Origin of the sequence: Pseudomonas sp. MWU16-30316 (assembly GCF_020515645.1) — a bacterium.
In the GTDB taxonomy this organism is placed as follows: domain Bacteria; phylum Pseudomonadota; class Gammaproteobacteria; order Pseudomonadales; family Pseudomonadaceae; genus Aquipseudomonas; species Aquipseudomonas cerasi.
Window position 1 is genome coordinate 1 of the sequence record NZ_JAIZAZ010000007.1, and the last position, 56,434, is coordinate 56,434.

The following is a 56,434-nucleotide window of genomic DNA, read 5'->3' on the forward strand; positions in this document are numbered from 1 at the left end:
CCGTCTGCGCCGGAAGTGGGGCGAATTATAGACACCTCACAGAGGGCGTCAACCGTTAATTTCAAAAATCTTCACCCTGCTTTGCTACGCCCCAGCAAACACGGGAGATCCTCTTTAAAGACGATCTCCCTCCCGCAGAATTTACAGGCTGGGAAATGCAAATTGCGACGCTTCGTGGCTCGCACGCTGTGGCCAGCGCTGGGTAATTGCCTTGCGACGGGTATAGAAGCGCACACCATCGGGACCGTACGCATGCAGGTCGCCGAACAAGGAACGCTTCCAGCCACCAAAGCTGTGGTAGGCCACCGGCACCGGCAGTGGAACATTGACCCCGACCATCCCCACTTCAATCTCGTCGCAGAACAGACGCGCCGCTTCGCCATCGCGGGTAAAGATGCAGGTGCCGTTGCCATATTCGTGATCGTTGATCAGTTGCATGGCCTGCTCAAGGCTGTCCACGCGCACGATGCACAGCACCGGCCCGAAAATCTCTTCTTTATAGATACGCATCTCTGGCGTTACGCGATCGAACAGGCAGCCACCCATGAAGAAGCCCTGTTCATGCCCGGCAACCTGAAGGTTGCGCCCGTCCACCACCAGAGTCGCGCCCGCCTGCACACCGTCCTCTATATAGCCGCCGACCTTGTCGCGATGCTGCCCGGTGACCAGCGGCCCCATATCCAGGCCACAGGTCGTGCCCGCGCCGATCTTCAGGCTCTGGATTTGCGGAACCAGTTTGGCCACCAATGCATCAGCGATCTGATCGCCGACGCATACCGCGACCGAAATCGCCATGCAACGCTCGCCGCAGGACCCGTAGGCAGCGCCCATCAAGGCACTCACGGCGTTGTCCAGATCGGCATCCGGCATCAACACCGCATGATTCTTGGCACCACCGAGCGCTTGAACGCGCTTGCCCCGCGCTGCGCCTTCCTTATAGATGTACTCGGCAATCGGTGTGGAACCGACGAAGCTCAGTGCCTTGACCTCCGGCGCTTCGATCAGCGCATCGACCGCGACCTTGTCACCGTGAACCACATTGAGCACACCCTTCGGCAGCCCCGCTTCATGCAGCAGCTCGGCAATCAACAATGTGGAGCTGGGATCGCGTTCCGAAGGTTTGAGGATGAAGCAGTTGCCACACGCAATGGCCAGCGGGTACATCCACAGCGGCACCATGGCCGGGAAGTTGAACGGGGTAATACCGGCAACGATACCCAGCGGCTGAAAGTCAGACCACGCATCAATGTTCGGCCCGACGTTGCGGCTGTATTCACCCTTGAGCACTTCAGGCGCAGCGCAGGCGTATTCCACGTTTTCAATACCACGCTTCAGCTCGCCCGCCGCATCTTCCAGGGTCTTGCCGTGCTCTTCACTGATCAATTGGGCAATACGTGACTCATTCTGCTCAAGCAGTTGCTTGAAACGGAACATCACCTGAGCACGCTTGGCCGGCGGCGTATTGCGCCACGCCGGAAAGGCAGCCTTGGCCGAGTCGATTGCCTTCTGGACTGTATCGCGATCGGCCAGCGCCACGGTGTGAATAACCTGCCCGGTCGACGGGTTGAAGACATTGGCGCTACGACCTTCAGCAGAAACGAACTCGCCGTGGATCAGGTGTTGAATGCTGCTCATGGAAAACTCCGGATAAAGGCAACGGGCGTGAGTCAGTTCACACCCGATGCGATAAAGGCACGTATATAAGAAGAGAGCCTGCCAGCGCGGTCAGTCGATCAGGTTGAGGGTTTCGCCGACGGCATCGAACAATCGATCCAGATCCTGCGCCTGGCTGTTGAAGGTCGGTCCGAATTGCAGGGTGTCACCGCCGAAGCGCACGTAGAAACCGGCTTTCCACAGCTTCATGCCTGCCTCGAAGGGCCGCACGATGGCGTCGCCGTCACGCGGTGCGAGCTGGATGGCACCTGCCAGACCGTAATTGCGGATATCGACCACGTTTTTCGCGCCCTTGATACCGTGCAGCGCACGTTCAAAATGCGGCGCGACGGCTGCGGCCTGCTGCACCAGGTTCTCCCGCTGCAGCAGCTCAAGCGCCGCCAGCCCGGCCGCACAGGCTACGGGGTGAGCGGAATAGGTGTAGCCGTGAGGGAATTCGACGGCGTACTCCGGCGTTGGCTGATTCATGAACGTTTGATAGATCTCGCTGCTGGCGATTACCGCGCCCATGGGGACGGCGCCATTGGTGATCTGCTTGGCGATGCACATCAGGTCAGGCGTGACCCCGAAACTGTCGGCGCCAAACATCGAGCCCGTACGACCGAAGCCGGTAATGACTTCGTCGAAGATCAGCAGGATATTGTGCTGATCACAAATTTCACGCAGGCGCTTGAGATAGCCCTGCGGAGGAACGATCACACCAGCCGAGCCCGCCATGGGTTCGACGATTACCGCAGCGATGTTCGACGCATCATGCAACTCGATCAACTTGAGCATCTCGTCAGCCAGCGCGATACCGCCCGCCTCGGGCATGCCCTTCGAGTACGCATTGCTGGCCAGCAGGGTGTGCGGCAAGTGGTCGACGTCCATCAACTGGCCGAACATCTTGCGATTGCCATTCACTCCGCCCAGGCTGGTGCCCGCCACGTTCACACCGTGATAGCCGCGTGCCCGACCGATCATCTTGGTCTTGGTCGCCTGGCCTTTCAGCCGCCAGTAGGCACGCACCATCTTCACCGCCGTATCCGCGCACTCGGAACCCGAGTTGGTATAGAAGACGTGGTTGAGATTGCCCGGCGTCAGGTCGGTAATCTGTTCTGCCAGCTGGAACGAAAGGGGATGTCCGAACTGAAAGCCTGGTGAGTAATCCAGCACACCCAGCTGCCGGGACACGGCTTCCTGAATTTCCTTGCGCGTATGCCCAGCCCCGCATGTCCATAGACCTGAGAGTGCATCGTAGATCTTGCGCCCCTTGTCGTCTGTCAGATAGCTGCCATGCGCGGCCACGACCATGCGCGGGTCGCGCTGGAAATTTCGATTCGCGGTGTAGGGCATCCAGTGAGCATCAAGCTTCAACTGATGGGTGACAGGCACATCGGACACTTCGAACATATTCATGGGAGCAAGCCTCGCAGGCGCTAAACGAAAGGTCATTGCTGCCAAGGTGCCACGCGGCTAAAGTTCATGAAACCCGCCTTTTATGATCTTTGGTTTGGTAATCACTAAACAATGAATATCCGTCGTTCCGATCCGGTGTCGCAGGTCAGTGATTTTGATATCCGCTTGCTGCGCCTATTCAAAAGCGTCGTCGAGGCGGGTGGCTTTTCTGCGGCTGAAAGCGTGCTCGGCATTGGCCGATCAGCGATCAGCCAGCAGATGAGTGATCTGGAGCAACGCCTCGGCCTGCGCCTGTGCCAGCGAGGCCGCGCCGGCTTTTCACTGACCGACGAAGGGCGCGAGGTCTATCAGTCGTCGTTGCAATTGCTCAGCGCGCTGGAAAGTTTCAGGACAGAGGTCAACGGCCTGCACCAGAACCTGCGCGGCGAGCTGAACATCGGCCTGACAGACAACCTGGTCACCCTCCCCCACATGCGCATCACCCATGCCCTGGCCCGGCTGAAAGAGCGCGGGCCGGGCGTGCACATCAACATCCGCATGATCGCCCCCGCCGAAGTCGAGCGCGGTGTACTCGACGGCGGCCTGCATGTCGGTGTCGTGCCGCAGGCCAGTGCCTTGCCGGGGCTTGAGTATCATCCGTTGTACAGCGAGCGTTCGCTGCTCTATTGCGCGGTCGGGCATCCCCTGTTTTACGCCGAGAATGCCACGCTGGATGACGCACGTCTCGCACAGCAGGAAGCCATTGCTCCGACCTTTCGCCTGCCCAACGAGATCCAGGACCACTATCAGGCACTAACCTGCACGGCCAGCGCGTCCGACCGGGAGGGCATTGCCTTCCTGATTCTGACCGGCCGCTACATAGGCTACCTGCCCGATCATTACGCCAATGCCTGGGTGCAGGAAGGCAGGCTGCGCGCATTGAAACCGGATTCGAAGTTCTACGACCTCAATCTGGTGACCGTCACCCGCAAAGGCCGGCGCCCTCATTTGGTGCTGGAGAGCTTTCTGGAAACACTTGCCGCTACCCGATGACACATTTCTGCCCTGCACCTGGCCGGTTCGCCGACGCTGCAGAGCGCGTTGAAAGCGCTATCAGGCTGATATTTATTGAAATAAATGGACTCAAATAAAAATAAGCTGAGCAACTGGACAGTTTTTTGCAGTAGTCCCGAACAACGACACGCCAGCACATGGCATTTCCCCGTCCGAGAACTCGCCATGCAGCCTGAAACACTCGACAACGATGATCTGATCTACGGCCTGAACGACCGCCCCAAACCCTGGACGGCGATATTGGCCGCGTTCCAGCACGTTCTCGCCAGCTTCGTGGGGATCATCACCCCGCCCCTGATCATCGGCTCGACCCTTGGCCTGACACAGTACATGCCGTACCTGATCAGCATGGCCTTGATGGTCTCGGGCACCGGCACCTTCATCCAGGCACGCCGCCCGTTCGGTATCGGCGCGGGCATGATCTGCCTGCAAGGCACCAGCTTCGCCTTCCTGGGCGCAGTGTTGTCCGCAGGTTTTCTGGTCAAGCAGCGCGGCGGCAGCCCGGAGGACATCATGGCGATGATCTTCGGCGTGTGCTTTTTCGGTGCCTTGGTGCAGATCGCGCTGAGTCGCTGCATTGGCCAGTTGCGAAGGGTCATCACGCCACTGGTGACCGGTATTGTCATCACGCTGATTGGTGTGAGCCTGATCAAGGTAGGCGTGACAGACCTGGGCGGCGGCTTCAACGCACCGGACTTCGGCGCCCCGGTTAACCTGGCGCTGGGCGCGTTCGTGCTGGCCGTGATCATTGTGCTCAATCGCTCGAATACGCCCTGGGTACGTTTGTCAGCCATCATCATCGGCCTGGCGGTGGGCAGTCTGGCCGCATGGTTCAGCGGCAAACTGGTGCCGCAACCCCTTCACGACCTGCCGTTGATCAGCGTACCGGTGCCGTTCCGCTTCGGCTTCAATTTCGACTGGAGCGCTTTCCTGCCTGTCGCGCTGATTTATCTGATCAGCAGTATCGAGACGGTCGGCGACCTGACCGCCAACTGCATGCTCGCGCGCCAGCCCATCAGCGGCCCGAGTTACCTGGCGCGCCTCAAGGGCGGTGTACTGGGTGATGGCGTGAGCTGCATGATCGCCGCGACCTTCAGCGCATTTCCCAATACCACCTTTGCGCAGAACAACGGCGTGATCCAGTTGACCGGCGTTGCCAGTCGCTATGTCGGGCTGTACATCGGCACGGTGCTGTTCGTGCTCGGGCTGTTTCCGCACATTGGTGCCATCGTCCAGCAGATCCCCAAGCCGGTGCTCGGCGGCGCAACGCTGGTCATGTTCGGCAGCGTCGCGGCCGCCGGGGTACGCATTCTGGCCCAGTCACCGCTGGACCGACGCAGCATGCTGATCATTGCCACCTCATTGGGTGTCGGTCTGGGTATTGCGGCGCAACCTGCGCTGCTGCATCAGTTGCCGAAACTGGTGCAGAACCTGTTCGATTCGGCCATCACCAGCGGCGGTATCACGGCCATTGTCATGTGCCTGCTGATTCCGGAAGGCAAAGTCGCCGCCGTTCCGAGCGCCGGTGCAGCGGAACCCAAACCTGTGGAGCAACCACGATAACTTTACTTGCCGCGCCCGCACCGACGCTTGCGAGATGCTCGCCGGTGCGCTATCTGTTCATTCGTCGCGCCCTACGACCTGTCCGGAATTGCCCATGACCCTTGAAGTCCCCGCACACAGCGCTCACGTCACCAAGCCTGCAAGCCGTATTCGTCAGAAGAACGAAGAAGCGATCATCCAGGCAGCCGAAGATGAATTTGCCCGCCACGGTTTCAAGGGCACCAGCATGAACACCATCGCGATCAAGGCCGGGCTGCCGAAAGCCAATCTGCATTACTACTTCACCAACAAACTCGGCCTGTATGTCGCAGTGCTCAGCAACATCATCGATTTGTGGGACAGCACCTTCAACCACCTCAGCGTCGAAGACGATCCGGCAGAGGCGCTGGCCCGCTATATTCGCGCCAAGATGGAATTCTCGCGCCGCCAGCCACAGGCTTCGCGGATCTTCGCCATGGAGATCATCAGCGGCGGCGAATGCATGAGCGAGTATTTCAGCCAGGATTACCGCCTGTGGTTCCAGGGCCGGGCAGCGGTCTTTCAAGCCTGGATCGACGCCGGCAAGATGGACCCCGTCGACCCGGTGCACCTGATCTTTCTGCTATGGGGCAGCACCCAGCACTATGCCGACTTCGCCTCGCAGATCTGTCGCGTCACCGGTCGTTCTCGACTGACTCGCCAGGACATGGATCAGGCCAGCAACAATCTCATTCGAATCATTCTCAAAGGTTGTGGGCTCACCCCGCCAGCCTTGTAGAATCGTCGCCCTGACGTCAGCTGGACACACGCATGCCTTTTACCCTGATCGGCCCTTGCGAGTTTCGTGAAGAAATCCGCAAGAGCCGCTTCATCACCCTCGCCGCCCCCATCGCCAGCCCGGCCGATGCACAGGCGTTCATCGAGCAGCACAGTGACCTGAACGCCACCCACAATTGCTGGGCCTGGAAGCTCGGTGGCCAGTATCGCAGCAACGATGACGGCGAACCGGGCGGCACTGCAGGCAGGCCGATTCTGGCCGCCATCGAAGCGCAGGAGTTCGATCAGGTCGTGGTGCTGGTGATCCGCTGGTACGGCGGCATTCAACTGGGGACCGGCGGCCTGGCCCGCGCCTATGGCGGCGGTGCCAACAAATGCCTGCAGCAGGCCGAGCGTCTGCCGCTGATCCAGCGCGCGTCGTTCCACCTTGAATGCAGCTTCAGCGAGCTGGTGCTGGTCAAGCTGCGTCTCGGCGAACTGAACGGTCTGGTGGAAAGCGAACACTTCATGGCCAACGGTGTGCAGATGTCCATCGCCATCGGCCCCGAGCACACCGACACCCTGCAGCGCCAACTGGCCGATCTGAGTCGCGGCAGAATCCTTCTGCACGCAGCGCCGGAGCAATAGCCGGAGCCTCTGAGCCACATGTCACAATTGCCCACATCTACTGTGCATCCGGCTGTGGATAAGCTGAGCACACTCCACCGCGAGCCTTGCCGGGCTTGCGTTTCAGGCGAATGATCGTTTTTTGAGCAATTGCCGGGCGTGGATCCATAAAGAGTGCAAAAACAGCCTGTTAGCGCTTCTTAGTGCCTTTGGATGTTAACCGCCGCCGCATTATTCTCACTCAACCGGCTTGCGCACAGTATCTGTGGAAGAACCTGTGGATAACAGGTGCAAGGGTCGCGCATTGCTTCAGCGCACCGCCCTCCACGTCCGCTGTACATTTTTTGTTCAAATCAAAGGGCCACATTGGCCCGCGCCAGGCAAGCACGCCCCGAACTGGTGCTGAAACGAGCGCCGTCGATAGGCGAAGGCCGGTGACAGGGCCGAAAACTCCGTGCCTGGCCTTGATTCAGCGCACCGGACGCGAATCCTGACTCCTTGGCCAGGATTTTGCTTTATCCACACGCGACCCACTTCTGCCTCAGAGCCTTTCATGTCAAACCACGCGATAGCTGCGCGCCTGCAACTGCGCCACATCACCAAACGGTATCCCGGCTGCCTGGCCAACGACGCTGTCGACCTGACGATTCAGCCCGGAGAGATTCACGCCCTGCTGGGTGAAAACGGTGCGGGCAAAAGCACGCTGATGAAGATCATCTACGGCGTGACGCAGCCCGACGCCGGGACAATCATCTGGCAAGGCCAGGCGCAGACCATGCGTAATCCGGCACAGGCCAGAAGCCTGGGCATCGGCATGGTGTTCCAGCATTTTTCGCTGTTCGAAACCCTCAGCGTCGCGCAAAACATCGCGCTGGCGATGGGCGCAGCGGCGGGCACGCCCAAGCAACTCGAACCGCGCATCCGCGAGGTCTCACAACGCTACGGCATGGCAGTGGAGCCCCAGAGGCTAGTTCACAGCCTGTCGATTGGTGAGCGGCAGAAAGTCGAGATCATTCGCTGCCTGATGCAGGACATTCGCCTGTTGATCCTCGACGAGCCCACGTCGGTGTTGACGCCTCAGGAAGCCGATGAGCTGTTCGTGACTCTGCGGCATCTGGCCCGAGAAGGCTGCAGCATTCTGTTCATCAGTCACAAGCTGGGCGAAGTGCGCGCGCTGTGTCACAGCGCGACTGTACTGCGCAACGGCCGGGTCTCCGGGCACTGCATTCCCGCTGAATGCTCCGATCTGGAACTGGCGCGCTTGATGGTCGGTGATGCCGAAGGGCTGACCGCACAGTATGAGAAGGTCAGCGGCAGCACGGCCTTTTTGCGCATCGACAAACTGTCCTGGCACAACCCGGACCCGTTCGGCTGCTCACTCAAAGACCTCAGCCTGGAAGTACGCAGCGGCGAAATCGTCGGTATCGCGGGCGTGGCCGGGAATGGTCAGGATGAGTTGCTGGCGCTGCTCAGCGGCGAACAGACCTTGCCCCATGCCCAGGCGGCGACCCTGCGTTTTGAGGATGCCCCGGTCGGCAACCTGCGGCCCGATGCGCGGCGCAAGCGTGGCCTGGCATTCGTCCCGGCCGAGCGCCTGGGGCATGGCGCAGTGCCGGAACTCAGTCTTGCCGACAACGCGCTGCTTACCGCCTTTCAGCAAGGGCTGGTGAACAATGGCCTGATCCAGCGCAGCAAGGTGCGCGCACTGGCTGACGAAATCATTCGGCGCTTTGCGGTCAAGACCCCGGATGCGCAGGCCCCGGCGCGCAGTCTGTCGGGCGGCAACCTGCAGAAATTCATCCTCGGTCGGGAAATTCTGCAAAAGCCGAAACTGTTGATTGCCGCGCATCCCACCTGGGGCGTGGATGTCGGCGCTGCGGCGGCGATCCATCGGGCGCTGATTGCCTTGCGCGACGCGGGGGCCGCCATTCTGGTGATCTCCGAAGACCTGGACGAGTTGTTCCAGATCAGCGACCGACTCGCCGCCCTGAGTGGCGGACAGCTTTCCGACCTGATCCCCACTGAACAGACCAGCACCGTGCAAATCGGCGGCTGGATGGCGGGACAGTTCGATCATTCTCAAACCCAAGCCCACGTGCCTGGTTAACGGAGCAAAACATGCTGCTTTCTCTGGAACCGCGCGGCCAGCAATCGCGCGCGATGTTGTGGTGCTCCCCTTTACTGGCTGCGGTGCTGACCCTGGTCTGCGGTTCACTGCTGTTCATCGGCCTGGGCCTGAACCCTTGGGTGACGCTGCACACCTTGCTGATCGCGCCGGTCAGCGACTGGTACGGCCTGTCGGAATTGATGGTCAAGACCCTGCCGATTCTGCTCTGCGCGCTGGGTCTGGCGGTCGCCTATCAGGCGCGTATCTGGAACATCGGGGCGGAAGGCCAGTTGCTGCTCGGCGCATTGGCAGGCAGTGCCGTGGCGGTGAATATCATCGAGATGGAGAGTCGTTGGGCACTGGTCATGGTGCTGCTGGCCGGCACCCTCGCCGGCGCGGCCTGGGCGGGCGTGACCGCCTGGCTGCGCACGCACTTCAACGCCAATGAAATCCTCACCAGCATCATGCTCAACTACATCGCCCTCAACTTGCTGCTGTACTTCGTCCACGGGCCGCTGAAGGACCCGGCCGGCATGAACTTCCCGGAGTCAGCGACCTTCGGCGACGCCAGCCGTCTGCCGCTGTTGATGGAGGATGGCCGCGCGCACATCGGCGTGTACTTCGCCCTGTTTGCGCTGGTCGCGGTGTGGGTGCTGCTGCAACGCAGTTTCGTCGGTTTTCAGATCAAGGTGCTGGGCCTGGACAAGCGTGCTGCCGGGTTTGTCGGCTTTCGAGAAAAACGCCTGGTCTGGCTCGCACTGTTGATCAGTGGCGCGCTGGCCGGGCTGGCCGGCGTATCGGAAGTGACCGGGCCGATCGGTCAACTGGTGCCGCAGGTCTCGCCAGGTTACGGCTATGCCGCGATCACCGTGGCCTTTCTCGGCCGCCTCAACCCCATCGGCATTCTGTTCTCCAGCCTGTTGATCGCCCTGCTGTATCTGGGCGGAGAAAGCGCGCAAATGACCTTGAACCTGCCGTTGGCAATCACGCAGTTGTTTCAGGGGATGATGCTGTTTTTCCTGCTGGCCTGTGATGTGCTGATTCTCTATCGCCCACGTTTGAAACTGCACTGGGCCAAGCGCCAGATGACAGCCGTCACAGGAGCCGCATGATGGATATCGACCTGTTGAGCAACATTTTCTACGCCATGGTCCGCTGCGGAACCCCCTTGCTGCTGGTGGCGCTGGGCGAACTTATCTGCGAAAAAAGCGGCGTCATCAACCTCGGTCAGGAAGGCATGATGCTGTTTGGCGCAGTGATCGGTTTCATCGTCGCCCTGAACACCGGCAACCTCTGGCTGGGTGTGCTGCTGGCGATGCTTGCAGGCATGCTGCTGTCGGCACTGTTTGCCCTGGTGGCACTGGTGTTCAACGCCAATCAGGTCGCGACCGGGCTGGCGCTGACCATCTTCGGCGTTGGCCTTTCCAGCTTTGCCGGGGCCGCCTGGGTCGGCAAACCGTTGAGCGGTTTCGAACCGGTGGCCATCCCGCTGCTCAGTGACATTCCGCTGATCGGCCGCATGCTGTTTGCCCAGGACTTGCTGGTCTACCTGTCCTTCGCCTTGTTCGCTTTGGTCGCCTGGGCGCTGCTGAAAAGCCGCGTCGGGCTGATCATTCAGGCCGTCGGCGAAAACCCTGACGCCGCCAGCGCCATGGGCTTGCCGGTATTGCGCGTGCGCACCCTTGCGGTGCTGTTCGGCGGCGCAATGGCTGGGCTGGCCGGGGCCTACCTGTCGCTGGCCTACACACCGATGTGGGCGGAAAACATGAGCGCCGGACGCGGCTGGATAGCCTTGGCGCTGGTGGTGTTCGCCAGCTGGCGCGTGTGGCGTCTACTGCTCGGTGCGTACCTGTTCGGCCTCGCCAGCATCCTGCACCTGGTCGCGCAAGGCATCGGCCTGGCCATCCCGTCCAACCTGCTGGCGATGCTGCCTTACCTCGCCACCATCATCGTCCTCGTCCTGCTCTCCCGCGACGCCCTGCGCACCCGACTGTATGCGCCGGTATCGCTGGGCCAGCCGTGGCGGGCGGGTCATTGAGGAGCTAGCGGCGCAGATGGTTGACGCAGAGCGTCACGAACGGCATTCCCACGCTGGAGCGTGAGGAACGATAATCCTGAAACTATCAGGCATGCCGTTCCAGTGATTCCCCTGAACGTTTTCGGCTCGCGAAGATTCCAACAGGTCATGGGCAGGAGTACGCTGCAAGGTCGAAACTTTCGAGAGGCCTTGCTGGCACTGCCATGGAGTCTGTCTCTCAATCTGCCAAGGAATCATTCATGACCACTACCAAGAAAACCGCCCTGATCATCGGTGCTTCGCGTGGCCTGGGCCTCGGGCTGGTGCAGCGCTTGACCGAACAGGGCTGGCACGTCACCGCCACCGTACGTGATCCGCAAAACGCTGAAAACCTGAAAGCGGTCGAGGGCGTGCGCATCGAAGCGGTGGATCTGGACGAAACGGCCTCGCTTGAAGTGCTGGTCCAGAAGCTGCGCGGTGAAGTGTTCGACGTGCTGTTCGTCAATGCCGGCATCAGTGGCGCGGCACACCAGAGCGCTGCGAAGTCGACCGCTGCCGAACTCGGGCAGTTGTTCCTGACCAACGCGGTGGCACCGATTCGTCTGGCCGAACGCTTCGTCGATCAACTTCGTCCCGGCACGGGCGTCCTGGCGTTCATGAGTTCGTGGCTGGGCAGCGTCACTTGCCCGGACGGCGCAAACCTTGCGTTGTACAAGGCTAGCAAGGCTGCACTCAATTCGATGACCAATACCTTTGTCACCGAGCTGGGCGAGAACCGTCCTACCGTTTTGTCTATGCATCCGGGCTGGGTGAAGACCGACATGGGCGGCGAAAATGCCGCCATCGACGTGATGACCAGCACCACTGGGCTTGTCGAACAGCTCAATGCCTACGCCGGCAAAGGCGGCCATCACTTCATCGACTACCAGGGCAAGACGATTGCCTGGTAATCGGCTGCTCGACTAGAATCGCCGTCCTTCGCCGGGGCGCACCTGACCCCGGCGACCCTGGATCAGCAGACAGGGCAACACTGAGCTGGCTAACCTGAACCTGTCTTTCAGAGGAGCCGGCCCATGCCTGCGATCCGTATCTGGTTGAAAAATCCCCTTGCCGTGTTCACTGCCAATGACCTGGACGCCCGTGGCGGTCTGGTGATCGAAGGCGGCGTCATCACTGAAGTGCTGGCCGCCGGGCAGCTCCCGTCAACGCCCTGCACTCAGACGTTCGATGCCCGTGAGCATGTGTTGCTGCCGGGGTTGATCAACACGCACCATCACTTCTATCAAACCCTCACGCGGGCCTGGGCACCAGTGGTCAATCAGCCTTTGTTCCCTTGGCTGAAAACCCTGTACCCGGTATGGGCGCGCCTGACGCCGGAGAAGCTCGCGGTCGCCAGCAAGGTGGCGCTGGCCGAGCTGTTACTGTCCGGGTGCACAACCGCTGCTGACCACCACTATCTGTTTCCCGACGGGCTTGAACACGCTATCGATGTTCAGGTGCAGAGCGTTCGGGAGCTGGGCATGCGCGCGATGCTGACGCGCGGTTCGATGAGCCTGGGCGAAGCGGATGGAGGCTTGCCGCCGCAGCAAACCGTGCAGCAGGGCGAGGTGATTCTGGCCGACAGCCAGCGTTTGATCGAGACCTACCATGAGCGTGGTGACGGCGCGCAGATCCAGATCGCGCTGGCACCCTGCTCGCCGTTTTCGGTCACGCCGCAGATCATGGCCGAGAGTGCGGCCATGGCAGAAAAACTCGACGTGCGCCTGCACACCCACCTGGCTGAAACCCTCGACGAAGAAGACTTCTGCCTGCAACGCTTCGGCCTGCGCACCGTGGATTATCTGGACAGTGTCGGCTGGTTGGGACCGCGTACCTGGCTGGCCCATGGCATCCACTTTAACCCCGACGAAATCGCCCGTCTCGGCGCAGCAGGTACGGGTGTCTGCCACTGCCCGAGCTCGAACATGCGCCTGGCCTCCGGCATCTGTCCAACCCTGGACCTGCTCGCTGCTGGCGCGCCGTTGGGGCTTGGGGTCGATGGCTCAGCGTCCAACGACGCATCGAACATGATCCTGGAAACCCGCCAGGCGCTTTACCTGCAACGCCTGCGCTACGGCGCCGAAAAAATCACTCCGCAGCTCGTGCTGGGCTGGGCCACCAAGGGGTCGGCGCAATTGCTGGGACGCACTGACCTCGGTGAACTGGCGGTGGGCAAACAGGCTGATCTGGCGTTGTTCAAGCTGGACGAACTGCGCTTTTCCGGCAGCCATGATCCGCTGTCAGCGCTGCTGCTGTGCGGCGCGGACCGTGCCGATCGGGTGATGATCGCAGGACAATGGCGAGTGATCGACGGCCAGGTCGAAGGCCTGGACATCAAGCAGTTGATTGCCGATCACAGCCAGGCCGCGCGGGAGTTGATTGGGGGCTGAACGTGCGGGGCGATAATCTCAACTATCGTGCGACGCTCCGCGTCGGCATGCCGTTCAGGACGCTCTGCGTCCTCTTGCGACGCAGAGCGTGGGAGCGATAGGCAATAGGCCCTAAAGCCCCAGACACGAGAGCATGATGAACGTCGCGAACAGCACGAAGTGGGTCATGCCTTCGATGGCATTGGTTTCGCCATCGTTGAGGTTTATGGCGGACACCAGCAGGGTGATGAAGATCATCACGGTCTGCACCGGAGTCATGGCCATCTGGAAAGGCTGGCCACTGTATAGCGCCATGGCTTCCATGACCGGAACCGTCAGGATCACGGTCGACAGCGACGCACCCAACGCGATGTTGACCACCGACTGCATGCGGTTGGCCAGCGCGGCACGCAGGGCCGTGAGGATCTCCGGCGCGGCAGAGATGGCGGCGACCAGGATGGCGGTCATCACCGGCGGCGCACCGGTGCCTTCCAGGCCCAGGTCAACCGTCTTCGACATCACTTCGGCCAGCGCGCCGATCACCACCACGCCGACAACCAGTGTGGCAATTGAGCGGGTCAGATTGACCGGCTCTGCATGCTCTTCAGCCGTATTGGAACCCTGACTCTGACGCTTCTTCTTTTCCGGATAGCTGTAGCTGAAAAAGTAACTGTGCGGCCCGACCTGCATGCGCAGGAACAGGGTGTAGAGCAGGATCATCGCGCCGATGGTAAACGCCGAATAGATCTTCCAGTCACCCTTGGGAATGAACTCGGGTACGACCATCGACACGCCCATCGCGGTGAGGATCATCACGCTGTAGGTGCGCGCCGAATCATCGTTGTAAGACTGCTCGCCGTGCTTGATACCGCCCATCAGCGCCGCAAGACCGAGGATGCCGTTGATGTCGAGCATCACCGCCGAATAAATCGTGTCCCGCACCAGCGTTGGCGACGGCTCGTTGCTCATCATGATCGCCAGGATCACCACTTCGACCGTCACCGCCGACAGCGTGAGGATCATCGTGCCGTAAGGATCGCCGACCTTTTCCGCCAGCATCTCGGCATGGTGGGCAACGCGCATCGAGGCGCAGATGATGAACGCGACCAGCGCCAGCCCCGACACCAGCGCCACGACCTGACCGTTGCCTACCAGCACGTGCTCCAGTGGATAAGCGACGAACATGGCAATGATTGCCAGCAACAGAAACTTTTCTTGCTTGAGCAATGCGCCCATTTTTATTCCCCAAACCTTGCGACATCGCCGCGGATGTACATGAAGGTGGCCAACAGTGAAGCGTGTCAGAGTAGCTTGTGTGACAAAAGGTTTCATAAAATAGCCCGAATGCGAACCGCACCCACGCGTAAATGACTTTTGATCCCGTCGCCACGATGTGAAATAGTGCCCGCCGTTTTCAACAATAGTGCCTGCCGTTTTCTTCGCGGCCTTCAGGGCGCGCCTGTTTTTCCTGATTCCGTTTTGTTAGAAAGGACCTTTGCCATGCGTGCTTTTCGACTTCCGCATCTGCTGGCTTGCGGCCTGCTGACCCTGATGGCGAGTGCAGCCCAGGCCGCGCCTATCGACATCGATGACGGCCAACACAAAGTTCACCTGCCTGACACCCCCAAGCGCGTGGTGGTGCTGGAGTTTTCGTTTCTCGACGGACTGGCTTCGGTCGGTGTGACGCCGGTCGGTGCCGCCGACGATGGCGATGCCAACCGCGTACTGCCCAAGGTGCGCAAGGCCGTTGGCGAATGGCAGTCTGTGGGCCTGCGCTCGCAACCCAATATAGAAGTGATCGCGCGGCTCAAGCCGGACCTGATCATTGCCGACCTCGGTCGCCATCAGGCGCTGTACAACGACCTTGCCAGCCTGGCACCGACGCTGATGCTGCCGTCACGCGGCGAGGATTATCAGGGCAGTCTGAAATCTGCCGAGCTGATCGGCGTGGCGCTCGGCAAAGGCCCAGAGATGCAGGCGCGGATCGCGGAGAACCGCCAGCACCTGAAGACTGTTGCCGAGCAGATTCCGGCCAACACCAACGTGCTGTTCGGCGTCGCCCGCGAAGACAGCTTCTCGGTGCACGGCCCGCACTCTTATGCGGGCAGCGTGTTGCAGGCGATCGGTCTGAAGGTCCCGGAAGTACGCAAAGACGCCGCGCCCACCGAATTCGTCAGCCTGGAGCAGTTGCTGGCATTGGACCCGAACTGGTTGCTGGTCGGTCATTATCGTCGCCCGAGTATCGTCGACAGCTGGAGCAAGCAGCCGCTGTGGCAGGTGCTTGGCGCAGTACGTAACAAGCAGGTAGCTGAAGTGGATGGCGACAGCTGGGCGCGCAATCGCGGGATCATGGCGTCCGAGCAGATCGCCGACGATGCGCTTGCCGTACTCAAGGGCGGCAAGGCCGTGCTGAACCCGTAAATGCGCCGCTGGCTGATGGCGGGCGTGATCACCGCGACCTGCCTGGGACTGTTCTGGGTGTCGCTGTTCGCCCTGTCGTCGTTCAGCATTCGCCAGGTGGATGCCTGGAACGGGCTGATCACGCAGGGCCGCGAGGGCGGCAATATCGCTTACATCGTCGCGCAACTGCGCGTGCCACGCGCCCTGTGCGCGGCACTGGTCGGTGCCTGCCTGGGCGTGGCGGGCGCGTTGATGCAGGGCATCACCCGCAACCGTCTGGCCTCCCCGTCATTGTTTGGCGTCACGGCGGGCGCAGCGTTGGGGCTGGCGCTGTTTTCCACAGGTCTGGTCGCTCTGCCCTTCCCCGGTGGCGCTCTTTTAATGACCTGCCTCGGCGGTGCACTGGCATGGATCACCGTGTTCAGTCTTGGCGGTGCATGGTCACCCGCCACGGCTCAGGGCCGACTGGTGCTGGCGGGTGTAGCCGTCGCCGCGCTGTGCGCAGCCTTGACCCGTCTCACCGTAATTCTTGTCGAAGCGCAGGCGCAAAGTGTCCTCAACTGGCTGGCAGGGTCGCTGGCCAATGTCGGCGCGGCGCAATTGCAACTGCTCTGGCCGTGCACGCTGATCGGCGTGGTGCTGGCAATTGCCTGTGCGCCGCGCTTGAACCTGATCAACCTCGGTGAAGACGCTGCGCGTTCGCTGGGCGTGCGCATCGGTGCGTTACGCCTGCTGGTATTCGTGGTCAGCCTGCTGCTGGTTGGCGCCAGTGTCTGTGCAGTCGGGCCGATCGCCTTTGTCGGCCTGATCGCGCCGAACATCGCTCGCCAGTGGCTGGGCAATGACTACCGCTGGCTGATCCCGATCAGCGCCGGCCTGGGCGCGGCCATCGTGCTGGCCTCGGACCTGATCAGCCGCGCCGTGGCCTTCCCGGTGGAAACACCGGCCGGGGTAGTGACGGCATTGATCGGCGCGCCGTTCTTTCTGTTTCTGGCGAGGCGTGCGCTATGAACCACCCCCGCTCGAGGCTGTTGCTGCTGATGACCCTGCTGGCACTCGCCCTGCTATTGAGCCTCAGCGCTGGCACCGTGTGGCTGACACCCGGCGCCGTGCTCGATCACCTGATCGCCCACGACAGCAAGGACTTCGAAGTCTGGAATCACCGCCTGCCACGCGGCCTGATCGCAATCATGACCGGCTGCGCGTTCGGCCTGGCGGGCGCCATCGTGCAAGGCGTGATTCGCAACCCGCTGGCCTCGCCGGAAATCCTCGGCGTCACCCAGGGTGCCGGGCTGGCGCTGACCATTGCGATTATCGGCCTGCCACAGTTACCGGTATCGGCGCTGCCGTTTGTGGCGTGTCTGGGCGGCGCAGCGGGTGCGCTGCTGCTGGCGCTGTACAACACCGGCGTGAAGTTTTCAGGGGTGCGTTTCGCGCTGTCCGGGGTGGCGATTGCGGTGACGCTGTCGAGCATCACCGAGTTCCTGATCCTGTCCAACCCGCTGGATATCAACACCGCCCTGCTGGCGCTGACCGGCAGTTTGTGGAGCCGCAACTGGCACCACGTCTTGCTGGCCACGCCGCTTTTGCTGCTGATCCCGCTCAGCCTGCTGCTGGCCAAACCACTGAACCTGATCGGCCTGGGTGACGAGGCGGCGCAGAGCCTGGGCACCGGCCTCACGCGTACGCGCTGGCTGTCGATGGGCAGTGCCGTGCTGTTGACCAGCCTGGGGGTGGGCATTATAGGCCCGGTGAGCTTCGTCGGCCTGGTCGCACCACACATGGCCCGTCGTCTGGTCGGCGGTCATCATCAGTACCTGCTGCCCGCCTCGATGGTGCTGGGTGCGTTATTACTGGTGCTGGCAGACACGCTGGGACGCACGCTGATCGCGCCCAGCGAAATTCCGGCCGGGATTCTCACGGCGGTGATTGGCGCTCCGTATTTCCTCTGGCTGCTGGCCCGATTCAAAGGTTGATCCCATGACTATTCTGAAGGCGCAGCAACTCGACATCGGCTACGGCGCAACGCGCATCGTGCAAGACCTGTCGTTCAGCCCGCCGCCTGCGCAGGTCACTGCGCTGATCGGCCCCAATGGCTGCGGCAAATCCACCCTGCTCAAGGCCTTCGCCCGAATTCTCACCCCGCAATCGGGCAGTCTCAGTCTGGATGGCACGGCCTACCGCCAGCTGTCGGCCAACGAGCTGGCGCGCAAGGTGGCTTTTCTGCCGCAAGTGCTGCCGATTCCGGAAGGCGTCAGCGTACGCCAGCTGGTGGCGTACGGCCGCAGTCCGCACAACAGTCTGTGGGGTCGCCTGAGTGACGCCGATCAACGCAGTGTCGATCAAGCCTTGCAGCGCATGGAGCTGGACACACTGGCCGAGCGCCCGCTGTCGGATCTGTCCGGCGGGCAACGACAGCGCGCCTGGCTGGCGATGATCCTTGCGCAGGACGCGGCCATCGTCCTGCTCGACGAGCCGACCACCTATCTGGACATCAGCCATCAGGTCGAGCTGCTGGACCTGATGCGTGAGCTGAGCGCCGAAGGCAAGACGGTGATTACCGTGCTGCATGACATCAATCAGGCCTGCCGCTACGCCGACCACCTGGCGGTCATGCAGGGTGGACGTCTGGTGACCTGCGGCGCGCCGGGCGATGTACTGACGGCCGAGCTGGTCTGCCAGGTGTTCGATGTGCAGGTGCAGATCATGCGCGAACCCGTGGCAGGCACGCCGATGTGTATCGTCGAGCGCAGCACGCGCTGCACCAGTTAGCGGCGTAACCTGCAGCGTCTGCACCTTCCCGCTGCATGGTGAAACAGGCAGGCAAGCGGCAAAGCGCGCCAGCATCGTAAGTTGTCCTGTTGGTCAGTTATTTGCATTGTCGGGGTATGCACTCCAACAAGACCGCAAGGAGCTAGACCCGATGCACCTGACCAACCCACGTCGTCCTCTGAAAAAACTGCTGTGTGCCATGGCCGCCGTTGTCGGCATCGGCTCCAGCCTGCTCGCCTCGGCAGCCGATCCGCTGAAAGTCGGATTCGTCTACATCGGCCCCATCGGCGACCACGGCTGGACCTATCAGCATGAACAGGGCCGTCAGGCGATGGTCAAGGCGCTGGGTGACAAGGTGACCAGCAGCTACGTGGAAAACGTGCCGGAGGGCGCGGACGCCGAGCGGGTTATCCGCAACATGGCCAAAGGTGGTTATGACCTGATCTTCAGTACCTCGTTCGGCTACATGAACCCCACGCTGAAAGTCGCCAAGCAGTTCCCCAAGGTAAAGTTCGAGCACGCGACCGGCTACAAGCAGGACAAGAACATGGGCACTTATCTGGCCCGTACCTATGAGGGTCGCTACGTGAGCGGCTACATCGCCGCGAAGATGACCAAGACCAAGAAGATCGGTTATGTCGCTTCGTTCCCGATTCCTGAAGTGCTGCGCGACATCGACGCCATCCAGCTGGCGCTGAACAAATACAACCCGGGCACCGAGATCAAGGTAGTGTGGGTCAACTCCTGGTTCGATCCGGGCAAGGAAGCCGATGCGGCCAATGCGTTGATCGATCAGGGCGTGGACGTGGTGTTCCAGCACACCGACAGCCCTGCGCCGATCCAGACCGCCGAGCGTCGCGGCGTGTATGCCGTCGGTTATGCCTCGGACATGGCTCACTTCGGACCGAAAGCAGTGCTGACCTCCATCGTCAACAACTGGGGCCCGCACTACATTCAGGCCGCCGAAGGCGCCATCGCAGGGACCTGGAAACCACAGGATTACTGGGGCGGCCTGAAGGAAGGAACGGTCGAGTTGCCGATCAGCGACGTGGTGCCTGCTGACGTGAAGGCCGAAGCGCAGAAGATCATTGCCAGTATTGAAAGCGGCGAATTCCACCCGTTCACCGGCCCGATCAAGGACCAGAACGGCACCGTGAAAATTGCTGACGGTGTGGTCGCGACCAACGCCGAGCTGGCATCGATGAACTACTACGTCGAAGGCATCAAGGCCGAGCTGCCCAAGTAATCAGTCCGCCACTTGCCTGACCATCGTGCCTGCTGCGCCAGGCACGATCGTCGACACCCGACACTTCCTTTCAGGACCGGTTAATGGACCAGCTTCCCGTCATCGACATCGCCCCGCTCTACGGCACGGACACTCAGGCCTGGCAGGATGTTGCCGGGCAAATCGACAGTGCCTGTCGGGCATGGGGCTTCTTTTACATCAAGGGCCACCCGATCAGCGCGCAACGCATCGAGCAGGTGCAATCGGCGGCAAAGGACTTCTTCGCCCGGCCGGCTGCTGAAAAGCTCCTGATCGATATCACCCAAAGCACCCATCATCGCGGCTACGGCGCCATCGCCACCGAACAACTGGACCCCAGCCTGCCGAGTGACCTCAAGGAAACCTTCGACATGGGCCTGCACCTGGATGCCCGTCATCCCGACGTGCTGGCGGGCAAACCGCTGCGTGGGCCAAACCGGCATCCGGACATTCCCGGCTGGGAAGCGCTGATGGAGCAACACTATCTGGACATGCAGGCGCTGGCGCAAACCCTGCTGCGCGCCATGACCCTGGCACTGGGCATCGAGCGCAATTTCTTCGATCAGCGCTTCAAGGACCCGGTCAGCGTACTGCGCATGATTCATTACCCGCCGCGTGATACAGCGACCTCGGCCGAGCAACAAGGCGCAGGCGCGCATACCGATTATGGCTGCATCACCCTGCTGTATCAGGACACGGCGGGCGGCTTGCAGGTGCGTGATGTGCGTGGCGAATGGATCGACGCGCCACCGCTTGACGGTACCTTCGTGGTCAATCTGGGCGACATGATGGCGCGCTGGAGCAACGATCGTTATCTGTCCACGCCGCACCGGGTCATCAGCCCGCTCGGGGTCGATCGCTACTCCATGCCGTTCTTCGCCGAACCGCACCCCGACACGCGCATCGAATGCCTGCCCGGTTGCCAGAGCGACGATCATCCTGCCCGCTATCCGGTGACCACCTGCGCCGAATTTCTGCTGTCGCGCTTCGCGGATACCTACGCTTATCGCCGCGAACAGGAGGCAAGTTGAACGTTCGGTCAGGTTTTACCCTGCGCAGCGACGTGCATCTGTAGAATGTCCGGGATCTGCACCTGATGAGAAAAGAATATGTACGACTGGTTGAACGCCCTGCCCAAGGCAGAACTGCACTTGCACCTCGAAGGCTCGCTGGAACCCGAGTTGCTGTTCGCCCTGGCCGAGCGCAACAGGATTGCCCTGCCGTGGGATGACGTCGAAACCCTGCGCAAGGCGTATGCCTTCAACAACCTGCAGGAATTCCTCGATCTGTATTACCGGGGCGCAGACGTATTGCGCACCGAACAGGACTTCTACGACCTGACGTGGGCCTACCTGCTGCGCTGCAAGGCACAGAACGTTATCCACACCGAACCGTTCTTCGATCCGCAAACCCACACCGACCGTGGCATCCCGTTCGAAGTGGTACTGGCCGGGATTACCGGTGCGCTGAAAGATGGCAAGTCGAAGCTGGGCGTCGACAGCGGCCTGATCCTGAGTTTCCTGCGCCACCTGTCCCAGGAAGAAGCCGAAAAAACCCTCGATCAGGCGCTGCCGTTCCGTGATGCGTTCGTTGCCGTGGGCCTCGACAGCTCGGAGATGGGCCATCCGCCGAGCAAGTTCCAGCGTGTGTTCGATCGAGCGCGCAACGAAGGCTTCCTGACTGTGGCTCACGCCGGGGAAGAAGGTCCGCCGGAATACATCTGGGAAGCACTGGACCTGCTGAAGATAGAGCGCATCGACCACGGTGTTCGCGCCATCGAAGACGAGCGGCTGATGCAACGCATCATCGACGAACAGATCCCGCTGACCGTCTGCCCGCTGTCCAACACCAAGCTTTGCGTGTTCGACGACATGGCCCAGCACAACATCCTCGACATGCTCGAGCGTGGCGTGAAGGTCACCGTCAACTCGGACGACCCGGCCTACTTCGGTGGCTACGTGACCGAGAACTTCCACGCGCTGTACACCCACCTGGGCATGACCGAAGATCAGGCCAAACGCTTGGCGCAAAACAGCCTGGATGCACGACTGGTCAAGCCCTAAAGAGGGAATGAGCGGGTGACATCCATCGCTGCTCATGCTCTGCGTCGCAGAGGACGCAGAGCGTCAGGAACTGCATACCAAGGCGGAGCATTGGCACGATAGTGGTGGGGCAGGCGCCTCCATCGTTCCTCACGCTCCGCGTGGGAATGCCTTTCGCGACGCTCTGCGTCGCAAGAGAACGCGGAGCGCGCAGAACTGCGTGCCGACGCGGACCGGTGGTACGTTAGTGGTGGAGCGCGCCACACCTGCCGCTCCCGTCAGGCCGCCGCTGCGATCTTGCTGATTTCCCGCTGCCCACTGGATGAGACCTGCAAGGTGCTGGACTCTTCAGTGGTGCGCAGCCAGCCCATCTGAATGAAAAGCTGCAACAACCCCGCCCCCAGCGCGCCGCCCAGATGCGGGTTACTATCGTTCCATTTCGGACAAACACACACCGTTTCGCGCTTGCGTTGCGCCAGTGCGGGAATGTAGATACCGCGTTCGGCAAATCTGGCCACCCCCTTGCTGGTAACTTCGACGCGCTTCTCCTGCTGTTCTATCCAGCCCGCCTCCAGCAGGCGCTGATAAAGCTCGGCAGCCATCTCGCCACCCAGATGATCGGAGCAGACTCTTGCGCGGCGCAGCGGCAAGGGCGGCGCAGGCTGGGCAAAGCGACGATTGATCTGTTCAGCACTGGCCAGCGAAGCACAGGCCAAGGCCTCGACCGCCGCCCCCACTTCCGGCGCAGCGAGGCGAAAGAAGCGCTTGCGGCCGCGGACCTCCTGTTTCAACAGACCACCACTGGTCAGCCGCGCCAGATGGGCGCCGGCAGAAGAAGTCGAGAGTCCCGCCAGGATTGCCAATTCATCGGCAGGGCGAGCAGTACCATCCATCAGTGCCCAGATCATTGCGCTGCGCTTGGGGTCAGCCAGCAAGGTTGCGATCTGGCTGATGCAAGGTCCGTATTCCATGTGTTCACTCCCTGTTGAAACATTCATCTATGGTGATGACTGGGTGAAAGCAATCACGCCTCGATAGAGTTGAACGTGGCTCTTATAGGTAATGACAAGTATAAACTCTATGCCCTCCGCCCCCGTTGGGTGAAAAACGCCTCTTACACACGGCGGGTACACCACGACGCAAAAAATCGCCCAAGTATGGCGTGCTCCATCAACATCAAGTTATTCCCGCGGCTACACCGCAACCCCTCTATTCAAGGGGTTTGCAGCGACACTTCAAAAGAGGATTAAAAAGACAAGCGTAATGGCTATGACAAAAATGCCAAATCCACTCAACAACAGTCAGTTTCAACTTTGTTCCGGCAACGAAACTTCGCGTTATTGAACGGCCTTCGAAAATTATATTTTCCGACATTTCCGAAGGCCATTTCCTACTGGGGCGCGGCGATTAAAACACGCTGGCGGACGACAGACTTACAGCATGCTGCTTACACCGTGACCTGAGCATTTCCAGTAACAGAATGACAGGCTTGCTGAGTTGCGCCCGATGCGCGCACAACAGGTTCAATGGCGCACGCTCCCCGATCAGGTCGGGCATCAACACTTTCAGGTGCCCGGCCCGCACATCAGCGGCCACGTCCAGCCAGGATTTGTATGCCACACCTTCGCCCGCAACCGCCCAGCGGCGCACCACGTCGGCATCGTCGCTGAACCGGTTGCCGCTGACCGTCAGACTTATTTCGCGCTTGCCGTCGTTCAGCGTCCAACGGTCATGAACGCGATCACCGAGCATGAACAGCAGGCAGTTATGCTGCGCCAGTTGCTCGACCTGATGCGGCTCGCCATGACGCTGCAGGTAACTCGGCGCCGCACACAGTACCCGGCGGTTGTCAGGCAACACTGGCAGTGCGACCAGGCTGGAGTCTTCCGGCTCGCCGTAGCGCAGCGCCACGTCGACAGGCTGGCGGAACAGATCGGCAATACGATCACCCAGCAGCAGACGCACAGTCAGTTGCGGATGCTGCTGTTGAAATTCGTCGAGCCACGGCAACAGCACGTTGCGCCCCAGGTCCGATGGCGCCGAGAGTTGCAGCACGCCCTCGCAACGGTCCTGGCTGCTGGCCAGCAAACGCCGCCCCTCCTCAAGGCTGCCCAGCGCAGCACGCGCGTATTCCAGAAACCCCTCGCCTTCGGCAGTCAGGCGCAGGCTGCGCGTCGAACGGGCCAGCAAGCGCGCGCCCAACTGCCGTTCGATACGCTTGAGCGCCGCGCTGGCAACCGCCGCAGACAGGTCCATGACCCTCGCTGCGGCAGAAAGACTGCCCAGATCCGCTGCACGTACGAACAACTGCAAGTCATCAAAACGCAGCATCAAGGCCCCGTATTATCAAAATAAAATTGAAAGAGCCTGCCGTTTTAGCGGGTTTTATCTTTGCTGGAAATAGCCAATGATCTCTTCATCATTTTCTTTCGGAGAGGCCCCTGACATGAAAGCCATTGCGTACTATCAGTCCCTGCCCATCAGCGACGTGAAATCATTGCAGGATATCGAGCTGCCCGAGCCGGTGGCTGGCGATCGCGATCTGCTGGTCGAGGTCAAGGCCATCTCCGTCAACCCGGTGGACACCAAGATCCGCCAGAACGTCCAGCCTGAGGACGGTGCAGGCAAGGTGCTGGGCTGGGACGTGGCCGGAGTGGTCAAAGCCGTCGGTAGCCAGGTCACGCTGTTCAAGCCGGGCGACAAGGTGTTCTATGCAGGCTCTCTGACCCGGCCAGGTGCCAATAGCGAGTTGCACGTGGTGGATGAACGCATCGTTGGCCACATGCCCAAGACCCTGAGCTTCGCCCATGCGGCGGCGCTGCCGTTGACAGCCATCACCGCCTGGGAACTGCTGTTCGAGCGACTGCAGATCCCGCAGCAAAAAGGTGAAGGCGCACACAGCCTGCTGATCGTCGGTGCTGCCGGTGGCGTGGGTTCGATCCTCACCCAACTGGCGCGCAAACTGACCTCGCTGAAAGTCATCGGCACCGCCTCGCGGCCCGAGACCGAAAGCTGGGTCAGCGAACTGGGCGCGCACCATGTGCTGGATCACAGCAAGCCGCTGAGCGAAGAACTCAAGCGCGTCGGCCTGAACCACGTCACTCATGTGGCCAGCCTGACCCAGACCGAACAGCATCTGGATCAGCTCGTCGAGGCACTCAAGCCACAAGGCAAGCTGGCGCTGATCGACGACCCCAAATCGCTGGATGTGTCGAAACTCAAGCGCAAGAGCCTGTCGCTGCATTGGGAGTTCATGTACACCCGGTCGATGTTTGAAACCGAGGACATGATCGAGCAGCACAACCTGCTCAACCGGGTTGCCGAGCTGATCGACGCCGGTACGCTGAAAACTACCTTTGGCGAGCACTTCGGCACCATCAATGCCGAAAACCTGCGCCGCGCTCATGCCCTGCTGGAAAGCGGCAAGGCCAAGGGCAAGGTCGTGCTAGAAGGTTTCTGAGCCACAGAGGCCTGAGCCGTGTGAAATCGATGGTATCAGTCACGCCCGGCGCGACTGACACCACCGCTTTGGCGATCAGGCGGTCTGGAGCGATGCGTCGCGCCGTGCCTGTGCACGGCGCGTCAGCACCGAGATGCCCACAGTCAGCACGCCGCACAGGCTGATGACCAGCGCCATTGGCGTGGCCGTGCCATCATGCAGCAAGCCCACCAGACTGGCGGCGACGGCGGCAACGCTGAATTGCAGGCACCCCAGCAACGCCGACGCACTGCCCGCGCGCGCCCACTGGCCATTCATGGCGCAAGCCGATGCATTGGGGATGATGCACCCAAGACTCGCCACACAAATGAACAGCGGCACCAGCAGCGGCCAAAGCGCTTCGGTGCGCAGCAAGCTGATCGCCAGCAACACCAGCCCCGCAGCCAGATAGATCCAGACCGTGCGCGACAGCAAAAATGCCGGACCGGTCTTGCGCAGAATACGCGCATTGATCTGCGCCACCAGAATGAAGCCCGCCGCATTCATCCCGAACAACCAGCCGTAGTGCTCGGCAGGCACGCCATACAGCTTGATGAACACAAACGGCGAGCCCGCGACGTAAGCGAACATCCCGGCCATGGCGATGCCACCGGTCAGCGCATGACCAATGAACACGCCGTCCTTGAACAGATTGAGGTACTGGCCCAGCGCGCCGCTCAGCGGCTGGCGCGGCGTGGTGGCCGGCATGCTTTCCGGCAGCCCCAGTGCGACGGCCGCCAGACAGGCACCGCTGAACAGGGCCAGGCTGACGAAGATCGATTGCCAGCCAAAGGTGCTGACCAGCACGCCGCCCAGCATGGGAGCCAGAATCGGTGCCAGGCCCATGACCAGCATCAGTTGCGAGAAGACCTTGGCCGACTCGACAGCGTTGCACTTGTCGCTGACGATGGCGCGCGACAAGACCATTCCGGCACAGCCACCCAGCGCCTGTACGAAGCGTGCAGCGATCAGCCATTCAAGACTCGGCGCAAAGGCGCAGGCGACCGAGGCCAGCATGAACAGGGTCACGCCAACCAGTAACGGAATGCGCCGACCGAATCGGTCAGCCACCGGACCATAGGCCAGTTGCCCCAGGGAAAGCCCCAGAAAGTAGGCCGCCAGGGTCAGCTGTACGTGTTTTTCATCGGTCCCGAAATACGAGGCCATGGCCGGAAAGCCAGGAAGATAGAAGTCGATGGCCAGAGGGCCGAAGGCGCTCAATGAGCCAAGGATAAGGATCGTTCGTAGATTCATCGGGTGTCCATTAACGGATGCAGAGCAACGGGCTAGTTTACCCGGCTTACCTTGCAGAGAACGACGGACGGGGGAATTAATTCAAAATTTTTCAATGTTTACAGACCGGGAGACCGCCTTGATCTCCCGGGTCTGGATCATGCCGGCTGCGCCTGATAACCCTCTTCGCTGATCAGGCTGACAATCCGCTCGGGCGACAAACTGCTTTGCACCTTGACCTGTTTACTGGCCAGTTCGACCTGAACATCGGCGCTCGGATCGTCATGCTTGATGGCCTCGGTCACCGCGCGAACACAGTGCCCGCAGGTCATGCCTTGAACGTTGAATAACTGCATGGTGTCACTCCTTCAGTGATGAACAGTGAGCATCTTCAACCTTGTCATCATGGGAAGGTCAAGTTTCTGTCATTGCTGCCGGGCTGGCATTCGGCGTAATCGTGAGCCAAGCTGAGTGATCGACACCTATACCGTCAGCCATATTTACATCAGGAGTATCAGCGATGCGCTGGTCAGCAGTCAGCCTCTTCAGCATTCTCGGTTTCCTGGCTATCACCCCTGCCACTCAGGCGGCTCAGGACTACGGCATCCTGATCATTTCCCGCGAGCGCCTGGAAGTCGCGACTTCCTGCGAGATCGGCATCTACGTTCAGGACCGCCTGGCCGGCAGGCTGTTTCAGGAAGACTCGGTGTCCTTCAACCTGCCGGCAGGTGAAGTCTCGGTGCGGCTGAGCACCCTGCGCGGCAATGTCGTGGGCTGTGAACCCGGCATGGAAGCGCCGCGCAGCACCAAGATTCAGCTGCGCTCCGGGGATATCCTCAAGTACCGCATTGCTACCGACCTCAACGGGCTGTACCTCAAGAAAGCCGACCTCAACTATTGATTCGCGCTTGACCTTGCCCATATGGCAAGGTTGATCCTTGCAGGCAGCCAGCCTCAGGGAGTGATTCACATGCAAGACACCACCACCTTCGACCTGCCGATCAGCGGCATGACCTGCGCCAGTTGTGCAGGTAGGGTCGAGCGTGCCCTGGCCAAAGTGCCGGGGGTCAACAGCGTAACGGTCAACCTGGCCAATGAACGCGCCCATGTAGACACCGCAGCGCACACCGATCCGCAAACCCTGATCGACGCCGTCAGCCGCGCCGGTTATGGCGCCACCCTGGGCCAGGATCGTCACGCCGAAGCCGATCAAAAAGCCCGTCACTTGCATAACGAGCGCTGGGCCTTGCTGCTGGCCATCGCGCTGGCGCTGCCGCTGATCCTGCCGATGCTGCTGACCCCGCTGGGCGTGCACTGGATGCTGCCCGCGTGGGTGCAGTTTGCGCTGGCGACGCCGGTGCAGTTCATCCTTGGCGCACGCTTTTACGTGGCCGCCTGGAAAGCCGTGCGCGCAGGTGCCGGCAATATGGACCTGCTGGTCGCCATCGGTACCAGCGCCGGCTACGGCCTGAGCGTCTATCAATGGCTGCACGCTGCGCCTGGCACAACGCCGCATTTGTATTTCGAAGCATCGGCGGTGGTGATCGCGCTGGTGCTGCTGGGCAAATACCTGGAAAGCCGCGCCAAGCGCCAGACCGCCAGTGCTATCCGTGCCCTTGAAGCACTGCGCCCGGAGCGTGCCCTGCGGGTGGTCGACGGCCTCGAACAGGACGTCGCTATCAGCGCGCTGCAGCTTGATGATCGGGTGCTGGTCAAACCCGGCGAACGCTTTCCGGTGGACGGCGAAGTGGTCGAAGGCCGCAGCCATGCCGACGAAGCGCTGATCACCGGTGAAAGCCTGCCGGTGGTCAAGCAACCGGGCGACAAGGTCACCGGCGGGGCTATCAATGGCGAAGGCCAATTGCTGATCAGGACCACAGCGCTGGGCGCAGAAACGGTGCTGGCGCGCATCATTCGTCTGATCGAGGACGCCCAGGCAGGCAAGGCTCCGATCCAGAAACTGGTGGATAAAGTCAGCCAGGTGTTCGTGCCGACCGTACTGGTGATTGCCTTGCTCACGCTGGTCGGCTGGCTGCTGGTCGGTGCCTCGCTTGAAGTCGCGCTGATCAATGCCGTCGCTGTACTGGTGATCGCCTGCCCTTGCTCGCTGGGCCTTGCGACGCCGACAGCGATCATGGCCGGGACCGGCGTGGCTGCGCGCTACGGCATTCTGATCAAGGACGCCGAAGCGCTGGAACGGGCTCACGAGGTCGATGCCGTGGTGTTCGACAAAACCGGCACGCTGACCTCGGGCACGCCGCGTATCACCAACATGAGCGCGGTGCTGGGCAATGAAGAACATCTTCTGCAACTGGCGGGCGCGCTGCAACGCGGCAGTGAACACCCCTTGGCCAGAGCGGTGCTGGATGTGTGTCATGAATGGCAACTCAAGCCTGATGCCGCGCAAAACAGCCGCGTCCTGAGCGGTCGGGGCATCGCTGGCACCGTCGAGGGCCGTGAACTGGCGTTGGGCAATCGACGTTTACTGGAGGAAAGCGGCCTGCCGATGGGCGATCTGGCCGAGTCCGCGCGCATCTGGGAAGCCGAGGGGCGCACGCTGTCCTGGCTGATCGAGCAGGCTCCAGAGCCAAAGGTGATCGGCATGTTTGCCTTTGGTGACACGCTCAAGCCCGGAACCGATCAGGCGATCAAAGCGCTGAATGCGCGGGGCATCACCAGCCATCTGCTGACTGGCGATAACCGTGGCAGTGCCCAGGTGGTTGCCAGGACATTGGGGATACACGACGTGCATGCCGAAGTGCTGCCTGCCGACAAGGCGGCCACCGTCACTCAACTGAAAAGCCATCATGTGGTCGCGATGGTCGGTGACGGCATCAACGATGCTCCGGCGCTGGCGGCGGCGGATGTCGGTATCGCGATGGGCGGCGGGACCGATGTCGCCATGCATGCAGCGGGCATCACCCTGATGCGCGGCGATCCGCGACTGGTTCCGGCCGCCCTCGACATTAGCCGAAGGACCTACGTGAAAATCCGCCAGAACCTGTTCTGGGCGTTCGTCTACAACCTGATCGGCATTCCGCTCGCGGCGCTGGGCTATCTCAATCCGGTACTGGCGGGCGCGGCCATGGCGCTGTCGAGCGTCAGCGTGGTGAGCAATGCGCTGCTGCTGAAAACCTGGAAACCCCGCGACCTGGAGGACGCACCATGAATATCGGTCAAGCGGCGAAAAACAGTGGCTTGAGCGCGAAAATGATCCGCTATTACGAATCCATCGGCCTGTTGCAGGCGGCGCATCGCAGCGACAGCGGCTATCGCGTGTACAGCGCGGACGATCTGCACACGCTGGCGTTCATCAAGCGCTCAAGAGACCTGGGGTTTTCGCTGGAAGAAGTCGGCAAGCTGCTGACCCTCTGGCAGGACCGCCAACGGGCCAGCGCCGACGTCAAGGCACTGGCCCGGCAACACATTGCCGAGCTGAACAAGAAGATCGAAGAACTGGCGAGCCTGCGCGATACGCTTCAGGAACTGGTGGAACATTGCCAAGGCGACGACCGCCCCGACTGCCCGATCCTCAAGGACCTGGCGTCGGGCGGGTGCTGCTAGCCACACCGCAAGGGCCCTTACTGCATCCGCACGCACTCCCGAGGGAGCGAGCTTGCTCGCGAAAGGGCCCGTACAGGCTCCGAAAACAACGCGCCTGATCCATCGTCTTCGCGAGCAAGCGAAGCGTCGCCCGGCTCGCTCCCACAAAAGCTTTACTGCATCCACGGCGGCGGTGGTTCTTCGGTGGACCTAATCAGTGGAGCGCCTGCCGTACTTACTCCCGTGGGAGCGAGCTTGCTCGCGAAAGGGCCCGTACAGGCTCCGAAAACTACGCGCCTGATCCATCGCATTCGCGAGCAAGCGAAGGTCGCCCGGCTCGCTCCCAGAAGGGTCTTACTGCATCCACGGCGGTGGTGGTTCTTCGGTGGATTTGCTTGGTGGCGCATCGTCTGCCGCGCGAGCTGCCTGGCGACGGGCTTCGTCGAGGCGGGCGGCTTCGATTTCGCGCAGTACGCCGCCCACATCGGCTTCGTCCTCCGGCTCATCGAATTCGCCGGTCAGCACCGTGGCGGGCGACAAGGTGCCTGCCTCGTAGTACGACCACATTTCCTTGGCGTACTTGGTCTTTCTGAGCTCCGGAGCGAAGCGGCCGAAGTACAGCGCCATGTTGCCGACGTCGCGCTCCAGCATGCTGAACGCATGGTTGTTGCCCGCGGCATCGACCGCTTGCGGCAAGTCGATGATGACCGGGCCGGACGGCGCCAGCAGCACGTTGAACTCGGACAGGTCACCGTGCACCAGACCGGCACACAACATCAGCACGATCTGCTCGATCAGGAATGCGTGATACTCGCGCGCCTGATCCGGCTCCAGCACGACGTCGTTCAGACGCGGCGCTGCATCGCCGTACTCGTCGGCCACCAGTTCCATGAGCAGCACGCCTTCCAGGAAGTCATACGGCTTGGGCACCCGAACACCTGCGCTGGCCAGACGAAACAGCGCAGCCACTTCGGCATTCTGCCAGGCGTCTTCGGTTTCCTTGCGCCCGAACTTCGAGCCCTTGGCCATGGCGCGGGCCTGTCGGCTGTTGCGTACCTTGCGGCCTTCCTGATACTCGGCCGCCTGACGGAAACTGCGTTTGTTAGCCTCCTTGTAAACCTTGGCACACCGCAGCTCATTGCCGCAACGCACCACATAAACAGCTGCCTCTTTACCACTCATGAGCGGGCGCAGCACCTCGTCGACCAGACCGTCTTCGATCAGGGGTTCAATGCGTTTAGGAGTTTTCATCAGCTTTTATTGTGGGTCCTTTGTTGCCAGATACGCGATTGTTGCCGTTATACGGCAATCCTCCGCCAGCGAGTAGGGGTAACCCCCTGTGGATTGAAAGGTTTTTTAAGAAAAAACCACGCAATCCCCCGGTTTAAAGCACCTTTCGTGCCGTACAGCAGGTCGAAGATATTCCGGGACAAAACATGTAAAAGCAGAAAAAACAGTGTTGGATGCACTCGTTAGTGCACAAGGCATCCCGGCCTTACTTGAACAAGTCACCGGGGGTGTGACCGAACAAACCCTTGAACGCAGCGATGAATGCTGACGTCGAGTCATAACCGCAGGCCAGCGCGGTATGCGTCACACTGGCGCCCTCTTCCAGTGCAGAAAGCGAAGACAGTAACCGTGCCCGCTGCCGCCAGCCGCGAAAGCTCAATCCGGTTTCCCGCTGGAACAGGCGCATCAGGGTTTTCTCTGAGGTCCCTAGACGGGCGGCCCAGTCGTGCAGGGTAATCAACCGACCCGGCTCCTCGATCAACTCGTTGCACAGCCCCAGCAAACGCGGATGACGCGGCAACGGCAGTGAAAAGCCGACTTCGGGCAACTGCGCCAGTTGATCCAGCAGGACCTGCACCAGCCGCGCCTCATGGCTGTCCTGCTCGGTATAATCCACGGGCAGCAGGCAGAAGCTCTTGATCAGCTCACGGGCCAGTGGCGTGACTTCCAGCACCCTGCAGCGCTGCGGTGCCCACCCCGAATCTGCCGTGCGAATGTACAGGCTGCGCATTTCGGCGCGCATGGAGGTCACCACCTCATGCTCAAGCCCGGCAGGCACCCAGACGCCCCACTGCGGCGGCGCAAAGAAACTGCCCTCGGCGGTATGCACCCCCAGAACCCCGCTGATGGCGTAGGAAAACTGCACCCAGTCGTGGCGATGGGGCGGCGTCCACGAACCGGCAGTAAGGCTTTCAGCACGAGCATACAGCGGGCGCGGCAGGCCGGCCAATGCCGGTATCTGCCGTTCGCCCGTAGGCTGCCGCTGATTGATCTGTCCGTTACTCGGCATCTTATGGCCTTATATCGCAAGACGGCTATGGCGCAACAGAGTAGCCTGCACGCATCTCTGTGTACAAACGTTCTACGGACCCCGCATGCAATCACTCAAACACTTCAAACGCGTCGCTACCGACTGGTTCCTCTGGGGCATGGTTCTGGCGACGGTGCTCGCCTACTTCTTCCCGCGTTTCGGCGCTACCGGCGGCAGCATGCACGCTGAATACGTCATCAAAGTCGGCGTGTTCGTAGTGTTCTTTCTGCATGGGGTAAACCTGTCCAGCGAGCAGATCAAGAAAGGCCTGACCAACTGGCGCCTGCACGTGATGATCCAGGTCTTCACCTTCGTGGTGTTCCCGCTGATCTGGTTGGCGTGCCAAAAACTGCTGGGCTCGTATGTGCCGGCGCTGCTGATGCTGGGTTTTCTCTACCTGTGCGCCCTGCCCTCGACCATTTCGTCTTCGGTGGCACTGACCGGCAGCGCAGGCGGCAATGTCCCGGCAGCGATTCTCAACGCCAGCATGTCCAGCGTCATCGGGATTTTCATCACCCCGTGGCTGGTTAGCCTGGTGGTCGGCACCGGTGCTGGCGGAATCGATCTGGGCGATACGCTGCTCGACCTGTGCGCCATGCTCCTGCTGCCACTGGTGCTTGGCCAGCTAATGCGGCCGTTGCTGGGCAAGTTTTTCGCCCGTCACAAGAAGTACACCAACCTGATCGACAAGCTGGTGATTCTGCTGCTGGTGTACGCGGCGTTCTGCAACTCGATGATCTCCGGCATGTGGCAAAGCCAGGGCAACAGCGTGATCCTGACGGCGTTCGTCGGCACCGCGCTGCTGCTGGCGGTGATCCTGTTGATGACCACCCGCACGGCGCGGGCGCTCAAGTTCGATCATGCCGACAAGGTCGCGGCGGTGTTCTGCGCCACCAAGAAATCCCTCGCCGCAGGCGCGCCGATGGCTGCACTGATTTTCGGCAGCAACCCGGGGCTTGGCCTGATTCTGTTGCCGATCATGATCTACCACCCGATGCAGTTGATCGTGTGCTCGATCATCGCCGAGAGCTACGCCAGTCGCCATCGCCAAGAGCTTTCGGCCGCCGCGCTGGAAGAGGCTCGCGCCGCGTGAATGCGGCTTACATCAGCGCGTCATCATCCAGTGTGACACGCGCATAGAAGACGATCGCCACGGTAGGGATCAGTGCGGAATAACCCGGCCGCAGCGCAGTGCCGAAGTGCGTCAGCAAGCGTTGCACCGGGGCCTGGCGAATTGCACCCAGCAAGCCCTTGACCGCGCCGGGCGCCTCGTCGGGCTGCGCGGTCTTGAAAAACGCTGCCACGGTCAGGCGCTCGGCCAGTGCATCGACATGCGCGGCATAGATATCCCAGCTCATCGCGCGGACACTGGCGCGCGGCATCTGCACCAGCGGGTGCGCGCTGTTGAACGCATGGCGAAAGAACGTTCTGAGCAGCAGCTCTTCCACTTCAACCACCGTCGCACATTGGTGCAGCGCGTCGCCCAGACCGTATTGCCGCGCCAGCATGCCCAACACTCGCGTATAGGGCACGCCGCGACGCCGGGCGGCATTGATCAGAAAATGCCCGGCGACCAGCTGGAATTCACGCACGAATGCGTACGTACGGTCCGCTTCAGTGGCCTTGAGGCGCGTCCAGCGACTGCTGCGCAAGTGCTTGATGGCCGCCTCCAGCACGTAGTCCGGCGAACGGGCCAGAACGCTGTGCAACCAGACGTCCTGCAAAACCGGGTCGCGGGTCATTGTCGGTAGCACCGCAACGCCGGTTTCCAGCCCTTCACAGCCACTGAAGCGCGTCGCAATCAGCACTTCCTGCAAGCGCTGCCAGTAATGGTGATGGCGATAACCCTGCATGCGCACGTTCTCGAAGTGCTCGACCGGCGTGCGTCCCAGGCTCTTCTCGCCCAGGTTCAGCAAGAGCACATGATCTTCCGTGGAATACGCATTGATCAGCCGTCCGCTGATTCTCTGCTTGAGCAGCTCGGCCTCGGCGGCATCGATACGCACGGCAGCGGCCATCAGCAATACATCGCCCACCACCAGCCCGTGCTCGGGTGTCTGCTGCAGGTCCTTGAGCGCGCTGACCAGCAGCCGGCCGCCCAGTGAATGACCGATCAGATTGACCCGCCTGACGTCGGGATGATGCTCGAACAGGTAGCGATCCAGCTGTGCAAACAGCACCTTGCCCATGTCGCGGGCACGGTTGCGGATGCGCGCGAAGTGAACGACCCGGTCCCCCGCCAACGCCGCCGCGCCCGCGAGCGGGTGCACACGGGCAGCAGCCATGAGCAGGCCACGGGAACGGTTGTCCATCTGGGTGAAATGGCTGGATGGCCAGAACGCCAGAATGTTCACGCTCTGGCGCAATGCACCGGGGATGCTGTTGGCCAACAGGCGTCGGTCATCCAGATCATGCCCTGACGAATAGCCGTGAATGAAGACGTTGGCGACCTCGCCCGATGTCTTGGGCAGGGTCAGAAATTTGAAGTGATTTTCCACGTTGTCCTGTCACACATGGGCGGTTTGCACGCTCAATTTCTGGCGATGAAGCGCTTGGCGATCAGTACGATCAGTCGCAGGCAGAACATGATACCGGTCACCGCGATGACCCATTTGGCCACCAGCAGGAAGTAAGCCTCCGTTTCATCGGAGACCAGCCCCACCAGCAAGCCCATCCCGCCGATCAGCAAACCGATCAGCATCAGCCCGATATAGGGCCTCAGCCAGCGAGTCCGCGCGCCTTTGTCGAACAGATAGAGCACGGTGCCGATCAGAATCAGAAGTACCGATACCCCAATGATGAACCCCATGCCTTACCTCAACGTTACAGGCCAACAATGCTGATTGATCATCCCGCGCACGGATGCGACGCGGAGCGTCACGACATGCATTCCCACGCTGGAGCGTGAGGAACGATAGGTGCCCGGAAGAACACTTATCGTGCCAGTGCTCTGCGTAGTTCAGTTGTGGATTATGCCCATGACCCCAGCCATTTGCCTAACGCTCCAGAATTGCCGTCACGCCCTGGCCGCCTGCGGCACAGATCGAGATCAGTCCACGTCCGCTGCCTGCCGCATCCAGCAGCTTGGCCAGGTTGGCGACGATGCGGCCTCCGGTTGCGGCGAACGGGTGGCCGGCAGCCAGTGAGCTGCCCTTGACGTTCAGTTTGCTGCGATCAATAGACCCCAACGGCGCATCCAGCCCCAGACGGGTCTTGCAGTAATCGGCGTCTTCCCAGGCCTTGAGGGTGCACAGCACCTGCGCGGCGAAGGCTTCGTGAATTTCGTAGTAATCGAAGTCCTGAAGGGTCAGGCCATTGCGGGCCAGCAGACGCGGAACGGCGTAGACCGGTGCCATCAGCAGCCCTTCTGCTCCGTTGACGAAGTCCACCGCCGCAGCTTCGCCATCGCGCCAATAGGCCAGCACCGGCAGGTCCCGCTCGCGAGCCCATTCCTCGCTGGCCAGCAACACCACCGATGCGCCATCGGTCAGCGGTGTCGAATTGCCCGCCGACAAGGTGCCCTTGGCGCTGCGCTCGAACGCGGGCTTGAGGCTGGCCAGTTTTTCAAGCGTCAGGTCCGGACGCAGGTTGTTGTCACGGATCAGCCCCAGATACGGCGTCATCAGATCATCCTGCCAGCCCTCGGCGTAGGCTGCCGCCATTTTCAGATGGCTCTCGAGCGCCAGTTGATCCTGCGGCCCGCGCTCTATGCCCCAGGTCTGCGCCATCAGCTCGCAATGTTGACCCATCGACAAGCGTGTACGTGGCTCGCCGTTACGCGGCAGCTCCGGTTTGAGGTGGTGTGGACGCAGCTGCATCAGGGCCTTGAGCTTGTCACCGGGCGTCTTGCTGCGGTTTACCTGCAGCAGGATTTTGCGCAGCCCCTCGTTGACGCCGATCGGTGCATCGGACGTGGTGTCAACGCCGCCGGCAATGCCGCACTCGATCTGCCCCAGAGCGATCTTGTTGGCCACCAGCAACGCCGCTTCCAGCCCCGTACCGCAGGCTTGCTGAATGTCGTAGGCCGGGGTCTGTGCCGAGAGCCGCGAGCCGAGCACGCATTCGCGGGTCAGGTTGAAGTCTCTGGAGTGCTTGAGCACCGCGCCCGTCACAACCTCGCCCATGCGCAGCCCGTGCAGATTGAAGCGCTCGATCAGCCCTTCCAGAGCAGCCGTGAGCATGTCCTGATTGCTGGCCGTGGCGTAAGGGCCATTGGAGCGCGCGAACGGAATGCGGTTACCGCCGACGATGGCGACCCGACGAGGATGCGTCATGGAAAACTCCCTTTCTTCAAGCGAATGAATGAGCCGTGCCGATCGCAAGAACAAACGTCATGCCACCGTGGTCCATTCCTTTGAACCCCGACTTCAGGAGAGTGTTCCATGCCGTCAGATCGCTACATTGATTTCGCCAACTCCGACATGGGTCGGCGCCTGGTGAAGGCCGCCGGTCTGCCCGCCCCCACTCACCTGGAGCGCTGGCAGGCCGGACGTCTGCGGCCCGTCGAAGGGACGCTGCTGATCAGCGCCGGGCCGCTGGGGGATCAGGTCCGCCAGTTCGCCAGCCGCCTGACCGACTCGCTGTACAGTTTCGGCAGTGAGATGCCCGGTGCCACGACGTGGGTGTCCAACCAGGGGCCGCGCCTGAAAGCAGTCGTGTTCGACGCCAGCCAGATCGTGCGCACCGAGCAGCTCAGGCAGTTGCGGGACTTCTTTCAGCCGCTGCTGCGCAATCTCGATCACTGCGCACATGTGGTCATTCTCGGTAAATCCCCCGAGACACTCGCTGATCCGCTGGCCGCCAGCACTCAACAGGCCATCGAAGGTTTCAGCCGCTCACTGGCCAAGGAAGTGCGCAACGGCGCCACGGTCAAACTGCTGCAAGTGGATGACGACGCGCAGGATCAACTGGAGGGCGCCCTGCGCTTTTTCCTCACGCCCAAGGCTGCGTTCATCTCCGGCCAGTTCGTCCACCTGAGTGCCTGCACGAGCAAGGTGCAGGACTGGACCCGCCCGCTGGCCGGGCGCAAGGCAGTGGTAACGGGCGCTGCACGCGGCATTGGCGCGTCTATAGCCGAAACCCTGACACGTGATGGTGCGCAGGTCATTCTGCTGGATGTACCGCAGACCAAAAACGAGCTGGAGGCACTGGCCTCGCGGCTTGGCGGTCAGGCTCTGGCGCTGGATATCTGCTCGGCGGATGCTCCGGCACAGTTGCTCGAACACCTGCCCGATGGCGTCGACATACTGGTGCACAACGCCGGCATCACGCGCGACAAGACGCTGGTCAACATGCCGGAAGATTTCTGGGACTCGGTACTGGCGGTCAACCTCAATGCGCCGCAGGTGCTGACTCAGGTGCTGCTCGACGCGGGCGCCTTGAAAGACAACGCCCGCATCGTGCTCATGGCCTCGATCAGCGGTATCGCCGGTAATCGCGGGCAAACCAACTACACCACCAGCAAGGCCGGTCTGATCGGTTTTGCACGGGCCATGGCCCCCGGACTCAAGTCACGCGGCATCAGCATCAACGCCGTCGCGCCGGGCTTCATCGAAACGAAAATGACCGCGCACATGCCGTTCACCCTGCGTGAAGCCGGGCGGCGCATGAGTTCGCTGGGTCAGGGCGGCTCGCCACAGGACGTTGCCGAAGCAGTGGCGTGGTTCAGCCAGCCGGGCAGCGGCGCGGTGAGCGGTCAGGTTCTACGTGTATGTGGTCAAAACGTGATCGGGGCTTAAGCACCCGCATCGAATTCAAGGAGATGGATGATGACGGCTCACTGGCGCTACCTCAATTCCCTGCAGCCCCTGTCCAACCTGTTCATCCAGGCTGCGCTCAGGCGCAAGGTCACCGGGATGCAGCTACCCGATCTGGGCTTGCGCAGCTGGATCGCGGTCGATACCGATAAGCTCGAGGCATACCGCAAGGTCTGCGGCTTCGAAGAAAGCAGCCTGCTGCCTCCGACCTATCCGCATGTGCTGGCGTTTCCGCTGCAAATGCAATTGATGACCTCCGAGGACTTTCCGTTTCCGCTGCTGGGGCTGATTCACCTCGCCAATCGCACCCGTACGCATCGTCCACTGGGCGGGGTGAGCCAGTTGTACATCAGCGTACAGGCCACTGATCTGCGCCCGCATGCCAAGGGCGCGACGTTCACCCTGGTCACTCAGGCCGAAGACGGCATGGGGCTGTTGTGGGAAGAAGAAAGCACCATGCTGTGCACCGCTGTGCACCTGGAAGACAGCCCTGTGAGCTATCCCGAAGCCGCGCCGCTACCGCTCAGCGAGCTGCAAGGCTGGCGGGCGTCGGCGCAAATAGGCCGCGAATACGCCAAGGTGTCGGGCGACTACAACCCGATTCACCTCAGCGCCCCCAGCGCCAGGCTGTTCGGTTTTCCACGCGCCATCGCCCACGGCATGTGGCTCAAGGCCCGTGCGCTCGCGGCGCTGGGCGAGCATTTGCCGGCCTCGAATGTCGAGATCAGCGTGCAGTTCCAGAAGCCTGTACGCCTGCCTGCCGACGTGACGCTGTCGACCAGTGCCGCCGGCTCGCATGGCCAGTTCCGTGTCGAAGGCCAGGAGGGCATCGTGCATATGGTCGGTAGCTGGCAGCCTGTCAGCGAGTGACGCACAGCCGGATGAACACCTCTGACGGGAGCATTGCTCCCATCAACGGCTGAACAAACCTCAACGCCCACTTGCCTGGCGAACCGTTCCCCCTGAAGCTATGCGTCTTCAGGAGAACACGATGAACCTCGACGAGTTGACCCAACGCCTGCACCGCATCCGCGACCAGAATGACTGGAAGCCATTTCACAGCCCGAAAAACCTGGCCATGGCTGCCAGTGTGGAGATGGCCGAGCTGGTGGAAATATTCCAATGGCTGCGCGAAGACCAGTCCCGCGAGCTGCCTGCCGAACAGTTGGAGCACGCCGGCCAGGAAGTCGGCGACATCGTCCTCTACCTGTTGCTGCTGTGCAGCGAACTGGGGCTGGACATGGACACGGTGGTGCGTAACAAGCTGGCTGACAGCGAGCGGAGATTTGCCAAGTGAGTGATCGGCATTTCGACCAGTTGGCAACCCGCTTTGCGGAAAAGATCTATGGCGGTGCCAAGGGAGCCATTCGTCTGGCGGTGCTGCAGGCCGACCTGACCGAGACCCTGCCCGCACGACCGCTTCGTGTACTGGATATCGGCGCCGGGCTGGGACACATGTCGCTGTGGCTGGCCGAACAGGGTCATCAGGTAACCCTGGCCGAACCCGCCGAGCCGATGCTCGAAGGCGCACGTCAGCGCTTCGCCGATGCCGGACAGACGGCAACCTTCATTCAGGCTCCGTGGCAGGCGCTGCCGGAGTTACTGAGCGACACTTATGATCTGGTGCTGTGCCACGCGGTGCTCGAGTGGCTGGCCGAGCCGCATACCATCCTCCCGGTGCTACGCCAGTTGACCAGGGACGATGGCTGGTTGTCGCTGGCGTTTTACAACCGCGATGCGTTGATCTATCGCAACCTGTTGAAGGGCCATTTCCGCAAGATGCGCAAGAATGACATGGCCGGGGAAAAACAGAGCCTGACGCCTCAGCAACCGCTCGACCCCCGGGAACTGGCGACGCAACTTGAAGGCCTGTGGCAAGTCGAAACCCGTAGCGGGGTGCGGGTATTTCACGATTACATGCCGGTTGAATTCCAGGCTCGGGCCGAGCTGACGGATCTGCTGGAAATGGAACTGGCGCATCGGCGTCATCCAGCCTTTGCCGGGCTGGGTCGATACCTTCACTGGATGTGCCGTCCGGTCTGACATCACTGCGGAGCCCACCATGAAACACCGTTCTGCCTTGTTTGCCGTGCTGCTGGGGACCAGTCTGTTCGGGATCAGCGCCTGCCAGAGCGACAACCCGTATGTCGCCAGCTCTCTGCCCATGCCGCCCGCTCCTGCGCAGGCGGCAAGGACGCTGGACATGAGCGCCTACCCTGCGCCGCCGCGGGACTATGGGCGTTATCGGTCCTGGGGCTGGCTCAACGGCCAGCTGCCGCCCGGTACGGCGTGGGTGGATTCGGCGCAGGTGGTCGAAGCCGTGAGCAACGGTCTGGACCAGCGTGGTTTGCGACCGGCTCGCGGCAATCAGCCGGCAGACTTGTACGTCACTGCCACGACCCGCCAGGAAACCCGGCTGCGTCAGGTGCGTGAAGATTACGATCCCTACTATGGGGGCGGCATGGGCTATGGCCGCTACGATGGTTACCGGCCCGGTTACGGCGGCTACGCCAGCGTGCCGGTGGTACGCACCTATCAGGAAAAGGTCATGGTGGTGCAGATCAACCTGATCGACGCGCGCAGCAACCAGCCGGTATGGAGCGCCAGCGCCGATGCGCGCGCCAGCAATAATCTGGCCGACCGCAGCAGTGCGTTGCGCCAGGCCGTGCAACAGGCTCTGGCGGCCTACCCGCCTTCGTAACCCTTTCGGAGAACTGCCATGTTTCGCCGTATCGTTCTGCTGACCTGTGCCGTGCTGCTGACGGCCTGTCAGAGCAACTCGATCAATCGCGACTTCGATGCCCAGCGGGATTTCGGCGGCTATCGCAGCTGGAGCTGGAAGGAGCCCGCCGTTCAGTATCAGCCTGACAATGATCCGCGGCTCAAGAGCGACCTGACCGAGCAGCGCCTTCGCCAGTCGATCGGCGAACAGCTGGACCAGCGCGGTCTGCGCATGGCAACAGCCGGGGCCCGGCCGGATTTGAAAGTGCAGGCCTGGCTGATTGTCGAAAACCGTCAGCAGACGGTCAGCACCAACTATGGCGGGGGCTGGAATCCCTGGGGTGGTTATGGCTACTGGAACGGGCCGATGAACACCGAAACCCGCAGCGTCGACTACAAGGTCGGCACCGTGCAGATCGATATGTTCGACGGCAAGGACGGCAAACTGGTCTGGCGTGGAAGCACCGAGCGCATCCTTAACGACAACGCCGGCAGCCCGTCCGAACGCGATCAGGCCATGCGCACCACGGTGGCGAAAATTCTGGAGCAATATCCACCGCGCTAGCCACGACTGACGTGTCGATGCACTGCGTCGGCATGGCGTTTCAGACGCTCTGCTGCCTTGGGCAATGAACAGCGCGATCCGGGCTCAGGCCTGCAGATCGCCCTGCATTTCATCGAGCAATTCCTGAATCGCGTCGAGACGCTCTTCGGGATCGTCGATTTCCAGCAGTTCCACTTTGTCTTTTTCGGTGAACGGCAGCAGGTAGGCAAGCTGGTTGGACAACGCGTATTGCCCACCGGCAGACATGCCCATGTTCAAGGAAGCCACCATCGGATGCTCGGCCAGCGCTTCGAGCAGGGCCACGAGGTCAGCATCTTCCTCCTGCAAAGGGCGCTCCACGGGCTCTTCCAGCCATTCAACCTCGGCCACCAACAGTTGATCGCGCTGAACCTCAGCGGCAACGACGCGGAAGCGACGCCCGCCGACGACCCGAATGCCCAGCAAGCCGTTCTCCTGCTGCTGAAAATCGGTAACCAGCGCTTCGCAGCCGATCATCGAGTAGCCGCCCGGCACTGGGCCGATTTCACTTCCCTCGGTGATACACACCACACCGAACCCTTCCCCCTGCTTCATGCAGCGGCCGATCATGTCCAGGTAACGGGCTTCGAACAGCTGCAGATCAAGCACGCACCCCGGAAACAGCACAGCGTTCAGTGGAAACAATGGCAGCGTCATAGAAAAGCCTCCTTTTAAATGGCCAGCGACATTGCCAGCGGCAGGAACAACGCCGTCGCAACGCCCATCAGACTCATTGCCAACGCAGCAAAAGCCCCCGATTCCTCGCCCTCCTGCAATGCCACGGATGTGCCTACCGCATGTGCAGTGAGCCCCAGCGCCATGCCTCGGGCAGCAGGATTATCCACCCCGATCAGCGACAGCAGACCGGGGCCGAAAATGGCACCGAATACGCCAGTAATCAACACAAAAACCGCCGCCAGGGCGGCAACCCCGCCGATCTGCTCGGCGACCAGCATGGCAATGGGCGATGTCACCGACTTCGGTGCCATGGTCATCAGAATCATGTGGTCGGCACCGAACAGCACCCCGAAGCCCACGCACAGGCCGGTGGCAAACACCCCGCCGACTACCAGCGTAGTCAAGACCGGCCAGAACAACTGGCGGATCCGTCGCATATTCAGATAGAGCGGGACCGCCAGCGCGACGGTTGCAGGACCCAGCAGCGTGCCCAGAATCTCGGTGCTTTTGCGGTACTCGGTGTACTCAAGGTCGCAGAACAGCACGACCCCGATCACCACCACCATCGAGACCAGCACGGGCTGCAGAAACAGCCAGCGGGTTCTTTCGTAAGCCGCCATCGCCAGTTGATAGGCGCCCAGGGTGATCGCGATGCCGAAAAGCGGGTGATGAATCACCGATAGCCATGCACCGTGCCAGTCAAGACTCATGGCAACTCCCGGCGCTGAGCCTGACGCTTGATCAGGGTCTGCATCAGCCAGCCGACGAAGGTCACGGAAATCATCAGCGACAGGGTCAGCGTGCCGAAGATCGCCCAGAAGTCCTCGGCAATCGCCGACGCGTAAACCATCACCCCGACCGCAGGCGGCACCAGCAGCAACGGCAGATAGCGCAACAGACTGCTGGCAGCAGTGCTGATCGGCTCGCTGACTTCACCGCGCCACATCAGATAGCCCATTAACAGCACGAGGCCGATGATCGGCCCCGGCAAAATCGACAGAAAAAGATGGTTGAGCGCGGTCCCCAGCAATTGGAACAGCACCAGCCATGTCAAACCCCTTAACAGCATGAGGACTCCAGCAGATAAACGAACCCGGCGAACGATCGGCGTCATTATAAACACGCTGCGCCAGAGGTCATGAGTGGGTATTCGCATTGCCGCAGTTGCTTGACCGGGCAACCGCCCTCTGCTGATCTGGTCATTCGCCCGCAGGCATCAGCGGATGCGGGCAGGGGCAGCTCCATACCCCCTCATCAGACAAGGAGAGCGGCATGCCTTTTGTACCCGTCGAAGAGCTCAAACAATACACCGGCAAGGACGCAGTCTATTCAGACTGGCTGACCATCGATCAGCAGCGTATCAACCTGTTCGCCGACGCCACAGGGGATTTCCAGTTCATCCATGTCGACCCGGTCAAAGCAGCGCAGACCCCGTTCGGCACGACTATCGCACACGGCTTCCTGTCTTTGTCGCTGATCCCCAAGCTCATGGAGGGCATCATGGTACTGCCCGAAGGCTTGAAGATGGCGGTCAATTACGGGATGGACAGTGTGCGCTTCGTTCAACCGGTGACGGTCAACTCGCGGGTGCGCCTCAAGGTCCAATTGACCGGCGTAAGCGAGAAAAAACCCGGTCAGTGGTTGCTCAAGGCAATGGCCACACTGGAGATAGAAGGTCAGGAAAAACCCGCTTTTGTGGCCGAGCCTTTAACGCTGTGTTTCGTATAAGGCGTTTAAAACATGAAACAGTCGTAACAGACTGTTTCATCCCGCTGACCCGCTGCGGCATACTCCCCTGCGGTCGTGCCCCCTAACATCTGCTCAAGCGGAGCCGGGCTCGCCCCTGAATCATTCTTCCGGGATCTCACATGCGCGCGCTCGCTCCATTGGCTTTGACACTCTTGATCGCAGGTTGCGGTGATGGCGAATCAATTTTGCCGCCAGACGGCCGCCTGCCCGACGGCGGACGCTACCGGGGCGATCTGGTCAATGGCGTTCTACAGGGCCAGGGCCGCATCGATTACCCCAACGGCAGTTGGTACGCAGGTCAGTTCGAAAACGGCCTGCGTCAAGGTCAGGGCGAATGGCACTCCAGCACCGGCGACGTCTACAAGGGTGGCTTCGAGCAAGGTCTGTTCAATGGCCAGGGCCGCCTGACCACCCGCGCTGGCGCGAGTTATGTCGGCAACTTCAAGCTTGGCATGCGCGACGGCGAAGGCACCCAGAAAGACAAGGGCGTGCTTTACCGTGGCCAGTTCAAGGCCGGCGTGTACGACGGGCCCGGTCGCCTGGAGCTGGAAGACGGCAGCCAGCATCAGGGCATGTTCGCCAATGGCAAGGCCAATGGCGAGGGTTCGCGCAGCGACGCCAGCGGCAACCAGTACAGCGGCAATTTCATCGACGGACAATTGCAGGGCACCGGCAGCTTCACCAGCGCTGACGGCGATCAATACGTCGGCAATTTCCACAACAGCCAGCTGGATGGCAAGGGTCGCTACGAAAACAGTGACGGCGACGTCTGGAGCGGTGAATTCAAGGAAGGCGCGCTGACCGGCAAAGGCGAGTTGATCGGCTCTGACGGCAGCCGCTATCAGGGTGATTTCGACAACTGGCGCTTCATGGGTCAGGGCCAGTTGCTGTTGGCCGATGGCAGCCGTTACATCGGCCAGTTTGCCGATGACACTTACCAGGGCGACGGTGTGCTGATTTCCGCCGATGGCAAGGAGCAACGCGGCATCTGGGCCAATGGTCAGCGGATCCGTGATGCCAAAGGCAAATTGCTGCCGGACCCACTGGAAGCCGGGCTGCTGGTCCAGGGTTCGCTGCTGGACAAGGCACTGGCAGCCGTGCCGGCGTCGACACCCGCTACCGAGCTGTACACGCTCGTGGTAGGTGGCGACGGCAAGCAGAGCGTATTCATGCGCGAGGCGGACTACGTGAGCAACCTGCTCAAGTCGCGTTTCGGGGCCGTCGGACAGGTCAGCCTGGTCAATCATCGCGATCATATGGATGACCGGCCGATGGCGACGCGTGAAACCATCACCCGCGCAGTGCAGACACTCGCCCAGCGCACCGGCCCGGAAGATCTGGTGTTCATTTACCTGACCAGCCACGGCACTCAGGATCATGAACTGGTGCTCGACCAGCCGCGCCTGTCGCTGGCAGACCTGCCCGCCGACGCCCTGGCAGCAGCCCTCGCGCCATTGAAGAACCGTGACAAGGTCGTGGTGATTTCAGCCTGTTATTCGGGCGGGTTCATTCCCGACCTGAAAGATGAGCGCACGCTGATCATGACCGCCTCGCGCGCCGACCGTGTCTCGTTCGGCTGCTCGGAAGAAGCGGACTTCACTTATTTTGGCGATGCACTATTTGCCAGGGCATTGGTCGAAACCGATGACCTGCAACACGCTTTCAACGAAGCGAAGGCCTATGTTGCGCAACGTGAGACCGAAGACAACTTCGAAGCCTCCGAACCGCAGATATGGGCACCCAAAGGAGTCCTGGCGCGCTGGCAGCAGTTGCGCAAGAGCCAGGCCGAACGCGCGTTGAGTACGGCGTTGAACCGCACGGAAGCGAAGACTTCGACTAGCCGCTAGGCTTATGTGTATTAAGGGAGAAGCCACATGTACCTGACGCCGCAACACATCCTGCTCGCAGGAGCCACAGGCCTTACAGGCGAGCATTTGCTGGACCGGCTGCTCAGCGAGCCGACCGTCAGCCGCGTGTTGGCACCGACCCGCAAGCCGCTGGCCGAGCACTCGCACCTGGAAAACCCGATCGGCGAGCTGGCGACCTTGCTGCCAACGCTGTCCGGCCGGGTGGACATCGCATTCTGTTGCCTGGGCACCACGATCAAACAGGCCGGTTCACAGGAAGCCTTCAAGGCCGTCGATCTGGACATGGTCACGGCGTTCGCCAGCCGCGCCCGCGAACTCGGTGCTCGCCACTTGCTGGTGATCAGCGCAGTCGGCGCAGACCCGGCGTCCAGTACCTTTTACAACCGTGTCAAAGGCGAAATGGAACAGGCGCTTCGCGCGCAAGGCTGGCCGCAACTGACCATTGCCCGCCCTTCCCTGCTGGTGGGCAGCCGTCCTGAAACCCGCTGGGTCGAGCAACTGGCGGCACCTATCGCCAAACTGATCCCCGGCAAATACGGCGCCATCGAAGCCTGCCAACTGGCCCGCGCCCTGTGGCGGCTGGCGCTGGAAGAGCAGAACGGCGAACGGATCGTCGAATCGGATGAGCTGCGCAAGCTGGGCAAGTAGGTGATGATCGCCGGGGCCCAGCGCTGATCGTTCCCGCGCTCCGCGTGGGAATGCAGTTCGTGACGCTCTGCGTCACCCAAGGGAGCCTTACCCGATAGCCCAGGTGTCGCTCCGCCCCCCTAAAGCCCGCCTGTAGCCTGAACCCCCAGTCCCGCTGCGGTCAGCAATGACAGTGGCAGCAGCAGGGTGTCGAGCAGCGCACTGCCAGGCAGGTCCAGGCCCGGGTAGCTGGGAGCGTCTGCGCCGAATCGGTCGGCGGCACAGCAACCACCCTGCAGCGCGTACATATTCAACCGCGTACCGGCATACACCACCGGCGCACCAGGTTTGGCCGCATTGAGCGTGCGTGCCGTTGCGCATCCGGTCAGCGCCAGCGCAAGCGCTACCAGCAGCAGCTTATTCATCGCCGCCAATATGGTGCTCGCCCCAGCGCGGCAACATGTCCTGAGGAATATTCAGCAGGTTGAGGATCCGCGCGACGATAAAGTCCACCAGGTCGTCGATGGTCTGCGGCTGGTGATAAAAGCCGGGAGACGCCGGCAGAATCACTGCGCCCATGTTCGACAGCTTGAGCATGTGTTCCAGATGAATGCTGGAATACGGCGCTTCGCGCGGCACCAGAATCAACTGGCGCCGCTCCTTCAGCGTGACGTCAGCGGCGCGCTCGATCAGATTGTTGCAAGCCCCGGTGGCAATCGCCGACAGCGAACCGGTGGAACACGGCACCACCACCATCGCGCTGGGCGCACCCGAGCCGGAGGCCACTGGCGACATCCAGTCATCGCGTCCATAGACGCGAATCTGCCCGGCAGACGCACCGGTGTACTCCGTCAGAAACGCCTGCATCATCATCGCCTTGGGCGGCAGGCGCACGTCGGTCTCGGTGGCCATCACCAGTTGCGCCGCCTTGGAGATCAGGAAATGTACTTCCCGGTCCTCACGCACCAGACAATCCAGCAGGCGCAGGCCATATTGCGCGCCTGATGCACCGGTCATCGCGACGGTGACGCGCTCCGGGCCGCTCATTGCAACGCCTCCGCCAGTTTGCCATGCAGACCGCCAAAGCCGCCGTTGCTCATGATCACAATGTGCGTGCCGGGCTGCGCCTGGCTTTTGACCTGGGCGATGATTGCCTCGAGGGAATCACAGACCAACGCGGGCACAGTGCCTCCCGCCACTGTTGCCGCCAGGTCCCAGCCCAGATTGGGCGGCGCATACCAGACCACCTGATCCGCCTGACTCACGCTTTCCCGCAAGCCATCGCGATGCGCGCCAAGCTTCATCGAGTTGGAGCGCGGCTCGATGACTGCAATGATCGACGCATCACCGACCTTTTTGCGCAGGCCGTCCAGCGTGGTGGCGATGGCCGTGGGATGATGAGCGAAGTCATCATAAATAGTGATGCCGCGCACGTCGGCGACCTTTTCCATACGCCGTTTGACGCTCTTGAATGCACTGAGCGCCTGCACACCCAGCAGCGGCACCACGCCAACATGGCGAGCGGCTGCCAGCGTCGCCAGGGCGTTTGCTACGTTGTGCTGACCGGTCATGTCCCAGTCGACGGTGCCTTGAAGCTCGCCTTCGAACAGCACTTCAAAGCGCGAGCCGTCTTCGCTCAACAGTCGTGCCTGCCACTGACCGTTCTGGCCTGTGGTCTGTACCGGCGTCCAGCAGCCCATCTCGATGACCCGCGACAACGCCGGCTCGGTAGTCGGATGGATCACCAAGCCTTCACTCGGGATAGTACGCACCAGATGGTGAAACTGGCGTTCGATGGCCGGCAGATCGGGGAAGATGTCGGCATGATCGAACTCAAGATTGTTGAGGATCGCTGTCCGTGGGCGGTAGTGAACGAACTTGGAGCGTTTGTCGAAGAACGCGCTGTCGTACTCATCGGCCTCGACCACAAAGAACGGGGTCTCGCCCAGACGCGCCGACACGGCGAAGTTCTGCGGGATGCCGCCGATCAGGAAGCCGGGGCTCATGCCCGCGTGTTCCAGCACCCAGGCCAGCATGCTGCTGGTGGTGGTCTTGCCGTGCGTGCCGGCCACGGCCAGTACCCAGCGGCCTTGCAGCACATGGTCCGCCAGCCACTGCGGGCCAGACACATACGGCAAACCGGTGTTGAGCACATATTCAACCGCAGGGTTGCCACGCGACAGCGCGTTGCCGACCACTACCAGGTCCGGCGCGGGAATCAGTTGCACGGGATCATAGCCTTGGGTCAGCTCGATGCCCTGCGCCTGGAGCTGGGTGCTCATCGGTGGATAGACATTGGCGTCGGAGCCCGTGACCCGGTGCCCCAACTCTTTGGCGAGCACCGCCAGAGACCCCATGAACGTGCCGCAGATACCAAGGATATGAATATGCATGACCAACCTCTCAGAACATCTGCGCAGGTTAACGTAGGGACGGTGAAATGGCACCCTGAGTTTGTCCGTCGTCTCGCGCGCGCAAGCCATTTCAATGCCAGGCAGATAAGCCTAAAGTCCTAGCCACGGCCGAATGCAAATGGCCTATTCTTGAACGCTTATTGCCAGATACCCGAAAGCAGAATCGACACAGACTCCCTCACAACAAGAACCAGGAGACATACCATGCGTTACGCTCATCCCGGTACCGAAGGCGCTATCGTCAACTTCAAGGAACGCTACGGTAACTACATCGGCGGCGAGTTCGTCGCACCGGTGAAAGGCCAGTATTTCACCAACACCTCGCCGGTCACCGGCAAGGCCATTGCAGAGTTTCCGCGCTCCACCGCCGAAGACATCGACAAGGCACTCGACGCCGCGCACGCTGCCGCTGCGGCCTGGGGCTCGACCTCGGTGCAGGCCCGCTCGCTGGTCCTGCTGAAGATTGCCGATCGCATCGAAGCCAATCTGGAAGTCCTGGCCATCACCGAAACCTGGGACAACGGCAAGGCAATCCGCGAAACCCTCAACGCCGATATTCCGCTGGCCGCCGACCATTTCCGCTACTTCGCCGGCGTGCTGCGTGCGCAAGAAGGCAGCGCCGCCGAAATCGACGGCAATACCGTGGCCTATCACATTCATGAGCCGCTGGGCGTGGTCGGGCAGATCATCCCGTGGAACTTCCCGCTCCTGATGGCCGCCTGGAAACTCGCCCCTGCGCTGGCTGCCGGTAATTGCATCGTGCTCAAACCTGCCGAGCAGACGCCGCTGGGCATCAGCGTGCTGATCGAACTGATCGGCGACCTGCTGCCTCCCGGCGTGCTGAACATCGTGCAGGGTTATGGCCGCGAAGCGGGTGAAGCGCTAGCCAGCAGCAAACGCATCGCCAAAATCGCCTTTACCGGCTCGACACCGGTCGGCTCACACATCATGAAACTGGCGGCGGACAACATCATCCCGTCCACTGTGGAACTGGGCGGCAAGTCGCCGAACATCTTCTTCGAAGACATCATGAGCGCCGAGCCGGAGTTCATCGACAAGGCCGCCGAAGGCCTGGTGCTGGCGTTCTTCAATCAGGGCGAAGTCTGCACCTGCCCGTCTCGCGCGCTGGTGCAGGAGTCGATCTATCCGCAGTTCATGGAAGCGGTGATGCGCAAGGTCGAGAAGATCAAGCGCGGCGACCCGCTGGACACCGACACCATGGTCGGCGCGCAGGCATCCGAGCAACAATTCGACAAGATTCTTTCGTACCTGGACATCGCCAAGGGCGAAGGTGCCGAACTGTTGACCGGCGGCAAAGTGGAGAAGCTGGAGGGCAACCTGTCCACTGGCTACTACATTCAGCCGACGCTGCTCAAAGGCAACAATAAAATGCGCGTGTTCCAGGAAGAAATCTTCGGCCCGGTGGTCAGCGTCACGACCTTCAAGGACGAAGCAGAAGCCGTGGCCATCGCCAACGATACCGAGTTCGGTCTGGGCGCAGGCCTGTGGACCCGCGACATCAACCGCGCCTACCGCGTGGGCCGTGCGATCAAGGCCGGACGCGTGTGGACCAACTGCTACCACCTGTACCCGGCACACGCCGCGTTCGGTGGCTACAAGAAATCCGGCGTCGGCCGCGAAACCCACAAAATCGCGCTTGAGCATTATCAACAGACCAAAAACCTGCTGGTGAGCTACGACACCAATCCGCTGGGTTTCTTCTAGGTATTTAGGTCCCCTGTTCAGGTTGGAACACGCCCACTGTAGGAGCGGACTTGTCCGCGAAGACGGTAGTTCAGACGATACCTTCCCGGAGAATGTACTGGCCCTTTCGCGAACAAGTTCGCTCCCACGGCCTTCGGCCAGAATCAAAAGCGGACTTGTGTATAGCACCGAGCCCTATTGCGCGGTAACAAGAAACACATCACGCACCAACCCTGTGCATCGCGCCCTGGCCCACCGCCCTGGCGTGATGCATCTTTGCTCTGAATCCTCCGTTCATGGTTGCAAACTCGCACTCCCGGCCAGGATGGAGTATTAATTGCTTGCATCGCTTCCCACAGTCGTTTGAACCGGGACGTATCCGTTTCAGCGAAAGACTACGTCCGACGCAAGCAGCGCGACGTCATGGAGAATCTGTATGGCGAGCTTTTCCCATTCTGTCGGTGCGCAGACGTACCGCTTCGACAGCCTCAAAGAAGTCATGGCCAAGGCCAGTCCTGCGCGCTCCGGTGACTATCTGGCCGAAGTCGCGGCGCAGAACGACGGCGAGCGAGTCGCCGCGCAGATGGCGCTGGCGAACATTCCGCTCAAGCACTTTCTTGAAGAAGCCCTGATCCCTTACGAACGGGACGAAGTTACCCGGCTGATCATCGACACCCACGACAAACTGGCGTTTGCCCCGGTCAGTCATCTGACAGTCGGCGGCTTTCGCGACTGGCTGCTTAGCGACAAGGCCGACGAAACCAGTCTGCGCGCGCTGGCTCCCGGCCTGACCCCGGAAATGGCCGCTGCCGTTTCAAAGATCATGCGCGTGCAGGATCTGGTGCTGGTGGCGCAGAAAATCCGCGTGGTGACACGCTTCCGTAACACCATGGGCCTGCGCGGCCGGCTGTCGACACGCCTGCAACCCAATCACCCCACCGACGACCCGTCCGGCATTGCCGCCAGCGTGCTCGACGGCCTGCTGTACGGTAACGGCGATGCCATGATCGGCATCAACCCGGCCACTGACAGCACCTCGTCCATCGTTGCTCTGCTGGAAATGCTCGACGCCATTGTCCAGCGCTATGAAATCCCCACGCAATCCTGCGTGCTGACCCACGTCACCACCTCGATTGAAGTGATCAACCGTGGCGTACCGGTCGATCTGGTGTTTCAGTCGATCACCGGCACCGAAGCCGCCAACGCCAGCTTCGGCATCAGTCTCAAGCTGTTGCAGGAAGGCTATGAAGCGGGCCTGAGCCTGAACCGCGGCACCCTCGGGCAAAACCTGATGTATTTCGAGACCGGGCAAGGCAGCGCGCTGTCGGCCAACGCGCACCATGGCGTCGACCAGCAGACCTGCGAGACCCGCGCCTATGCCGTCGCCCGGCATTTCAATCCGTTTCTGGTCAACACCGTGGTCGGCTTCATCGGCCCCGAGTACCTGTACAACGGCAAACAGATCATCCGCGCCGGTCTGGAGGATCACTTCTGCGGCAAACTGCTGGGCGTACCGATGGGCTGTGACATCTGCTACACCAACCACGCAGAGGCCGATCAGGACGACATGGACACTCTGCTGACATTGCTGGGCGTCGCGGGGATCAACTTCATCATGGGCATTCCCGGCTCCGACGACATCATGCTCAACTACCAGACCACCTCGTTCCACGACGCGCTGTACGCCAGGCAAAGCCTGGGCCTGCGTCCTGCACCGGAATACGAAGCCTGGCTGGAGAAAATGGGCATCTTCACCCAGGCCGACGGTCGTGTGCGCTTCGGCGACAGCCTGCCGCCTGCCTTCCGTCAGGCGCTGGCGCATCTAGCATGAGTGACGAGCCGATGAACGAACTACAAGACAGCGCCGCCCCCACCAATCCCTGGCTGGAACTGCGCCGCCTGACCCCCGCGCGTATTGCGCTGGGTCGTACCGGCACCAGCCTGCCGACCTCTGCGCAACTGGACTTTCAATCCGCTCATGCGCAGGCACGCGACGCGGTGCATCTGGCCTTCGACCATGCCGCGATCAGCGCACAACTGACCGAAAAAGGTCGTGAAACCCTGTTGCTGCACAGCGCCGCGGCCGACCGGGACAGCTACCTGCAGCGTCCGGATCTGGGCCGTCGCCTGAATGACGAATCAGCGCAGACGTTGCGTGACTACGCCGCTGCACATCCGGGCGGTCTCGATCTGGCGGTAGTGGTCGCCGACGGTCTGTCCGCCCTGGCGGTGCATCGGCATGCGGTGCCTTTCCTCATTCGCCTGGAAGAACAGGCCAGTGCCGAGGGCTGGTCGCTGTCGCCAGTGATCATGGTCGAACAGGGCCGCGTCGCCGTGGCCGATGAGGTCGGCGAACTGCTCGGTGCGAAGATGGTGGTCATTCTGATCGGCGAGCGCCCCGGTCTCAGCTCCCCGGACAGTCTGGGCCTGTACTTCACCTACGCGCCGAAGGTCGGGCTGAACGACGCGCACCGCAACTGTATTTCCAATGTGCGCCTGGAAGGCTTGAGCTACGGCATGGCCGCTCATCGGCTGCTGTACCTGATGCGCGAGGCCTGCAGGCGGCAGATTTCCGGGGTCAATCTGAAGGACGAAGCTGAGCTGCAGATTCTGGAATCAGACGGCACTGATGATCATTCAGACAAACCCATCGGCAACTTCCTGCTCGACGGTCCTGCAGCGCCGCATTAGGCCCCATGCAGGCTTATGCCATTCCAAGCCGCCGGGTCGATTCGCGTAATCAGCCCGGCGTATGGCATCAGCCCGGATGAACGTTGCGGCCTGTTCATCCCTTCTGAAGACGTACCGCTCCCCCCCCCATTCAACCCCGCCGCTTATTCCGAAGCCCCTTCTGCGCATTCTGCTTCTATAATGCCGCGCATACGCACAGTCGTTTCTTCCGCATGCGACCCCGGACAGGGTTCTCGCCTCAGGTGCTTTAATGGAATTCAACCCGCTCGACCTTATTCTGCATCTCGACGTTTACCTTGACCTGTTGGTGACCAACTACGGCACATGGGTTTACGCGATTCTGTTTCTGGTGATTTTCTGCGAGACCGGGCTGGTGATCATGCCCTTCCTGCCGGGCGACTCGCTGCTGTTCATCGCTGGCGCCGTGGCTGCCGGTGGCGGCATGGACCCGGTCCTGCTGGCCGGGTTGCTGATGCTCGCAGCGATTCTGGGCGACAGCACCAACTACGTGATTGGCCGCACGGTTGGCGAAAAACTGTTCAGCAATTCGTCATCGCGCATCTTCCGCCGCGACTACCTGCTGCGCACCCAGGATTTTTACGCACGCCACGGCGGCAAGACCGTCACGCTGGCGCGCTTCCTGCCGATTATCCGCACCTTCGCGCCGTTTGTAGCCGGTGTGGGCAGGATGTCCTATCCGCGCTTCGTGGGCTTCAGCGTGCTGGGTTCGGTGCTGTGGGTCGGCAGTCTGGTGACCCTGGGCTTCTTCTTCGGCAACGTGCCATTCATCAAGCACAACCTGACCTTCCTGGTACTGGCAATCATCCTGCTGTCACTGGTGCCGATGGTCATCGGCGTGGTGCGCAGCCGCACCGCGCGTCCGGTCGACGCGCGCTGAACCATGTGGTCATTCAGCCACTGGCGCAGGCAGCGCACGCTGGCCCGACACCCGGTTGCTGAAGAACTATGGCAGAACGTCTGCGCACGTCTGCCGATCCTTGATGGCCTGAGCAGTGAGCAACACGCGCAACTGCGTGACGCCTGCGTGCTTTTTCTGCATGACAAACACCTCAGCGCACTGCCGGGCGTTGATCTGGATGACGAACAACGGCTGTTCCTCGCCGCCCAGGCGCAACTGCCGCTGCTGAACCTGGGCGAACTGAACTGGTATCAGGGTTTTCATGAAATCGTGTTGTACCCCGACGACTTCGTCAGCCCGCAGCGCCATCGCGATGCCAGCGGCGTCGAACACGAGTGGGATGGCGAGCACAGTGGCGAGGCCTGGCTACAGGGCCCGGTGATTCTGGCCTGGCCCGGCGTATTGAGCAGCGGCGACTGGGATGGCTACAACCTGGTGATCCATGAACTGGCGCACAAGCTCGACATGCTCAACGGCGACGCCAATGGCCTGCCGCCGCTGCACAGCGATATGCAGGTGACCGAATGGGCTCGCGTCATGCAAAGCGCGTTCGATGATCTCAACCGGCAACTGGACCACAACCCCGACGCCGAGCCCGCCATCGATCCCTATGCCGCCGAAGACCCCGCCGAATTCTTCGCCGTGACCAGCGAATACTTCTTCAGCGCACCCGATCTGCTGCACAGCAGTTACCCGGCAGTCTACGAACAACTGAAAGCGTTCTACCGCCAGGACACCCTGGCGCGGCTCGACCTGCTGCGTCAACAGGACCCGGCTTACCGGGACAGCTGACGGCCGCCAAGGCCATGCGTGGCAACCAAAACAGAATATGCCTATAATCCGGACCACTTTATGGCGGTTCGCGCCACAATCTGTCTGGTCAACTAGGGGGGCAATGCCCAATGAGCTACAGCAAGATTCCGGCGGGTAAAGACCTGCCGAACGACATCTACGTCGCGATCGAAATCCCGGCCAACCACGCGCCGATCAAATACGAAATCGACAAAGATTCCGATTGCCTGTTCGTTGACCGTTTCATGGCCACCCCAATGTTCTACCCGGCCAACTACGGTTTCATTCCCAACACCCTGGCTGACGACGGCGACCCGCTGGACGTGCTGGTGGTAACCCCATACCCGGTTACTCCAGGCTCGGTTATCCGCGCACGCCCGGTAGGCATCCTGCACATGACTGACGACGGCGGCGGCGATGCCAAAGTTATCGCGGTGCCACACGACAAGCTGTCCCAGCTGTACGTCGACGTGAAAGAGTACACCGATCTGCCGCCGCTGCTGCTGGAGCAAATCAAGCACTTCTTCGAGAACTACAAGGATCTCGAAAAAGGCAAATGGGTGAAGATCGAAGGTTGGGGCAACGCTGACGCTGCCCGCGCCGAGATCACCAAATCGGTTGCGGCCTTCAAAGGCTGATCACCGATCTGGCGTTTCAGGGCGCGAACACCCGTGCCCTGAAACACGCTCCCCCCTCCTCGCTGCACCTCCCCGCACACCTCTCTTGCTGAAACGAAATCACCCGTTTTTTTGCAGCACGCACGTTTAAAAATGCGCCCGCCTTTTAGACATTCAATGAACAGTTCGTTAATGCCCGTATAGCGGGGGTAAACGCGCAATACCTCGTTTAGCGCCAAAAGCGCTATTACGGAATCCACCTACACGACATTCATTCCATCCGTAGTCCGGATAGCCACGCCCACCCTGGGATAACGTCGACGTCAACACCTCGTTCATTTAAACGCCCAGACGACGCCCGTAGACTTCGCCACTATGAATACATCAGGTGATCGACTCCGCATCCTCCTTCGGGAGTGCCATCTCACAGCGACTGATTTTGCCGCCAACCGCAAAATCACGCCGCAACACGTCAATAACTGGTTCAAGCGTGGCGTGCCCATGGCGCGGATTGACGAGGTGGCTGAACTGTTGACCGTTAACGCCCGCTGGCTGCGCACCGGCGAAGGCCCCAAACACCCTAACGAATGCGCCAATGAAAACACCGGCGGCAATACCCGCGTCATCATTCATCAGGCCAGAAACGTGTCGCGCGGCGACGTGGAAATCCAGATTTTCATG

The 56,434-nt window shown here is 61.3% G+C and carries 55 protein-coding genes (1 of these 55 cut by a window edge); 37 read left to right on the plus strand and 18 right to left on the minus strand.

Features of this window, described 5'->3' with window-relative positions:
• Positions 1-141: 141 nt before the first annotated feature.
• Positions 142-1,635: a CoA-acylating methylmalonate-semialdehyde dehydrogenase gene (locus LCH65_RS20310; protein ID WP_096120574.1), complete on the minus strand. Its 1,494-nt coding sequence runs from the start codon at positions 1,633-1,635 to the stop codon at positions 142-144.
• Positions 1,636-1,725: 90 nt separating this feature from the next.
• Positions 1,726-3,072 carry an aspartate aminotransferase family protein gene (locus tag LCH65_RS20315; protein WP_187600120.1) on the minus strand — a complete coding sequence of 449 codons (1,347 nt, stop codon included), beginning with the start codon at positions 3,070-3,072 and terminating at the stop codon, positions 1,726-1,728.
• A 111-nt stretch (positions 3,073-3,183) separates the two neighbouring features.
• On the opposite strand from LCH65_RS20315, the gene LCH65_RS20320 reads away from it, so the two are divergent.
• The 9 genes from LCH65_RS20320 to LCH65_RS20360 all read left to right on the plus strand — a co-directional run bounded on the left by LCH65_RS20320 (position 3,184) and on the right by LCH65_RS20360 (position 13,603).
• Complete coding sequence (locus LCH65_RS20320; RefSeq protein ID WP_003431839.1) at positions 3,184-4,104, plus strand: LysR family transcriptional regulator; 921 nt, start codon at positions 3,184-3,186, stop codon at positions 4,102-4,104.
• A gap of 186 nt (positions 4,105-4,290) precedes the next feature.
• A complete protein-coding gene (locus LCH65_RS20325) occupies positions 4,291-5,688 on the plus strand; it encodes a nucleobase:cation symporter-2 family protein (protein WP_161429208.1) in 1,398 nt (465 codons plus the stop codon).
• A gap of 94 nt (positions 5,689-5,782) precedes the next feature.
• On the plus strand, positions 5,783-6,445 hold the full coding sequence (locus tag LCH65_RS20330; protein ID WP_003318629.1) for a TetR/AcrR family transcriptional regulator: 663 nt from the start codon (positions 5,783-5,785) through the stop codon (positions 6,443-6,445).
• Between the two features lie 32 nt (positions 6,446-6,477).
• Positions 6,478-7,071: a YigZ family protein gene (locus tag LCH65_RS20335; RefSeq protein WP_058397694.1), complete on the plus strand. Its 594-nt coding sequence runs from the start codon at positions 6,478-6,480 to the stop codon at positions 7,069-7,071.
• A 532-nt stretch (positions 7,072-7,603) separates the two neighbouring features.
• A complete protein-coding gene (locus LCH65_RS20340) occupies positions 7,604-9,157 on the plus strand; it encodes an ABC transporter ATP-binding protein (RefSeq protein WP_161429207.1) in 1,554 nt (517 codons plus the stop codon).
• 11 nt (positions 9,158-9,168) lie between these two features.
• Positions 9,169-10,269 (plus strand): ABC transporter permease, encoded by a 1,101-nt coding sequence (locus LCH65_RS20345; RefSeq protein WP_003431845.1) that lies wholly within the window; start codon positions 9,169-9,171, stop codon positions 10,267-10,269.
• Positions 10,269-11,195, plus strand: coding sequence for an ABC transporter permease (locus LCH65_RS20350; protein WP_226439785.1), 927 nt, complete (start codon positions 10,269-10,271; stop codon positions 11,193-11,195). Before LCH65_RS20345 ends, LCH65_RS20350 begins: the two co-directional genes overlap by 1 nt.
• Before the next feature lie 239 nt (positions 11,196-11,434).
• Positions 11,435-12,124, plus strand: a complete 690-nt coding sequence (locus LCH65_RS20355; RefSeq protein ID WP_054995097.1) for an SDR family oxidoreductase — start codon at positions 11,435-11,437, stop codon at positions 12,122-12,124.
• 123 nt (positions 12,125-12,247) lie between these two features.
• Complete coding sequence (locus LCH65_RS20360) at positions 12,248-13,603, plus strand: 8-oxoguanine deaminase (RefSeq protein WP_096128693.1); 1,356 nt, start codon at positions 12,248-12,250, stop codon at positions 13,601-13,603.
• A 111-nt stretch (positions 13,604-13,714) separates the two neighbouring features.
• Here the strand turns inward: LCH65_RS20360 and LCH65_RS20365 are convergent, their stop codons facing one another.
• On the minus strand, positions 13,715-14,818 hold the full coding sequence (locus tag LCH65_RS20365; RefSeq protein ID WP_003431849.1) for a calcium:proton antiporter: 1,104 nt from the start codon (positions 14,816-14,818) through the stop codon (positions 13,715-13,717).
• A 264-nt stretch (positions 14,819-15,082) separates the two neighbouring features.
• On the opposite strand from LCH65_RS20365, the gene LCH65_RS20370 reads away from it, so the two are divergent.
• From LCH65_RS20370 to LCH65_RS20400, 7 genes are all read left to right on the plus strand, one after another.
• A complete protein-coding gene (locus LCH65_RS20370) occupies positions 15,083-16,003 on the plus strand; it encodes a Fe(3+) dicitrate ABC transporter substrate-binding protein FecB (RefSeq protein ID WP_003431850.1) in 921 nt (306 codons plus the stop codon).
• Positions 16,004-16,993, plus strand: a complete 990-nt coding sequence (gene fecC / locus LCH65_RS20375) for an iron-dicitrate ABC transporter permease FecC (protein WP_044309511.1) — start codon at positions 16,004-16,006, stop codon at positions 16,991-16,993.
• Positions 16,990-17,958: an iron chelate uptake ABC transporter family permease subunit gene (locus tag LCH65_RS20380; RefSeq protein WP_072364964.1), complete on the plus strand. Its 969-nt coding sequence runs from the start codon at positions 16,990-16,992 to the stop codon at positions 17,956-17,958. Before fecC ends, LCH65_RS20380 begins: the two co-directional genes overlap by 4 nt.
• 4 nt (positions 17,959-17,962) lie before the next feature.
• Positions 17,963-18,754: a Fe(3+) dicitrate ABC transporter ATP-binding protein FecE gene (gene fecE, locus LCH65_RS20385; protein ID WP_003366479.1), complete on the plus strand. Its 792-nt coding sequence runs from the start codon at positions 17,963-17,965 to the stop codon at positions 18,752-18,754.
• Between the two features lie 151 nt (positions 18,755-18,905).
• Positions 18,906-20,000, plus strand: coding sequence for a BMP family ABC transporter substrate-binding protein (locus LCH65_RS20390; RefSeq protein WP_003366477.1), 1,095 nt, complete (start codon positions 18,906-18,908; stop codon positions 19,998-20,000).
• An 83-nt stretch (positions 20,001-20,083) separates the two neighbouring features.
• Positions 20,084-21,049, plus strand: a complete 966-nt coding sequence (locus tag LCH65_RS20395) for a 2-oxoglutarate and iron-dependent oxygenase domain-containing protein (RefSeq protein WP_122267182.1) — start codon at positions 20,084-20,086, stop codon at positions 21,047-21,049.
• A gap of 78 nt (positions 21,050-21,127) precedes the next feature.
• Complete coding sequence (locus LCH65_RS20400; RefSeq protein ID WP_003366473.1) at positions 21,128-22,081, plus strand: adenosine deaminase; 954 nt, start codon at positions 21,128-21,130, stop codon at positions 22,079-22,081.
• Between the two features lie 257 nt (positions 22,082-22,338).
• On the opposite strand, the gene LCH65_RS20405 is transcribed toward LCH65_RS20400, so the two are convergent.
• Both LCH65_RS20405 and LCH65_RS20410 read right to left on the minus strand, forming a co-directional pair.
• Positions 22,339-23,031, minus strand: a complete 693-nt coding sequence (locus LCH65_RS20405; protein WP_003350954.1) for a helix-turn-helix transcriptional regulator — start codon at positions 23,029-23,031, stop codon at positions 22,339-22,341.
• A 436-nt stretch (positions 23,032-23,467) separates the two neighbouring features.
• Complete coding sequence (locus LCH65_RS20410; protein ID WP_044309507.1) at positions 23,468-24,391, minus strand: LysR family transcriptional regulator; 924 nt, start codon at positions 24,389-24,391, stop codon at positions 23,468-23,470.
• Between the two features lie 115 nt (positions 24,392-24,506).
• On the opposite strand from LCH65_RS20410, the gene LCH65_RS20415 reads away from it, so the two are divergent.
• Complete coding sequence (locus tag LCH65_RS20415; protein WP_003431856.1) at positions 24,507-25,520, plus strand: zinc-binding alcohol dehydrogenase family protein; 1,014 nt, start codon at positions 24,507-24,509, stop codon at positions 25,518-25,520.
• Positions 25,521-25,595: 75 nt separating this feature from the next.
• Here the strand turns inward: LCH65_RS20415 and LCH65_RS20420 are convergent, their stop codons facing one another.
• Positions 25,596-26,792: a multidrug effflux MFS transporter gene (locus LCH65_RS20420; protein ID WP_032609231.1), complete on the minus strand. Its 1,197-nt coding sequence runs from the start codon at positions 26,790-26,792 to the stop codon at positions 25,596-25,598.
• A gap of 137 nt (positions 26,793-26,929) precedes the next feature.
• Entirely contained in the window at positions 26,930-27,127 is a 198-nt protein-coding gene (locus tag LCH65_RS20425; protein WP_003366461.1) for a heavy-metal-associated domain-containing protein, read from the minus strand.
• A gap of 164 nt (positions 27,128-27,291) precedes the next feature.
• Between LCH65_RS20425 and LCH65_RS20430 the strand changes: the two genes are divergently transcribed.
• From LCH65_RS20430 to cueR, 3 genes are all read left to right on the plus strand, one after another.
• A complete protein-coding gene (locus LCH65_RS20430; RefSeq protein WP_003366459.1) occupies positions 27,292-27,672 on the plus strand; it encodes a hypothetical protein in 381 nt (126 codons plus the stop codon).
• Positions 27,673-27,741: 69 nt separating this feature from the next.
• Complete coding sequence (locus tag LCH65_RS20435) at positions 27,742-29,940, plus strand: heavy metal translocating P-type ATPase (protein WP_226439751.1); 2,199 nt, start codon at positions 27,742-27,744, stop codon at positions 29,938-29,940.
• Entirely contained in the window at positions 29,937-30,335 is a 399-nt protein-coding gene (gene cueR / locus LCH65_RS20440) for a Cu(I)-responsive transcriptional regulator (RefSeq protein WP_003366456.1), read from the plus strand. Before LCH65_RS20435 ends, cueR begins: the two co-directional genes overlap by 4 nt.
• Positions 30,336-30,668: 333 nt before the next feature.
• Here cueR and LCH65_RS20445 read toward each other — a convergent pair whose 3' ends face one another.
• Both LCH65_RS20445 and LCH65_RS20450 read right to left on the minus strand, forming a co-directional pair.
• On the minus strand, positions 30,669-31,565 hold the full coding sequence (locus LCH65_RS20445; protein WP_003366454.1) for a PA4780 family RIO1-like protein kinase: 897 nt from the start codon (positions 31,563-31,565) through the stop codon (positions 30,669-30,671).
• A 244-nt stretch (positions 31,566-31,809) separates the two neighbouring features.
• The gene (locus tag LCH65_RS20450; protein WP_122267184.1) at positions 31,810-32,613 is read right to left on the minus strand and encodes a helix-turn-helix transcriptional regulator; all 804 of its coding nucleotides are present in this window, start codon (positions 32,611-32,613) and stop codon (positions 31,810-31,812) included.
• A gap of 85 nt (positions 32,614-32,698) precedes the next feature.
• Between LCH65_RS20450 and LCH65_RS20455 the strand changes: the two genes are divergently transcribed.
• Positions 32,699-33,727 (plus strand): bile acid:sodium symporter family protein, encoded by a 1,029-nt coding sequence (locus LCH65_RS20455; protein WP_054081324.1) that lies wholly within the window; start codon positions 32,699-32,701, stop codon positions 33,725-33,727.
• A 7-nt stretch (positions 33,728-33,734) separates the two neighbouring features.
• On the opposite strand, the gene LCH65_RS20460 is transcribed toward LCH65_RS20455, so the two are convergent.
• The 3 genes from LCH65_RS20460 to LCH65_RS20470 all read right to left on the minus strand — a co-directional run bounded on the left by LCH65_RS20460 (position 33,735) and on the right by LCH65_RS20470 (position 36,908).
• Positions 33,735-35,132 carry a DUF726 domain-containing protein gene (locus LCH65_RS20460; protein ID WP_044310529.1) on the minus strand — a complete coding sequence of 466 codons (1,398 nt, stop codon included), beginning with the start codon at positions 35,130-35,132 and terminating at the stop codon, positions 33,735-33,737.
• 32 nt (positions 35,133-35,164) lie between these two features.
• Entirely contained in the window at positions 35,165-35,443 is a 279-nt protein-coding gene (locus LCH65_RS20465) for a hypothetical protein (RefSeq protein WP_003366444.1), read from the minus strand.
• A 187-nt stretch (positions 35,444-35,630) separates the two neighbouring features.
• Positions 35,631-36,908: an acetyl-CoA C-acetyltransferase gene (locus LCH65_RS20470; protein WP_044310530.1), complete on the minus strand. Its 1,278-nt coding sequence runs from the start codon at positions 36,906-36,908 to the stop codon at positions 35,631-35,633.
• Positions 36,909-37,016: 108 nt separating this feature from the next.
• On the opposite strand from LCH65_RS20470, the gene LCH65_RS20475 reads away from it, so the two are divergent.
• The 6 genes from LCH65_RS20475 to LCH65_RS20500 all read left to right on the plus strand — a co-directional run bounded on the left by LCH65_RS20475 (position 37,017) and on the right by LCH65_RS20500 (position 41,676).
• Positions 37,017-38,372 carry a 3-oxoacyl-ACP reductase gene (locus LCH65_RS20475; RefSeq protein WP_058416256.1) on the plus strand — a complete coding sequence of 452 codons (1,356 nt, stop codon included), beginning with the start codon at positions 37,017-37,019 and terminating at the stop codon, positions 38,370-38,372.
• A 30-nt stretch (positions 38,373-38,402) separates the two neighbouring features.
• A complete protein-coding gene (locus LCH65_RS20480; RefSeq protein WP_054081323.1) occupies positions 38,403-39,260 on the plus strand; it encodes a MaoC/PaaZ C-terminal domain-containing protein in 858 nt (285 codons plus the stop codon).
• Between the two features lie 121 nt (positions 39,261-39,381).
• Positions 39,382-39,687, plus strand: coding sequence for a MazG-like family protein (locus LCH65_RS20485; protein ID WP_003366436.1), 306 nt, complete (start codon positions 39,382-39,384; stop codon positions 39,685-39,687).
• Entirely contained in the window at positions 39,684-40,433 is a 750-nt protein-coding gene (locus tag LCH65_RS20490) for a methyltransferase domain-containing protein (RefSeq protein WP_003431865.1), read from the plus strand. The genes LCH65_RS20485 and LCH65_RS20490 overlap by 4 nt, the downstream gene beginning before the upstream one ends.
• Before the next feature lie 19 nt (positions 40,434-40,452).
• The gene (locus tag LCH65_RS20495; protein WP_002555543.1) at positions 40,453-41,091 is read left to right on the plus strand and encodes a DUF4136 domain-containing protein; all 639 of its coding nucleotides are present in this window, start codon (positions 40,453-40,455) and stop codon (positions 41,089-41,091) included.
• A gap of 18 nt (positions 41,092-41,109) precedes the next feature.
• On the plus strand, positions 41,110-41,676 hold the full coding sequence (locus tag LCH65_RS20500) for a DUF4136 domain-containing protein (RefSeq protein ID WP_003366430.1): 567 nt from the start codon (positions 41,110-41,112) through the stop codon (positions 41,674-41,676).
• 84 nt (positions 41,677-41,760) lie between these two features.
• Here the strand turns inward: LCH65_RS20500 and LCH65_RS20505 are convergent, their stop codons facing one another.
• The 3 genes from LCH65_RS20505 to LCH65_RS20515 are packed head-to-tail and all read right to left on the minus strand — an operon-like array spanning position 41,761 to position 43,441.
• Positions 41,761-42,351: an LON peptidase substrate-binding domain-containing protein gene (locus tag LCH65_RS20505; protein ID WP_003366428.1), complete on the minus strand. Its 591-nt coding sequence runs from the start codon at positions 42,349-42,351 to the stop codon at positions 41,761-41,763.
• A gap of 14 nt (positions 42,352-42,365) precedes the next feature.
• Positions 42,366-43,082, minus strand: coding sequence for an LrgB family protein (locus LCH65_RS20510; protein ID WP_003431868.1), 717 nt, complete (start codon positions 43,080-43,082; stop codon positions 42,366-42,368).
• Positions 43,079-43,441 (minus strand): CidA/LrgA family protein, encoded by a 363-nt coding sequence (locus LCH65_RS20515; protein WP_003431869.1) that lies wholly within the window; start codon positions 43,439-43,441, stop codon positions 43,079-43,081. Before LCH65_RS20515 ends, LCH65_RS20510 begins: the two co-directional genes overlap by 4 nt.
• 203 nt (positions 43,442-43,644) lie before the next feature.
• On the opposite strand from LCH65_RS20515, the gene LCH65_RS20520 reads away from it, so the two are divergent.
• From LCH65_RS20520 to LCH65_RS20530, 3 genes are all read left to right on the plus strand, one after another.
• Positions 43,645-44,100, plus strand: a complete 456-nt coding sequence (locus tag LCH65_RS20520; RefSeq protein ID WP_072364974.1) for a MaoC family dehydratase — start codon at positions 43,645-43,647, stop codon at positions 44,098-44,100.
• A 140-nt stretch (positions 44,101-44,240) separates the two neighbouring features.
• On the plus strand, positions 44,241-45,968 hold the full coding sequence (locus LCH65_RS20525; protein ID WP_003366418.1) for a C13 family peptidase: 1,728 nt from the start codon (positions 44,241-44,243) through the stop codon (positions 45,966-45,968).
• A 27-nt stretch (positions 45,969-45,995) separates the two neighbouring features.
• Entirely contained in the window at positions 45,996-46,637 is a 642-nt protein-coding gene (locus tag LCH65_RS20530) for an NAD(P)H-binding protein (RefSeq protein ID WP_003431871.1), read from the plus strand.
• A 119-nt stretch (positions 46,638-46,756) separates the two neighbouring features.
• Here LCH65_RS20530 and LCH65_RS20535 read toward each other — a convergent pair whose 3' ends face one another.
• The 3 genes from LCH65_RS20535 to mpl are packed head-to-tail and all read right to left on the minus strand — an operon-like array spanning position 46,757 to position 49,009.
• Entirely contained in the window at positions 46,757-47,041 is a 285-nt protein-coding gene (locus tag LCH65_RS20535; RefSeq protein ID WP_003366412.1) for a YceK/YidQ family lipoprotein, read from the minus strand.
• The gene (gene ubiX / locus LCH65_RS20540) at positions 47,034-47,663 is read right to left on the minus strand and encodes a flavin prenyltransferase UbiX (RefSeq protein ID WP_003366410.1); all 630 of its coding nucleotides are present in this window, start codon (positions 47,661-47,663) and stop codon (positions 47,034-47,036) included. Before ubiX ends, LCH65_RS20535 begins: the two co-directional genes overlap by 8 nt.
• The gene (gene mpl, locus LCH65_RS20545) at positions 47,660-49,009 is read right to left on the minus strand and encodes a UDP-N-acetylmuramate:L-alanyl-gamma-D-glutamyl-meso-diaminopimelate ligase (RefSeq protein ID WP_058397706.1); all 1,350 of its coding nucleotides are present in this window, start codon (positions 49,007-49,009) and stop codon (positions 47,660-47,662) included. Before mpl ends, ubiX begins: the two co-directional genes overlap by 4 nt.
• Positions 49,010-49,234: 225 nt before the next feature.
• On the opposite strand from mpl, the gene LCH65_RS20550 reads away from it, so the two are divergent.
• The 7 genes from LCH65_RS20550 to LCH65_RS20580 all read left to right on the plus strand — a co-directional run.
• On the plus strand, positions 49,235-50,755 hold the full coding sequence (locus LCH65_RS20550; protein ID WP_044310536.1) for an aldehyde dehydrogenase family protein: 1,521 nt from the start codon (positions 49,235-49,237) through the stop codon (positions 50,753-50,755).
• 415 nt (positions 50,756-51,170) lie between these two features.
• The gene (locus tag LCH65_RS20555) at positions 51,171-52,565 is read left to right on the plus strand and encodes an ethanolamine ammonia-lyase subunit EutB (RefSeq protein WP_099266329.1); all 1,395 of its coding nucleotides are present in this window, start codon (positions 51,171-51,173) and stop codon (positions 52,563-52,565) included.
• Between the two features lie 11 nt (positions 52,566-52,576).
• On the plus strand, positions 52,577-53,425 hold the full coding sequence (gene eutC / locus LCH65_RS20560; RefSeq protein ID WP_161429197.1) for an ethanolamine ammonia-lyase subunit EutC: 849 nt from the start codon (positions 52,577-52,579) through the stop codon (positions 53,423-53,425).
• 250 nt (positions 53,426-53,675) lie between these two features.
• Positions 53,676-54,323: a DedA family protein gene (locus LCH65_RS20565; RefSeq protein ID WP_003366404.1), complete on the plus strand. Its 648-nt coding sequence runs from the start codon at positions 53,676-53,678 to the stop codon at positions 54,321-54,323.
• Between the two features lie 3 nt (positions 54,324-54,326).
• Complete coding sequence (locus LCH65_RS20570) at positions 54,327-55,136, plus strand: M90 family metallopeptidase (RefSeq protein WP_054081320.1); 810 nt, start codon at positions 54,327-54,329, stop codon at positions 55,134-55,136.
• A 110-nt stretch (positions 55,137-55,246) separates the two neighbouring features.
• Complete coding sequence (ppa, locus tag LCH65_RS20575; RefSeq protein ID WP_003366402.1) at positions 55,247-55,774, plus strand: inorganic diphosphatase; 528 nt, start codon at positions 55,247-55,249, stop codon at positions 55,772-55,774.
• Between the two features lie 354 nt (positions 55,775-56,128).
• On the plus strand, positions 56,129-56,434 hold the 5' end (the start) of the coding sequence (locus tag LCH65_RS20580) for an XRE family transcriptional regulator (protein ID WP_032609236.1). It continues 426 nt past the right edge of the window; only the first 306 of its 732 coding nucleotides appear in the window; its start codon is at positions 56,129-56,131; its stop codon lies off the right edge, out of view.

Bases quoted from the DNA above. Each gene is read 5' to 3' on its own strand.
- LCH65_RS20310 (WP_096120574.1), bottom strand. From the start codon at position 1,635: ATGAGCAGCATTCAACACCTGATCCACGGCGAGTTCGTTTCTGCTGAA.
- LCH65_RS20315 (WP_187600120.1), bottom strand. From the start codon at position 3,072: ATGAATATGTTCGAAGTGTCCGATGTGCCTGTCACCCATCAGTTGAAG.
- LCH65_RS20320 (WP_003431839.1), top strand. From the start codon at position 3,184: ATGAATATCCGTCGTTCCGATCCGGTGTCGCAGGTCAGTGATTTTGAT.
- LCH65_RS20325 (WP_161429208.1), top strand. From the start codon at position 4,291: ATGCAGCCTGAAACACTCGACAACGATGATCTGATCTACGGCCTGAAC.
- LCH65_RS20330 (WP_003318629.1), top strand. From the start codon at position 5,783: ATGACCCTTGAAGTCCCCGCACACAGCGCTCACGTCACCAAGCCTGCA.
- LCH65_RS20335 (WP_058397694.1), top strand. From the start codon at position 6,478: ATGCCTTTTACCCTGATCGGCCCTTGCGAGTTTCGTGAAGAAATCCGC.
- LCH65_RS20340 (WP_161429207.1), top strand. From the start codon at position 7,604: ATGTCAAACCACGCGATAGCTGCGCGCCTGCAACTGCGCCACATCACC.
- LCH65_RS20345 (WP_003431845.1), top strand. From the start codon at position 9,169: ATGCTGCTTTCTCTGGAACCGCGCGGCCAGCAATCGCGCGCGATGTTG.
- LCH65_RS20350 (WP_226439785.1), top strand. From the start codon at position 10,269: ATGGATATCGACCTGTTGAGCAACATTTTCTACGCCATGGTCCGCTGC.
- LCH65_RS20355 (WP_054995097.1), top strand. From the start codon at position 11,435: ATGACCACTACCAAGAAAACCGCCCTGATCATCGGTGCTTCGCGTGGC.
- LCH65_RS20360 (WP_096128693.1), top strand. From the start codon at position 12,248: ATGCCTGCGATCCGTATCTGGTTGAAAAATCCCCTTGCCGTGTTCACT.
- LCH65_RS20365 (WP_003431849.1), bottom strand. From the start codon at position 14,818: ATGGGCGCATTGCTCAAGCAAGAAAAGTTTCTGTTGCTGGCAATCATT.
- LCH65_RS20370 (WP_003431850.1), top strand. From the start codon at position 15,083: ATGCGTGCTTTTCGACTTCCGCATCTGCTGGCTTGCGGCCTGCTGACC.
- fecC (WP_044309511.1), top strand. From the start codon at position 16,004: ATGCGCCGCTGGCTGATGGCGGGCGTGATCACCGCGACCTGCCTGGGA.
- LCH65_RS20380 (WP_072364964.1), top strand. From the start codon at position 16,990: ATGAACCACCCCCGCTCGAGGCTGTTGCTGCTGATGACCCTGCTGGCA.
- fecE (WP_003366479.1), top strand. From the start codon at position 17,963: ATGACTATTCTGAAGGCGCAGCAACTCGACATCGGCTACGGCGCAACG.
- LCH65_RS20390 (WP_003366477.1), top strand. From the start codon at position 18,906: ATGCACCTGACCAACCCACGTCGTCCTCTGAAAAAACTGCTGTGTGCC.
- LCH65_RS20395 (WP_122267182.1), top strand. From the start codon at position 20,084: ATGGACCAGCTTCCCGTCATCGACATCGCCCCGCTCTACGGCACGGAC.
- LCH65_RS20400 (WP_003366473.1), top strand. From the start codon at position 21,128: ATGTACGACTGGTTGAACGCCCTGCCCAAGGCAGAACTGCACTTGCAC.
- LCH65_RS20405 (WP_003350954.1), bottom strand. From the start codon at position 23,031: ATGGAATACGGACCTTGCATCAGCCAGATCGCAACCTTGCTGGCTGAC.
- LCH65_RS20410 (WP_044309507.1), bottom strand. From the start codon at position 24,391: ATGCTGCGTTTTGATGACTTGCAGTTGTTCGTACGTGCAGCGGATCTG.
- LCH65_RS20415 (WP_003431856.1), top strand. From the start codon at position 24,507: ATGAAAGCCATTGCGTACTATCAGTCCCTGCCCATCAGCGACGTGAAA.
- LCH65_RS20420 (WP_032609231.1), bottom strand. From the start codon at position 26,792: ATGAATCTACGAACGATCCTTATCCTTGGCTCATTGAGCGCCTTCGGC.
- LCH65_RS20425 (WP_003366461.1), bottom strand. From the start codon at position 27,127: ATGCAGTTATTCAACGTTCAAGGCATGACCTGCGGGCACTGTGTTCGC.
- LCH65_RS20430 (WP_003366459.1), top strand. From the start codon at position 27,292: ATGCGCTGGTCAGCAGTCAGCCTCTTCAGCATTCTCGGTTTCCTGGCT.
- LCH65_RS20435 (WP_226439751.1), top strand. From the start codon at position 27,742: ATGCAAGACACCACCACCTTCGACCTGCCGATCAGCGGCATGACCTGC.
- cueR (WP_003366456.1), top strand. From the start codon at position 29,937: ATGAATATCGGTCAAGCGGCGAAAAACAGTGGCTTGAGCGCGAAAATG.
- LCH65_RS20445 (WP_003366454.1), bottom strand. From the start codon at position 31,565: ATGAAAACTCCTAAACGCATTGAACCCCTGATCGAAGACGGTCTGGTC.
- LCH65_RS20450 (WP_122267184.1), bottom strand. From the start codon at position 32,613: ATGCCGAGTAACGGACAGATCAATCAGCGGCAGCCTACGGGCGAACGG.
- LCH65_RS20455 (WP_054081324.1), top strand. From the start codon at position 32,699: ATGCAATCACTCAAACACTTCAAACGCGTCGCTACCGACTGGTTCCTC.
- LCH65_RS20465 (WP_003366444.1), bottom strand. From the start codon at position 35,443: ATGGGGTTCATCATTGGGGTATCGGTACTTCTGATTCTGATCGGCACC.
- LCH65_RS20470 (WP_044310530.1), bottom strand. From the start codon at position 36,908: ATGACGCATCCTCGTCGGGTCGCCATCGTCGGCGGTAACCGCATTCCG.
- LCH65_RS20475 (WP_058416256.1), top strand. From the start codon at position 37,017: ATGCCGTCAGATCGCTACATTGATTTCGCCAACTCCGACATGGGTCGG.
- LCH65_RS20480 (WP_054081323.1), top strand. From the start codon at position 38,403: ATGACGGCTCACTGGCGCTACCTCAATTCCCTGCAGCCCCTGTCCAAC.
- LCH65_RS20485 (WP_003366436.1), top strand. From the start codon at position 39,382: ATGAACCTCGACGAGTTGACCCAACGCCTGCACCGCATCCGCGACCAG.
- LCH65_RS20495 (WP_002555543.1), top strand. From the start codon at position 40,453: ATGAAACACCGTTCTGCCTTGTTTGCCGTGCTGCTGGGGACCAGTCTG.
- LCH65_RS20500 (WP_003366430.1), top strand. From the start codon at position 41,110: ATGTTTCGCCGTATCGTTCTGCTGACCTGTGCCGTGCTGCTGACGGCC.
- LCH65_RS20505 (WP_003366428.1), bottom strand. From the start codon at position 42,351: ATGACGCTGCCATTGTTTCCACTGAACGCTGTGCTGTTTCCGGGGTGC.
- LCH65_RS20510 (WP_003431868.1), bottom strand. From the start codon at position 43,082: ATGAGTCTTGACTGGCACGGTGCATGGCTATCGGTGATTCATCACCCG.
- LCH65_RS20515 (WP_003431869.1), bottom strand. From the start codon at position 43,441: ATGCTGTTAAGGGGTTTGACATGGCTGGTGCTGTTCCAATTGCTGGGG.
- LCH65_RS20520 (WP_072364974.1), top strand. From the start codon at position 43,645: ATGCCTTTTGTACCCGTCGAAGAGCTCAAACAATACACCGGCAAGGAC.
- LCH65_RS20525 (WP_003366418.1), top strand. From the start codon at position 44,241: ATGCGCGCGCTCGCTCCATTGGCTTTGACACTCTTGATCGCAGGTTGC.
- LCH65_RS20530 (WP_003431871.1), top strand. From the start codon at position 45,996: ATGTACCTGACGCCGCAACACATCCTGCTCGCAGGAGCCACAGGCCTT.
- LCH65_RS20535 (WP_003366412.1), bottom strand. From the start codon at position 47,041: ATGAATAAGCTGCTGCTGGTAGCGCTTGCGCTGGCGCTGACCGGATGC.
- ubiX (WP_003366410.1), bottom strand. From the start codon at position 47,663: ATGAGCGGCCCGGAGCGCGTCACCGTCGCGATGACCGGTGCATCAGGC.
- mpl (WP_058397706.1), bottom strand. From the start codon at position 49,009: ATGCATATTCATATCCTTGGTATCTGCGGCACGTTCATGGGGTCTCTG.
- LCH65_RS20550 (WP_044310536.1), top strand. From the start codon at position 49,235: ATGCGTTACGCTCATCCCGGTACCGAAGGCGCTATCGTCAACTTCAAG.
- LCH65_RS20555 (WP_099266329.1), top strand. From the start codon at position 51,171: ATGGCGAGCTTTTCCCATTCTGTCGGTGCGCAGACGTACCGCTTCGAC.
- eutC (WP_161429197.1), top strand. From the start codon at position 52,577: ATGAACGAACTACAAGACAGCGCCGCCCCCACCAATCCCTGGCTGGAA.
- LCH65_RS20565 (WP_003366404.1), top strand. From the start codon at position 53,676: ATGGAATTCAACCCGCTCGACCTTATTCTGCATCTCGACGTTTACCTT.
- LCH65_RS20570 (WP_054081320.1), top strand. From the start codon at position 54,327: ATGTGGTCATTCAGCCACTGGCGCAGGCAGCGCACGCTGGCCCGACAC.
- ppa (WP_003366402.1), top strand. From the start codon at position 55,247: ATGAGCTACAGCAAGATTCCGGCGGGTAAAGACCTGCCGAACGACATC.